The sequence below is a fragment of the Zoogloea sp. JDB1 genome (assembly GCF_056724025.1).
Map to the genome: position 1 here is coordinate 811,174 of NZ_CM161496.1, position 57,274 is coordinate 868,447.

53 protein-coding genes and 1 pseudogene (2 of these 54 running past the window's edge) are annotated in these 57,274 nt (G+C 63.3%); 36 read left to right on the plus strand and 18 right to left on the minus strand.

Annotation, left to right across the window (positions count from 1 at the left end; all coding sequences use genetic code 11):
* Positions 1-1,360, minus strand: partial view of a vWA domain-containing protein gene (locus AC1PPK_RS03530; protein ID WP_481116473.1) — the 5' portion only. Its footprint begins 215 nt before the window's first position; 1,360 of the gene's 1,575 nt are visible here — the first part of the coding sequence; it begins with the start codon at positions 1,358-1,360; the stop codon falls past the left edge of the window.
* A 201-nt stretch (positions 1,361-1,561) separates the two neighbouring features.
* On the opposite strand from AC1PPK_RS03530, the gene rtcR reads away from it, so the two are divergent.
* From rtcR to AC1PPK_RS03550, 4 genes are all read left to right on the plus strand, one after another.
* Entirely contained in the window at positions 1,562-3,169 is a 1,608-nt protein-coding gene (gene rtcR, locus AC1PPK_RS03535) for an RNA repair transcriptional activator RtcR (protein ID WP_481116474.1), read from the plus strand.
* Positions 3,170-3,321: 152 nt separating this feature from the next.
* Entirely contained in the window at positions 3,322-3,870 is a 549-nt protein-coding gene (locus AC1PPK_RS03540) for an RNA polymerase sigma factor (protein ID WP_481116475.1), read from the plus strand.
* A 16-nt stretch (positions 3,871-3,886) separates the two neighbouring features.
* Positions 3,887-4,264: a hypothetical protein gene (locus AC1PPK_RS03545; protein ID WP_481116476.1), complete on the plus strand. Its 378-nt coding sequence runs from the start codon at positions 3,887-3,889 to the stop codon at positions 4,262-4,264.
* Between the two features lie 26 nt (positions 4,265-4,290).
* Positions 4,291-5,466, plus strand: coding sequence for a metallophosphoesterase (locus tag AC1PPK_RS03550; protein WP_481116477.1), 1,176 nt, complete (start codon positions 4,291-4,293; stop codon positions 5,464-5,466).
* A gap of 34 nt (positions 5,467-5,500) precedes the next feature.
* Here AC1PPK_RS03550 and AC1PPK_RS03555 read toward each other — a convergent pair whose 3' ends face one another.
* The 3 genes from AC1PPK_RS03555 to AC1PPK_RS03565 form a co-directional block, all read right to left on the minus strand.
* On the minus strand, positions 5,501-6,475 hold the full coding sequence (locus AC1PPK_RS03555) for a glycosyltransferase family 2 protein (protein WP_481116478.1): 975 nt from the start codon (positions 6,473-6,475) through the stop codon (positions 5,501-5,503).
* 150 nt (positions 6,476-6,625) lie between these two features.
* Entirely contained in the window at positions 6,626-8,089 is a 1,464-nt protein-coding gene (locus AC1PPK_RS03560; protein WP_481116479.1) for a DUF3999 family protein, read from the minus strand.
* Positions 8,090-8,094: 5 nt separating this feature from the next.
* On the minus strand, positions 8,095-11,367 hold the full coding sequence (locus AC1PPK_RS03565) for a DUF2339 domain-containing protein (RefSeq protein ID WP_481116480.1): 3,273 nt from the start codon (positions 11,365-11,367) through the stop codon (positions 8,095-8,097).
* Here AC1PPK_RS03565 and AC1PPK_RS03570 point away from each other — a divergent pair.
* The gene (locus AC1PPK_RS03570; RefSeq protein ID WP_481116481.1) at positions 11,366-12,052 is read left to right on the plus strand and encodes a dihydrofolate reductase family protein; all 687 of its coding nucleotides are present in this window, start codon (positions 11,366-11,368) and stop codon (positions 12,050-12,052) included. The genes AC1PPK_RS03565 and AC1PPK_RS03570 overlap by 2 nt on opposite strands.
* Positions 12,053-12,172: 120 nt before the next feature.
* Here the strand turns inward: AC1PPK_RS03570 and AC1PPK_RS03575 are convergent, their stop codons facing one another.
* Positions 12,173-12,424 (minus strand): hypothetical protein, encoded by a 252-nt coding sequence (locus AC1PPK_RS03575; protein WP_481116482.1) that lies wholly within the window; start codon positions 12,422-12,424, stop codon positions 12,173-12,175.
* Between the two features lie 859 nt (positions 12,425-13,283).
* Positions 13,284-13,760 (minus strand): hypothetical protein, encoded by a 477-nt coding sequence (locus AC1PPK_RS03580; protein WP_481116483.1) that lies wholly within the window; start codon positions 13,758-13,760, stop codon positions 13,284-13,286.
* A 506-nt stretch (positions 13,761-14,266) separates the two neighbouring features.
* On the opposite strand from AC1PPK_RS03580, the gene AC1PPK_RS03585 reads away from it, so the two are divergent.
* Genes AC1PPK_RS03585 through AC1PPK_RS03595 form a run of 3 tightly spaced genes read left to right on the plus strand, consistent with a single transcriptional unit; the run spans position 14,267 to position 17,068 of the window.
* Positions 14,267-15,283, plus strand: a complete 1,017-nt coding sequence (locus tag AC1PPK_RS03585) for a PD-(D/E)XK nuclease domain-containing protein (RefSeq protein ID WP_481116484.1) — start codon at positions 14,267-14,269, stop codon at positions 15,281-15,283.
* Positions 15,280-16,386 (plus strand): hypothetical protein, encoded by a 1,107-nt coding sequence (locus AC1PPK_RS03590; protein WP_481116485.1) that lies wholly within the window; start codon positions 15,280-15,282, stop codon positions 16,384-16,386. Before AC1PPK_RS03585 ends, AC1PPK_RS03590 begins: the two co-directional genes overlap by 4 nt.
* A 1-nt stretch (position 16,387) precedes the next feature.
* Positions 16,388-17,068, plus strand: a complete 681-nt coding sequence (locus AC1PPK_RS03595; RefSeq protein WP_481116486.1) for a hypothetical protein — start codon at positions 16,388-16,390, stop codon at positions 17,066-17,068.
* Between the two features lie 188 nt (positions 17,069-17,256).
* Here AC1PPK_RS03595 and AC1PPK_RS03600 read toward each other — a convergent pair whose 3' ends face one another.
* The 5 genes from AC1PPK_RS03600 to dnaA form a co-directional block, all read right to left on the minus strand.
* Complete coding sequence (locus AC1PPK_RS03600) at positions 17,257-18,273, minus strand: virulence RhuM family protein (protein WP_481116487.1); 1,017 nt, start codon at positions 18,271-18,273, stop codon at positions 17,257-17,259.
* Positions 18,274-18,292: 19 nt separating this feature from the next.
* Positions 18,293-20,194, minus strand: a complete 1,902-nt coding sequence (locus AC1PPK_RS03605; protein ID WP_481116488.1) for an ATP-binding protein — start codon at positions 20,192-20,194, stop codon at positions 18,293-18,295.
* Positions 20,195-20,315: 121 nt separating this feature from the next.
* Positions 20,316-22,790: a DNA topoisomerase (ATP-hydrolyzing) subunit B gene (gyrB, locus tag AC1PPK_RS03610; RefSeq protein WP_481116489.1), complete on the minus strand. Its 2,475-nt coding sequence runs from the start codon at positions 22,788-22,790 to the stop codon at positions 20,316-20,318.
* Positions 22,791-22,863: 73 nt separating this feature from the next.
* A complete protein-coding gene (gene dnaN, locus AC1PPK_RS03615) occupies positions 22,864-23,970 on the minus strand; it encodes a DNA polymerase III subunit beta (RefSeq protein ID WP_481116490.1) in 1,107 nt (368 codons plus the stop codon).
* An 88-nt stretch (positions 23,971-24,058) separates the two neighbouring features.
* Positions 24,059-25,522, minus strand: a complete 1,464-nt coding sequence (dnaA, locus tag AC1PPK_RS03620; RefSeq protein WP_481116491.1) for a chromosomal replication initiator protein DnaA — start codon at positions 25,520-25,522, stop codon at positions 24,059-24,061.
* A 295-nt stretch (positions 25,523-25,817) separates the two neighbouring features.
* Between dnaA and rpmH the strand changes: the two genes are divergently transcribed.
* The 5 genes from rpmH (at position 25,818) to mnmE (ending at position 29,599) form a co-directional block, all read left to right on the plus strand.
* Positions 25,818-25,952: a 50S ribosomal protein L34 gene (gene rpmH, locus AC1PPK_RS03625; protein WP_079434516.1), complete on the plus strand. Its 135-nt coding sequence runs from the start codon at positions 25,818-25,820 to the stop codon at positions 25,950-25,952.
* 88 nt (positions 25,953-26,040) lie between these two features.
* Entirely contained in the window at positions 26,041-26,382 is a 342-nt protein-coding gene (gene rnpA / locus AC1PPK_RS03630; RefSeq protein WP_481116492.1) for a ribonuclease P protein component, read from the plus strand.
* Positions 26,382-26,591, plus strand: coding sequence for a membrane protein insertion efficiency factor YidD (gene yidD / locus AC1PPK_RS03635; RefSeq protein ID WP_374480490.1), 210 nt, complete (start codon positions 26,382-26,384; stop codon positions 26,589-26,591). Before rnpA ends, yidD begins: the two co-directional genes overlap by 1 nt.
* 46 nt (positions 26,592-26,637) lie before the next feature.
* Positions 26,638-28,272: a membrane protein insertase YidC gene (gene yidC, locus AC1PPK_RS03640; protein WP_481116493.1), complete on the plus strand. Its 1,635-nt coding sequence runs from the start codon at positions 26,638-26,640 to the stop codon at positions 28,270-28,272.
* Positions 28,253-29,599 (plus strand): tRNA uridine-5-carboxymethylaminomethyl(34) synthesis GTPase MnmE, encoded by a 1,347-nt coding sequence (mnmE, locus tag AC1PPK_RS03645; protein ID WP_481116494.1) that lies wholly within the window; start codon positions 28,253-28,255, stop codon positions 29,597-29,599. Before yidC ends, mnmE begins: the two co-directional genes overlap by 20 nt.
* Before the next feature lie 129 nt (positions 29,600-29,728).
* Here the strand turns inward: mnmE and AC1PPK_RS03650 are convergent.
* Positions 29,729-30,460: pseudogene (locus AC1PPK_RS03650) on the minus strand (transposase); the annotation flags it as partial.
* Between the two features lie 796 nt (positions 30,461-31,256).
* Here AC1PPK_RS03650 and AC1PPK_RS03655 point away from each other — a divergent pair.
* A complete protein-coding gene (locus AC1PPK_RS03655) occupies positions 31,257-31,460 on the plus strand; it encodes a hypothetical protein (RefSeq protein WP_481116495.1) in 204 nt (67 codons plus the stop codon).
* Between the two features lie 233 nt (positions 31,461-31,693).
* Here the strand turns inward: AC1PPK_RS03655 and AC1PPK_RS03660 are convergent, their stop codons facing one another.
* Positions 31,694-31,894 (minus strand): hypothetical protein, encoded by a 201-nt coding sequence (locus AC1PPK_RS03660; protein WP_481116496.1) that lies wholly within the window; start codon positions 31,892-31,894, stop codon positions 31,694-31,696.
* Between the two features lie 212 nt (positions 31,895-32,106).
* Between AC1PPK_RS03660 and AC1PPK_RS03665 the strand changes: the two genes are divergently transcribed.
* From AC1PPK_RS03665 to AC1PPK_RS03745, 17 genes are all read left to right on the plus strand, one after another.
* Positions 32,107-32,337 carry a hypothetical protein gene (locus tag AC1PPK_RS03665; RefSeq protein ID WP_481116497.1) on the plus strand — a complete coding sequence of 77 codons (231 nt, stop codon included), beginning with the start codon at positions 32,107-32,109 and terminating at the stop codon, positions 32,335-32,337.
* 76 nt (positions 32,338-32,413) lie between these two features.
* Complete coding sequence (locus tag AC1PPK_RS03670) at positions 32,414-33,175, plus strand: methyltransferase domain-containing protein (RefSeq protein ID WP_481116498.1); 762 nt, start codon at positions 32,414-32,416, stop codon at positions 33,173-33,175.
* Complete coding sequence (locus AC1PPK_RS03675; RefSeq protein ID WP_481116499.1) at positions 33,172-34,014, plus strand: SIR2 family NAD-dependent protein deacylase; 843 nt, start codon at positions 33,172-33,174, stop codon at positions 34,012-34,014. The genes AC1PPK_RS03670 and AC1PPK_RS03675 overlap by 4 nt, the downstream gene beginning before the upstream one ends.
* Before the next feature lie 30 nt (positions 34,015-34,044).
* Complete coding sequence (locus AC1PPK_RS03680) at positions 34,045-34,809, plus strand: sulfite exporter TauE/SafE family protein (protein WP_481116500.1); 765 nt, start codon at positions 34,045-34,047, stop codon at positions 34,807-34,809.
* 14 nt (positions 34,810-34,823) lie between these two features.
* On the plus strand, positions 34,824-35,684 hold the full coding sequence (locus AC1PPK_RS03685) for a spermine/spermidine synthase domain-containing protein (RefSeq protein WP_481116501.1): 861 nt from the start codon (positions 34,824-34,826) through the stop codon (positions 35,682-35,684).
* Positions 35,685-35,688: 4 nt separating this feature from the next.
* Positions 35,689-37,005: a 16S rRNA (cytosine(967)-C(5))-methyltransferase RsmB gene (rsmB, locus tag AC1PPK_RS03690; RefSeq protein ID WP_481116502.1), complete on the plus strand. Its 1,317-nt coding sequence runs from the start codon at positions 35,689-35,691 to the stop codon at positions 37,003-37,005.
* Positions 36,965-37,582: a DUF4390 domain-containing protein gene (locus tag AC1PPK_RS03695; RefSeq protein ID WP_481116503.1), complete on the plus strand. Its 618-nt coding sequence runs from the start codon at positions 36,965-36,967 to the stop codon at positions 37,580-37,582. The genes rsmB and AC1PPK_RS03695 overlap by 41 nt, the downstream gene beginning before the upstream one ends.
* On the plus strand, positions 37,579-39,705 hold the full coding sequence (locus tag AC1PPK_RS03700; protein ID WP_481116504.1) for a sensor histidine kinase: 2,127 nt from the start codon (positions 37,579-37,581) through the stop codon (positions 39,703-39,705). Before AC1PPK_RS03695 ends, AC1PPK_RS03700 begins: the two co-directional genes overlap by 4 nt.
* Positions 39,698-40,948 carry a sigma-54-dependent transcriptional regulator gene (locus tag AC1PPK_RS03705; RefSeq protein WP_481116505.1) on the plus strand — a complete coding sequence of 417 codons (1,251 nt, stop codon included), beginning with the start codon at positions 39,698-39,700 and terminating at the stop codon, positions 40,946-40,948. Before AC1PPK_RS03700 ends, AC1PPK_RS03705 begins: the two co-directional genes overlap by 8 nt.
* A gap of 141 nt (positions 40,949-41,089) precedes the next feature.
* Positions 41,090-42,163 carry a uroporphyrinogen decarboxylase gene (gene hemE, locus AC1PPK_RS03710; protein ID WP_481116506.1) on the plus strand — a complete coding sequence of 358 codons (1,074 nt, stop codon included), beginning with the start codon at positions 41,090-41,092 and terminating at the stop codon, positions 42,161-42,163.
* A 493-nt stretch (positions 42,164-42,656) separates the two neighbouring features.
* Positions 42,657-44,828, plus strand: coding sequence for a primosomal protein N' (locus AC1PPK_RS03715; protein ID WP_481116507.1), 2,172 nt, complete (start codon positions 42,657-42,659; stop codon positions 44,826-44,828).
* A gap of 231 nt (positions 44,829-45,059) precedes the next feature.
* Positions 45,060-45,362, plus strand: coding sequence for an amine oxidase (locus tag AC1PPK_RS03720; protein ID WP_481116508.1), 303 nt, complete (start codon positions 45,060-45,062; stop codon positions 45,360-45,362).
* 194 nt (positions 45,363-45,556) lie between these two features.
* Complete coding sequence (locus tag AC1PPK_RS03725) at positions 45,557-45,799, plus strand: hypothetical protein (RefSeq protein ID WP_481116509.1); 243 nt, start codon at positions 45,557-45,559, stop codon at positions 45,797-45,799.
* A complete protein-coding gene (locus AC1PPK_RS03730; RefSeq protein ID WP_481116510.1) occupies positions 45,783-47,069 on the plus strand; it encodes a DUF2325 domain-containing protein in 1,287 nt (428 codons plus the stop codon). Before AC1PPK_RS03725 ends, AC1PPK_RS03730 begins: the two co-directional genes overlap by 17 nt.
* A 118-nt stretch (positions 47,070-47,187) precedes the next feature.
* Positions 47,188-47,553 carry a response regulator transcription factor gene (locus tag AC1PPK_RS03735; RefSeq protein WP_481116511.1) on the plus strand — a complete coding sequence of 122 codons (366 nt, stop codon included), beginning with the start codon at positions 47,188-47,190 and terminating at the stop codon, positions 47,551-47,553.
* Between the two features lie 4 nt (positions 47,554-47,557).
* Positions 47,558-48,205 carry a hypothetical protein gene (locus tag AC1PPK_RS03740; RefSeq protein ID WP_481116512.1) on the plus strand — a complete coding sequence of 216 codons (648 nt, stop codon included), beginning with the start codon at positions 47,558-47,560 and terminating at the stop codon, positions 48,203-48,205.
* The gene (locus tag AC1PPK_RS03745; RefSeq protein ID WP_481116513.1) at positions 48,202-49,533 is read left to right on the plus strand and encodes a diguanylate cyclase domain-containing protein; all 1,332 of its coding nucleotides are present in this window, start codon (positions 48,202-48,204) and stop codon (positions 49,531-49,533) included. Before AC1PPK_RS03740 ends, AC1PPK_RS03745 begins: the two co-directional genes overlap by 4 nt.
* A gap of 150 nt (positions 49,534-49,683) precedes the next feature.
* On the opposite strand, the gene AC1PPK_RS03750 is transcribed toward AC1PPK_RS03745, so the two are convergent.
* Positions 49,684-52,002 carry a CHASE2 domain-containing protein gene (locus AC1PPK_RS03750; protein ID WP_481116514.1) on the minus strand — a complete coding sequence of 773 codons (2,319 nt, stop codon included), beginning with the start codon at positions 52,000-52,002 and terminating at the stop codon, positions 49,684-49,686.
* Positions 52,003-52,203: 201 nt separating this feature from the next.
* Between AC1PPK_RS03750 and mscL the strand changes: the two genes are divergently transcribed.
* Positions 52,204-52,632, plus strand: coding sequence for a large conductance mechanosensitive channel protein MscL (gene mscL / locus AC1PPK_RS03755; RefSeq protein ID WP_481116515.1), 429 nt, complete (start codon positions 52,204-52,206; stop codon positions 52,630-52,632).
* Positions 52,633-52,658: 26 nt separating this feature from the next.
* Here the strand turns inward: mscL and AC1PPK_RS03760 are convergent, their stop codons facing one another.
* Genes AC1PPK_RS03760 through pyrE form a run of 4 tightly spaced genes read right to left on the minus strand, consistent with a single transcriptional unit; the run spans position 52,659 to position 55,402 of the window.
* Complete coding sequence (locus AC1PPK_RS03760) at positions 52,659-53,375, minus strand: response regulator transcription factor (RefSeq protein ID WP_481116516.1); 717 nt, start codon at positions 53,373-53,375, stop codon at positions 52,659-52,661.
* Positions 53,376-53,435: 60 nt separating this feature from the next.
* The gene (locus AC1PPK_RS03765; protein ID WP_481116517.1) at positions 53,436-54,077 is read right to left on the minus strand and encodes an MBL fold metallo-hydrolase; all 642 of its coding nucleotides are present in this window, start codon (positions 54,075-54,077) and stop codon (positions 53,436-53,438) included.
* Positions 54,078-54,120: 43 nt separating this feature from the next.
* A complete protein-coding gene (locus AC1PPK_RS03770; protein WP_481116518.1) occupies positions 54,121-54,750 on the minus strand; it encodes a hypothetical protein in 630 nt (209 codons plus the stop codon).
* 4 nt (positions 54,751-54,754) lie between these two features.
* A complete protein-coding gene (gene pyrE / locus AC1PPK_RS03775) occupies positions 54,755-55,402 on the minus strand; it encodes an orotate phosphoribosyltransferase (protein ID WP_481116519.1) in 648 nt (215 codons plus the stop codon).
* A 34-nt stretch (positions 55,403-55,436) separates the two neighbouring features.
* Between pyrE and AC1PPK_RS03780 the strand changes: the two genes are divergently transcribed.
* The 4 genes from AC1PPK_RS03780 to AC1PPK_RS03795 form a co-directional block, all read left to right on the plus strand.
* Positions 55,437-56,225, plus strand: coding sequence for an exodeoxyribonuclease III (locus AC1PPK_RS03780; RefSeq protein ID WP_481116520.1), 789 nt, complete (start codon positions 55,437-55,439; stop codon positions 56,223-56,225).
* 152 nt (positions 56,226-56,377) lie between these two features.
* On the plus strand, positions 56,378-56,863 hold the full coding sequence (locus tag AC1PPK_RS03785; protein ID WP_481116521.1) for a rubrerythrin family protein: 486 nt from the start codon (positions 56,378-56,380) through the stop codon (positions 56,861-56,863).
* Between the two features lie 54 nt (positions 56,864-56,917).
* The gene (locus AC1PPK_RS03790; RefSeq protein WP_481116522.1) at positions 56,918-57,082 is read left to right on the plus strand and encodes a rubredoxin; all 165 of its coding nucleotides are present in this window, start codon (positions 56,918-56,920) and stop codon (positions 57,080-57,082) included.
* A 71-nt stretch (positions 57,083-57,153) separates the two neighbouring features.
* Positions 57,154-57,274 carry the 5' end (the start) of an NAD(P)/FAD-dependent oxidoreductase gene (locus AC1PPK_RS03795; protein WP_481116523.1) on the plus strand. Its footprint extends 1,040 nt past the window's final position, so only the first 121 of its 1,161 coding nucleotides appear in the window; its start codon is at positions 57,154-57,156; its stop codon lies off the right edge, out of view.

The window sequence follows — 57,274 nt, forward strand, 5'->3', positions numbered from 1 at the left end:
ACTCGCGCAGGGTCTGCGTCGCGCCGCGCCGGCGGGCATCGACCCAGGACTCGTTGTCCGAGACCAGGATCACCAGATCCACCGACGCACGCTCGCGGTTCAGCAGCGCCAGCGGCGCACTGCAGCTGGTCCCACCGCCCCCAATCCTGGCCAGGGCCTGCGCATTGGTCATGACCGAATCCCGTGCATTCAGCGACAGCTTCACCACATCCTGCTCGAACGGCAGCACCCGGGCCGACGGATTCCTGCGGAGCACTGCCGCCGCCACCAGCGCGGCCACATCGATGCAGCGGACGCAGGAGCTTGCCGAACCGCGCTGGCCGGTCACGGCCGAACTCATCGAACCCGACACGTCCGGGCACACCACCACCCGCCCCTGCAGGCTGGGCACGTTGGCCAGCGAAAGCTCCAACGCATCCTGCAGCGCATCGCGGACCACGGCGGGCAGGGCCTCGCCAGCGGCCTTGAAGGCCGCCAGCAACTGGTACGGCATCACCCGCGACCTTGCCACCGCCTGTGCGTCGCTCAACCTGGCGGCGACCGCCTCGGCCATGCCGGGAAGATCGAACACACCGTGCCGGGCAAAGGTGTTCAGGTTCTGACGCACCATCTGCCACGAGCCCGAGCGGGCGATCTGCGCCCATTGAGTCGGCCCCAAGGCCAGAGCCGTCAGCATCTGGAACGGCACATCCGGCACGTCGGCGAGGACACCCTGCGCGCTTTCGCGCTTAAAGCGCTCGAAGGCCTGGGTGATGGGCGGCAGCGCCGCTTCATCGACCGGCTTGCCGATCAACCATGCGAACCAGGCCGCCCGCCAGGCCTCGGCCGGCTTGGGGTGAACCATCCTGACCACGTCGGCCAGCGAAGGCGTATTACCCACGGCAGCGTTCAACAACTGCTTCTCGGTGGCCGTCAGCAGCCAGTGCTGCACCAGCTTCTTCGGGCGGGTTCCCAGCGACTTGCGCCCCACGGCCCCGCTGCGCAGGATCTGCACGAAGTTGCGCAGCATCTTGCCGTTGTCCACCACGCGGGAGAACACCTGGCTCAGCAGTGCGACGTCGCGCACGGCCAGGCTGGCCGCCAGCAGGGCCGGCATGTCCTTCATGTGGCCGGACTCGCGGGCGTAGATCGCAGTTCTCGCGACGAAGGACGCATCCACTTCCCGGACCAGCGCCATCACCCGGTCGAGCTGGTCTTCCCCGTTGGCATAGAAGGTCGGGCTCAGGCATCCGGTGGCAGCGAGCTGTGCCAGTTGATGCCGGGCACTGAAGGCGTAGGCCGGTGCCTGCTCGGCGTTGCACGCCGTCGCAGAGGGCGGCAAGGCTCCCTTGAATGTCTGGAAAAGCTGCGTGTTGACCATGGCGTTCCCCTCTATGCATTCAACCCGTTGTTCATGCTCTCTTCTTTGCAATGGGTGTGCCAGCACTTCTGAATTCTGGATAAATAAATCACAAGACACTGATCTAAAAGCGAATAAATCCAACAAAACAAAAGACCAGATGGCTTTCAAAATTCTAGATGGCTATACATGCGCTAGAATTTTGACTAGCTATTTATACGAATGAATATGGCCAAGAAGAACGTCGTGATCGGATTCATGGGCACCCAGCTGGACTCGGGCCTGGGGGCCGGTCGGTGGGAGAAGTGGCGCCCGACGATCTCCCTCGTTCAGCACGAGGACACGCTGATCGACCGGATGGAGTTGTTCTACGCGACGAAGTACGAGGCGCTGGCCCAGACCCTGGTGCGCGACATTGCCAACGCATCGCCCGACACCGTCGTGAACCTGGTGCGCATGGACCTTGCCGACCCCTGGGACTTCGGCGAGATGTATGCGGCCCTCTACGACTGGGCGCGGAGCTACCGCTTCGACCCGGCCCACGAGCAATATTGGGCGCACATCACCACCGGCACGCACGTGGCACAGATCTGCATGTTCCTGATGGTGGAGTCGCGCTTCATTCCGGGCGTACTGCTGCAGACCGCGCCGCCCAGGAAGCAGGGGCCCGGAAATCCGGGCAGCTACACGCTGATCGACCTGGATCTCTCCCGCTACGACGTGCTGGCCCAACGCTTCAGCCAGGCGCATACGGAAGCCCTGGCGTTTCTGAAGAGCGGCATCCCCACCCGCAACAAGCGCTTCAATGCGCTCATCGAAGAGATCGAGCGCGTCGCGGTGCGCTCCCGGGCGCCCATCCTGCTGACCGGTCCCACCGGAGCCGGCAAGTCGCACCTCGCGCGGCGCATGTTCGAGCTCAAGAAGTCACGGCACCAGGTACAGGGGGACTTCGTTGAAGTGAATTGCGCCACGCTGCGCGGCGACGGTGCGGCGTCGACACTGTTCGGCCACAAAAAGGGCGCGTTCACCGGCGCGACCGCCGACCGCGCCGGCCTGCTGCGCACGGCCCACCAGGGCGTGCTGTTTCTCGACGAGATCGGGGAGCTGGGGCTGGACGAACAAGCCATGCTGCTCAAAGCCGTAGAGGAAAAGCGCTTCCTGCCGGTGGGCAGCGACCGCGAGGTCAGCAGCGACTTCCAGCTGATCACGGGCACCAACCGGGACCTGCGCATCGACGTGGCCCAGGGCCGCTTCCGCGAAGACCTGTTCGCGCGCATCAACCTATGGACCTACACGCTGCCGGGCCTGGCCCAGCGCCCCGAGGACATCGAACCCAACATCGACCACCTGCTCACGCAAGCGGCCAGCGACGCCGGCCGCGCCGTTCGATTCAACACCGAAGCCAAGGCACGCTACCTCCGCTTCGCCCGATCAGCGGAAGCCCCCTGGCGCGGCAACTTCCGCGACCTCTCGGCCAGCGTGACGCGCATGGCGACACTGGCCGACGGGGGTCGGATTTCAACAGGATTGGTCGATGCCGAAATCCAGCGGCTCCAGTGGCAATGGCAATCGGCAGAAGCACGGCAGATGCGCGATGGGGACCTCGATGCACGGCTGCCGGCAGAGGTCGCCAGCAGACTGGACCTCTTCGACCGCCTGCAACTCGAAGCCGTCATCCGTATCTGCCAGGAATCGCAAACACTTTCCGACGCCGGCCGCCGGCTCTTCGACCAATCACGCAACCAGCGCGCCGTGGTCAACGACGCCGACCGCCTACGCAAGTACCTGCTCAAGTTCGGGCTGACGTGGGATGTGGTAAGCCGGCAATAGGGGTTTTGGCGCAGGGTCAGGCCTGAGCCCAGGCACACGCGCATGCCCCCAACTATTTTTTCCTCACCCCACAATATCCGCGCCTGCCGTTCGTCTACCCAGGCATGGACGCATCGTTTTCACTTCCTCTGCCCCACGAAGAGAGCCGCCCGATGGCCGAGCAGGACCGACGCCTGACCGAGACCATCGCCCGCGAAAGCGGGCGGCTGGGCAGCTTCATCCGTCAGCGGGTGCCGGACTCGGGCGAGGCGGAGGACATCCTGCAGGATGTCTTCTTCGAGCTGGTCCAGGCCTGGCGCCTGCCACAGCCGATCGAGCAGGTGGGCGCGTGGCTGTTCCGGGTGGCGCGCAACCGCATCGTGGACCGCTTCCGCAAACGGCACGAAGAACCCCTGCCGCTTGCCGCAGCCGAGGATGACGACGACGACGCCCATTGGCTGGACAACGCCCTGCCGGCCAGCGACGGCGGCCCGGAGGCGGCGCATCTGCGGCGGCTGTGGCTGGAGGCCATCGCGGCGGCCCTCGACGAGTTGCCCCCGGGGCCGCGCGACGCCTTCATCGGCCACGAGATCGACGGGCGCAGCTTCAAGGACATGGCAGCCGACAGCGGCGTCCCGCTGAACACCTTGCTCGGCTGGAAGCGCCAGGCGGTGCTGCACCTGCGCGAACGCCTCCAGCCCCTTTACGACGAACGAAACTGAACGGGAAACCACCAAGATGAATTGCTCTACCGAGAAATCCAGCTGCGTGTCACGCTGCATCAAGATCGGCCTGCTGGCAGTGGCTGGTATCGGCGCCCTCACCTGGGTCGTCATGGAACTGTGGAACTGCCTGCTACCCGACCTGTTTGCCGGCGTCTCGCGCATCGGCTACTGGCAGGCGCTGGGCGTGCTGGTGCTCAGCCGGATCCTCTTCGGCGGCCTGCGCGGCGGCTGCCACCGCCATTGGCGCGAGCGCCGGGCCCAGTGGGAAAGCCTGACGCCGGAAGAGCGCCAGCAGCTCAAGGGACGCTTCCACAGCCGCTGGGGCCGCTGCGGCGCACCCACCAAGGCCGAGGCGCCTGAGAACACCGGCGACAACACCGACAAAGCCTGAAACGAGACAAGAAAGAAACGCAAGCCATGCCCCAGACCCGAACCGAGATACGGCCGGCTAGCGGCCGGACACTGCTGCCAAGCCACCTGCGCCGCGCCCTGTGGCGCATGCTGCCCCTCATCGGCGCCCTGCACGCCTACATCGGCTGGCGCCTGCTGCCGCCCCTGGACCTCGGCCCGGCCGGCCTGGCGCTGGCCATCGGCGGGCTGGTGCTGTCCGCCGGCCTCGTGCCGCTCGGCCTGCTGGGGCGCTTCGTCGTAGCCAACCAAGCGTTGGCCGACCGGCTGTCCTGGCTCGGCAGTCTGGCGATGGGCCTGTTTTCCTCGCTGCTAGTGCTGACGGTGCTGCGCGATGCCGGCCTGCTGGTCGCCGATGCGCCGTCGCTGGCCGAGCCGACGGCGCTGGCCGTCGTCGGGCTGGCCAGCCTGTTCAGCGTGGTCGGCTTCGTCAATGCCCGGCGCGTGGCCGGCGTGGTCCGCATCGACATTCCGCTGGCCGATCTGCCGCCGGAGCTGGCCGGCTTCACCATCGTCCAGCTCAGCGACATCCACGTCGGACCGACGATCAAGCGCGACTACGTGCAGGCCATCGTGAACCGCGTCAATGCGCTCGATGCCGACCTCGTCGCGATTACCGGCGACGTGGTCGACGGCAGTGTCGACCAACTGCGCGCCGACACCGCGCCGCTGGGAGGCCTGCTGAGCCGGCATGGCAGCTATTTCGTGACCGGCAACCACGAATACTATTCCGGCGCCACGGCCTGGATGCGCGAGTTCGAACGCATCGGCCTGCACGGCCTGCACAACCGCCACGTCGTCATCAACCACCGCGGCGGCCGCTTCGTGCTGGCCGGGGTGACCGACTATTCCGCCGGCGCCTTCGACGCCGCCCACGCCAGCGACCCGCAGGCGGCGCTGGCCGGCAGCCCGCCGGATCTGCTGCGCGTCCTCCTGGCCCACCAGCCCCGTTCGGCTGCCGCCGCCGACGCCGCCGGCTTCGACCTGCAGCTCTCCGGCCACACCCACGGCGGCCAGTTCTGGCCGTGGAATTTCTTCGTGCCCCTGCAACAGCCCTTCACCGCCGGCCTGCACCGGCACGGCGGACTACAGGTCTACACCAGCCGCGGCACCGGCTACTGGGGGCCACCGAAACGCTTTGGCGCCCCGTCGGAAATCACCGTGCTGCGCCTCATCGCGGCTTGACCCGGCGAAATGAAGGCGCGCGCGGTGGTCGACGCTATTTTCCGTTCTTGATCCGCGCGTACTCTGCCACGCTGATGTTCACCAGCAGGCGCGCATTGGCGTAATAAATCCCGTCGCTTTCACTGCCTCTCAACAGGCACTTCAGCTTGCACAGCCAACTGCTCCACGAATAAAACAGCCAATGCGTGGCGAACGTGAAAAAGCGGTATTGCGGATAATGCTGGAACAGGAACTTCAGGCGTGAGCGGGTGAAATGATCGTCGCTGCGCACCACCTCCGCCCGCCCCCGCGAGCTTTCCCCACATAAATGCAGGGCGCGCGCGGACGGCAGATAGACGCTCCGGAACCCGGCACGACGCATCCGGAAAAACAGGTCATCTTCCTCGGAATACAGGAAGCGGTCCTCGGGCAACAGGCCAACCCGGGCAAAAACCTCGCGCCGGACCAGCAGGCAGGCGGCAGACATGAGCGGCACATCCCGCGGCGCCTCACCTGCGATCAAGACATCCCGGTTGCCGTAAAAGACCTTTCTGAAGAAGCGGTCAAACGGCGGAAAATGGAACGCCAGCAAGCAACCCAGTTGTGACCAGGGCGACGTGATCTGCGTTACCGAATGCTGGAACTCTCCGGAGGCCAGCACCAAACGGGGCCCCACCGCGCCCACCCCCGGATCGCCCTGCATGACGGCGAGCAGCCCAGTCAGACAGCCCGCCTCCAGAAACGCATCGGAGTTCAGCAAGAGTACAAACGGAGCCGAAGAACGCCGGATCGCCATGTTATTGGCCACCGAAAAACCGGCATTGCGATCATTTTCGATCACCGTAATGCCAGGGAAACGCGATTGCAGGGCCTCCACCGTGCCATCCTGCGAATCGTTATCCACAACGTAGACGTGCGCTGCGATCCCTTCGGCATCAATCTTTCCCAGGACATCGCCGACACATCGACACGTCAGCTCGGGGGTCTTCCACGTCACGATGACGATATCAACCACGGCGTTGCCACTCATCTCCCACCTCCAGCACCCGGAATACATTTACATATCAGGCGACGATACCCGGTACGCCGCCGGGCTTCAACCAGCCATCCTGGCCCGCCGCGCCGGAATACCCCCGGGGAACGCGCCTGGTTGCGGCTTGACCGGACAGCCCCGTCCGCCTCAGCTTTCCTTGCCCGCGTTCATCTGCCGGACCAGCCGCCAGGCCATTCCGCCTAGGATGGCGACGCCGAGCAGCAGCACGCCCCACAGGATGTAAGTGCGCTGCCGTGCCGCTGCGGCGGCCTGGCTGGCGGCGCTGGCCTCGGCGGCATCGCTGCGGCCGACCTTCAGCTCGCCGACCTGCGCCTGCTCCAGCCGCTGGAGTTCGGCCGGAGTGAATCCCGGTGCCACCTGGTCCAGTGCCTGGTTGGCCGGGATCGCATCGCTGCGGCCGAAGCCAAGGGTATAGGGCGGCGTGCCACCGGCCAGGAAGATCAGCGTCGCCGCCTGCCACGACAGTCCGAGCTCGGGTTGCGCGGTGGCGGCGGCATTCAAGGGCCGGAGCACCCACTCCCGCTGATGGCCGAGGCCGATGCCCACGGCGCCCGAGCGGCGGGTCTGGCCGTCCTGGGTGATCTGGTAGAAGGTGGCCTGGGTCCTCGGCTGAAAGACCCAATCGGTAGTCTTGCCGGCCTGGCGGCTGGGGCGCTCGACGTAGGCGCCCAAGGCCACCGGATAGACAATGTTCGCCTCCCGCAGCCCGAGGCTGAACTGCTCCACCGGCAAAGCGATTCCCGCCGGGTAAACCAGATCGCCGGCCTGCTTGCCGGCGACGGGCTTGATCCACAGGGTTTCGCGCAGCGGCTCGCTGCTTTGCGGCTTGAGCGTTTCCGCTTCGATGGCCGGAAACACGATCGGCTCGCCCCGCTGCCAGCTCAGGCGCGCGTAGCGGAAGGACTGCGGACTCAATTCGAGGCGGTCGCTGGCCAGGGTCTGGGCACTGTCATTGCGCAACCAGCTCAGCTCGGCGACGCCGGCGGTGTGCCATTGCTTGAGATCGTTGCTGGTTTCCAGCCAGACCTCGGCGCTGTAGCTGCTTTGCTCCTTCGGCGCGCTGAAACGCAGGGCTTCGATACGCAGCGGATCGTTCCCGTCGCCCTTGGCCGCCGGACCGAAATCCAGGATCAGGTGGCTGAGCGCGGCCCGGTCACGGTCCGGCACACGGCCGGTCCGCGCCTGTACCGACTGCACGCTGCCGTCGGGGCGGGTCTGGATGTCGATATCGATCAGCGCGCGACCGGCTGCCGTAGGCACGCCACCGCGCACCGGAAAGATGCTCGCCGCCAGCATGCCGCGCCGGGCCTGCTGTTCCGCCGGCGGGCGATACAAGGCATGCGGCTGGGCCACGCCCCGCGCATCGAAGACCCGCAGATCATCGAGTTCGGCCGTTCGCGCCTTGAGATAAACCGTCTGCGGCAGGCGCAGGCCGACCACGCCCTGCTTGCTGTTGACCTGCAAAGGCAGCGCGTAGGCGTAGTCCGCGGGGGTGTCCGATTTCACCGCCGTGGACGCCGTCACGGCCGGGGCAGCGAGGCTGGCCGCCAGCAGAAAAGCGGGGAAGACAAGGACTCGCGGAGGGAGCATGGCTGTCATGGCGCGACGGACGGCTTTTGTTCGGTGGGTTCGGTGGCTTGGGTGGGAAATGGGGCCAGATAGCCGATGACCAGCATCAGGATGCCCACGCCGAGGAAGGACACGATACGCTCGATGCCGCCGACGTTGGAGAGGTCCACAAAGAACAGCTTGCCGATGACCAGCACCAGCAACCCGGCCCCCGCCATCCAGGGCGTGCGCAGCAGGCGCCGGGCGGCGAAACGCATCAGCACCAGCGCCGTGGCGCTCCATACCAGCGACAGCATGGCCTGCACGAATTGCGAGCGGAACAGCGGCTCCATCTGGTACGGGATGTCCAGGAAGTACGCGGCGCTGCGCAACAGCATCAGGTTGAACCACAGGTAGGCGGCGCAGGCCGCGCCTTGCGGCAGCCAAGCCGGCAGCCTGCGTTCGCCGCCCGCGGTGAGCCGCCAGGTGGCCACGGCAAGCAGCGCGGCGTAGCCGGTGGTGAGATCGAGGGGGTTGAGCAGCGGCAGATAGGGCAAGGGCGCCATCAGGCCGTTCTGGGTGAAGTTCCAGATCACGGCCACCCCGACGGACCACAGCGTGCCCAAGGGGATCAGCACGTCCCGGTACCAGCCGGCAATCGGCGCAGTCGGCCAGCGTTCGCTGCGGGCGCGGGGGATCAACAGCGCCACGTAGGCCATCATTGCCCAGGCCGGCAGGTAGCGCGCCCAGCTGCCGGCGGTGAACCAGCCGCCCGCAGCCAGCAGTTCGGCCTGTTCCGGCGAATCGGCCTGCAGGCCCAGGATGACCAGGTGGTGCCCGAGCGGCCACAGGATGAGCCAGGGCCCGACCGTGCGCAGGGTGTGCAGCACCCGCAACAAACGGGGCTGCCGTTCCGGCAGCAGCCAGCCGGTGAGATCCGCGTCCCGCAGCAGCCATTCGCTGGTAACCCACAGCGCGCCAAAGGCCAGCCACACCGGCCAGGCTGGGATGACGAGGTAAGCGTCGAGCTGCTGGAGAATCCGCAACGTGGCGTGGAGCAGGCCCGGCCACACGGCCGCCGCGAACCAGCGCAATTCGCCCCATTGCCAGTGCCCGGCCAGACGGACGAAGAGCGGTGCGGTAAGCGCCAGGAAGAGGCAATAGAGGGGATGGACGGGCGGCCAGACGGCTTCGCTGAACAGGTTACGGCTATCGAGAATATGCGCCCCCCAGCCGTTGAGGCTGCCCAGCACATAGGCAAACCACCAGAAGCCGGCCCAGCCGAGCAGGATGCGGGAATGCTGGCGGTAGCGGCCTTCCGGCTGGCGTTGAAAGCTCAGGCTGCTGAAACCCGCGCCCAGTGCAAGAAGAAGGCCACCGAGGAAGCCGGTGTCGAGAAGGTTGTCGCTGACAACGTCCCCTGACGCGCTGATACCGAAGTCCAGCACCTGGAGGAAGACCAGGCCAGCCAGCACCTGCAGCAACAGGGCGAAATGGCGTGCAACGCTCCATTCCAGCCGGCCGGCGATCAAGCCCAGGATGGCGGCAACCACCATCGCGCTCAGCACATACAAGGTGTGGGCCTGCGTGCTGCCGTGCAGGTAGATTTCCAGCCAGGCGCCGGCCAGCAGCCAGAGTGCTGCAAAAAAGAGGAAGACGGTGGCCAGCGTGGCGGCAAACGGAACGGACGCCCCTTCGGCGGCGTCGGCGCGGCTTCCCTTGCGGAAATTCATCGCCATGACGAAGCCGGTACCGGCCAGCAGCAGGAAGCCGAGCCACAGATTGGAGTGGACGGCGACTTCCGGCTGCAAGCCGCTGATCGATACCACGTAGGACACCCACGCCCCGACCTGCACCAGCACGCCGAACACCCAGGCCAGCGTCTGCTTCTGGCGCAGGCCGACCCAGACGATGCCGGCCCCTTCCAGCGCCCAGGCGGCCGAGGTCCAGCGGCCATCGAGGGCAAACGGAATGGCCAGGGTGCCGAACACGATGCCGAGGGCGAGGAAGGACTCGACCAGCAGCTTCAGCGTGTCGCCGCGGCGCCGCCACAGGGCCGCCGTCAGGCCGGTGTAGAACAGCCCCAGCGCCAGCGCCGAGAAGGCCAGGCCGAAGGGCGTGTCGCGGACGATGCCGTATTGCAGGCCGAAGGCCAGCAAGGGCGTGCCGAAGACCAGCGTGCCATCCACATAGTGCTTGAGGCGCGGCGCCTGGCGGCGGGCGTAGAGGATGGCGATGGCGACGTAGAAGACGAAGAACAGGATCAGGAAGCCCTGCACCGACAGATAGTTTTCCGGCGTGTAGCGCAGCACGCCCCAGGCCGTTCCGATCACGAAGGTGAAGGCGAAGCCGAGCAGGTTGAGCAGCCGCCACGAACGCTCTAGCGCGATGGCCAGAATTCCGGCGTTGAGCAGCGCGTAGTACGAGAACAGGCCGATATGGCTGCCCTGCCCGGTGGACGTCAGGATCGGCGCCGCAAAGCCGCCGACGATGCCGAATACCGCCAGCCAGACGGCATCCTGCAGGACGGCCAGCAGGCAGGTGAACAAGGTCAGCACGAACAGCAGCGCGAAGGCCAGGCCGCCCGGAATCAGGTCGTACAGGCGGAAGGCGCCGAAGGTCACCAGCATCAGGATGCCGAGGGCCGTGCCCTGCACCGGCAGGCTGATCGACGCGCGGGTTTCCCGGATGCGCCAGCCCCACAGCAACAGCGCAATGTCGGCGACCACGATGCCGGCCAGACGCAGCTCGATCGGCACCGAAACCCGCGCCGCGGCGTACTTGAGCAGGAAGCTGATGCCGAAGAAGAGAATCAGCAGGCCGACCTTGGCGACCAGGTTGCCACCGAACAGCCAGGCCTTGGCAGCCAGCAGCCAGGCCGGTGGCGGGGCCGGCTCGTAGGGTTCCGGCGGCGTTGCGGGGCGGACGGGCTCGGGCTCGGCGGGCGGCTCCGCTGGGCCAGGAATCATTGCCGGCTCCGGATCGTGCGCGGTCGCGGCCTCCACCAGCGGAGCCTGCTCCGGGCCCGGCAGCGCCGGCACGAACACCGGGCCGTAGTCGATCTCGGCAGGGACGGCGGCCGCGGCGTCGCCGGGCGGCGCGGCAACGGACGCTTCGGCAGGCCAGGCGACGGGCGCCTCGGAGGGCTCAGCCGTACGGGCTGCACTGGCTTGACGATAAAGCTGCTGGATCCGCTCCTCCTGCATCAGGACCTTTTGCTCCAGGTCCCCCAGCCGGCGGCGGGCGCCGATCACCAGGAACAGCAGCACGATGGGCGCAATGACAAAGGCAAACGCCAGCAGGACGAGCAGGGATTCCATGTGGATCTTCCGTGCAAGAAAGTGGGCGAAATTATCACATGAGAGTAATTTCCGCCGTGTGCCGCGCGTCCTTCTCGCCGGCAGCCTTGAATCAGGTGCAGCACAATGCCTTTGGCAAGAGGTGACCAGAATCATGAAGACCCAGTACTACACCGCCTCAAGCCTCGACGGCTTCATTGCCACCGAGGATGACTCACTGGAATGGCTGTTTCCCCTCGGCGATCTGAACGCGTCCAGCTATCCCGCCTTCATCGCGGAAGTCGGCGCGCTGGCCATGGGCTCCTCCACCTATGAATGGATGCTCCGCAACGCCGACCAGGTGGCCGCCGAAACCGGCTCCCCCTGGCCCTACACCCAGCCCGTCTGGGTATTCACCACCCGCCAGCTCCCCGCCATTGAAGGAGCGGACGTCCGTTTCGTCAAAGGCGACGTGCGCGAGGTGCACGAGCAAATGCGCACCGCCGCCGGGCCAAAGAACATCTGGATCGTCGGCGGTGGCGACCTGGCCGGCCAGTTCCATGACGCCGGCCTGCTCGATGAAATCATCATCCAGATCGGCTCCGTGACCCTCGGCAAGGGGAAACAGGTCTTCCCACGCCGTGTGCTGAGCCCAAGGCTGCAACTGGCTTCAGTTCGTCAGATGGGGACGGGCATGGTTGAACTGCGGTATGAGGTCGGAAAGTAGCCGAACGCTCATCTTGGTAGAGCGTCCCAGCCCTTTATGGAGCAAGTGCGCCCTTACGACGCCAACCAGCACGACGTACGCAACGGCAGGGAACACCTGCCCCCTGGCCCGGCCGATCCCCTAAGCGCGCCCCCGCGCCCGCAAGGCTTTGAACAACTCCTGGACCTCCTCCGCAATCATCGCGCAGGCCCACAGGTAATTGTCCTGATAGGTGGGACTGAGACGCCGGAAGGCGTCCCCCGAACTGCCGAAAGTCACGGCTAGCAAGGCCTGGAGCTGGGCCTGACGGGCGGAAAGCTGGTCGGTGAGGGCCAAAGTACCAACCTCGTCGTTGAGCAGGTAGAGCGGATCGGCCGTTGCGGGAAATTCCATCGGAGTACTCATGCGACGCCCCTTCCGATGACGGCCGGATGACATGTCGGCATGGCGACGATGTTGCGCGGGCAGCATTGATAAGACGGGGCTCGGGCGACCGGGCCCGTTGCGCGGTGGTGCATGGTGATAGCTCCTATGTCTGCGATATGGATTTCCGCGCTCTCGTTCCAATGAGGGCGGCGGAACCGTACGGGGTTGGAACTACCGGGACATAGGAACCGGCCAGCCTCACGGCTGCCCCGCACGGCCCGCCATAGGATGGACGCAGCCATGCACCAATAGAAAAAACCGCGCATGGCGCGGCCTAATCGTATCGGCCTATGTCGATCCGGGGTTCCAATCCCGGTCACCATTGTTTAGGTGACGAGCGGAGTATCGGCCTGAGGTACGGCGGGGGTCAAGATTTGCGGCGATCCCAGCCAACTGGCGATTCGCCCCAATTATCCGGTTTTATCCTGAACAAGATAAAACCGGATAAAACGCGCCTGACATGAACGCTCGCCCCTCCGACTGGAACCTTTGATGCCCGGAGCCGAACGCTTGATGCCGGGACTTGAACTCGCTTCCTTCGGAGCTGAACTTTTGATCCCGTGATTGAAGCCCGTTTCCCTCGGAGCTGAACTTTTGACCCCGTGATTCCAGCCCGCCTCCCTCAGCGCTGAACTTTTGATCCTGCGATTGAAGCCCACTTCCCTCCGAGCGGAGCGCTCGAGGCTGCGACATGGACTGGCTTCCCCCTGATGGAAACACGTTCAGGTCCGGAGGAAGCGGGCTCCCCAAAAATTGAAACCCGTGCCGCTCAGAGCAACACGGGTTTCAATCCGGGCTTCGCGCACTTCCCCCCGAGCGAGGACCGTCAGGCTGGAACCGCACCCTCTTCATCGCGACGCCGCCCCTGCCCCTTGAAACGCGTCGACGCCTGAGCGCGGAGTTCATCCAGCGCCGTGCCCTTGCCCGCGAGCTTCGCAAAACGGTAAGCCTCCAAGGCCGCAGCGTAGATGTCGCTGCCCAGCGCCATCTCGGTGTCCTCCCCGCGCTGGGTCAGCGCGGTCAGACGGGCCAGCACCGGACGCAGGCGATCCAGCGCCTGGATGTCCGCGCCAAATTCCTTCAGATCGAAAGTCCCCGGCAGGATCTCCGGAGACTGGGCAATCACGTCATACGCCTTGCGCGCAAACATCTCCGACTTCGGCCCCATCTTGCTCAGCTCACGGCGCTGATCCACTGACAGGGAAATCAAACCCGCCAACTGCTGCTCCAGCACCTCCAGGGCCTTCTGGACCAGGTCGATCTGCTCCGCAGACAGCGGCAGTGAAATCACATTCTGGGTCATCCTCTCGCTCCTTCTCGGCTTGTTGATTCATGACATTGGCACAAAATTGTGCGAAGGGGATTCTGGGAGAGGGGCGTAGAACATGTCAATTAGATTATTTCAATCTCGCTTGATGCCATGCGGGAAGTGAAGAACGCCACAGCGTTCGGGCTGCGATCGTGGAAATATCCTTAACAGATACCTCTACAGGTTCATATCCTCCCATTGAGACACCATGCGACAGTTCGTTTCACTGCTTGCCGCTCTAGCGCAAATGCACAACATCGCTCACAGAATGAATCAGAGGCAGAGGAGAAGCACTCTATGACTGCGTTTCGGCACGGTCACCCAGTTTCTGCGACATGCAGGCGACTCAATGGAACTAAAGCAGTCAAAAATTTCAAATTAATTGGATTATGTTCTGGCATAAATTTTCTTTAAGGAAATGTAATTGCATCCACAATCCATTTCGCTTTCACAACAAATAGTGATCAGCCACGGAAACGTAGCGACATCAGGAGGACATAGTGGCTGAAACAATAAATATTGGCGAAATCGCCCAGAGCCTATCAAAAGACATCTTCAAGTATTTCCTCTGGGACACACATCCAAAACATGACGACAATTTCAAGTGCACCAACCCCGAACACAAGAGCGAACCAAAGAGGGGGGAGGGAAGAATTGGAAAACCTAAAGAGACACACCCTGGCGATGTAGTTTTCTCATATATCGACCCTTACATTGGAAAAACAATCTATTTACATACAGACCTAAAGAGTTACTCGAAGACAAGTATCACGAGCACAAAACTACGTGGCGCATTCAAGTCGCTAAGTATGACTATAGATTGCGCTCAAGAGTCCGATTACTGGCGAGATAAATATTCAGTGCTTGAGGATGAGGCTCACGAAGTTCGAGGATTGCTCTTTGTTCACAATCACGACAACAAATATACTCAGTCGTTTCAAGAAGCCATCAGTAAGATGGACCTACAGAACCTACCTCTGCCGGCTGGGGCAATCATTCACTACTTAGGCCCAGCCGATATACAGAGGCTCTATAGTATTGGGAATGACATTATTCGCCTACAGAGCAATGATGAGCTTCCGAAGGAGTACACCTACCACTATCCGGATCAAGTGATGGTTCGGCGGCATGGAGATGGCTCCAAACAAGCAGCAACCATTGAGTCGATGACTGGCCCATATCTCATTATTCGACACGGTGGCACCGACTCCAATTGCTCCGCTGGATACTTGATTTACTACAACCGACCAGGCGGATCATCCGAAGAGTTTGAATATTTTCTAGACTGCCTGTCTCGCTACCAAATGCTGGAAGTCGGTCAGTCGATACGTATTAGGGTTGTCGATAGTACGGCTATTGATGACCTCAAAACAGTGTTTGAAAAGGCAAAGAAGAAGTACGCACGTGCGTGGGGCTTTGATCCAGCACGAGAGGCCATCCTTAGAAACATTAAGATTGACCGTATAACTGCGGTAACCAATACCTACAATCCAGGCGACATGGGATGGCGCGAATGAAAAACAGCAATTACGGCCCCTCTCTTTACTATGCCTCAGACAAAAACGTCTTTGATGCCCTCAATCAACACAAGGTCGACATTCCAACCATCATAAAGCTGTTTGAGCGACGGAATATCATTGTCAGTAAGAAGACCCCGCGAGAAAGTCTTGCGGTTTACTTCTCCAGGCAGATACATGACTACCAGGACCACAGAGATATTGCTGGGCGACTTGGCATTGCACCTAGGCGCGAGCGGATTACCTCGATGGATGTAAATGGCGAAGTAACCAAAGACCACTTAGATGTCGCCGTTAAACAACTCAAGGAAGAACTAGAAAAGAATGGTGAAGTCGTCCAAATCCACAAGGAGAATGGAAAGGTCAGCCTCACCGTTCAATATTCAACAGTCGACTACCGGGTCAGTGAATTTGCCCAGCGGCAGGAACGGGACGGAACCATCGAGCTCCTCGAAACCGAGGAAGGATTCACGGTTCGTAACACTCACAACGAATTCGTGAATAATGTTACTCAGGTTTTGATTAAAAAGCTCGAGACAGCTGCTGATACGACGCTCCAAAAAGTGACTATTTCCTTATTTGGAGTCCCTTCTGCTCGACTTCGCTCAAAATTCTTCCATGAACTTGCATCTGGTCTGCAGGGCTATACCCGTACAGACGTTACCGCTGTCTATGTTTTTAAAGCCAAACCTGACCCGCTAGTGTCAGATGAGAATAATGGAAATGACGAAGAAGCCGTGGAAACTGAAACACATGTTGAGCGCGTAGCCCTTCGAGGAAATGGGGTAACCCGGTCTGACATCCTCAATGACCTGCTTAATGAGGATGACTACTACATTACCAAGATATCTTGGGAAGCACGCGAAAAGGGGGGAGCTGAACACGCGTACGCCATCGAAGCAATGTTCACCAATCCTAGGGATTGCACTGGATTTTCGTTCATCCTGAGCGGCGTGTACCCATGTGAAGAGGGGCTGTTATCTAGCAGACGGCGAGCACCGTATAAGCATGAAATTGAATTAATCTCAGGTGTTATCGAAGAAAAAGCTAGGGCCTTGGTAAAACAGCTCAGTGACGAAATTGGCGGGCCATCGGGAGATTGATATGCAACTTAGATGCAGATGGTTTCGCATTCAGCTTCCAAATGGAACTCCTGACCTTTCGGTGGTATTTGAGAAAAACCCACTTGGGCTAGAAACCAATCAAGGTTTCACGACAGTTACAGGCGTTTTGGGGCAAACACTCTATCGATTTCTCTGGAGGTCGAAGGTTGTCGTCACGCAGCTGGATGATGAAGGCGTACCTCACTATCAAGAGGTTGCCACAGTTAACTTTACAGACTTCGCCATTCTAAATATAAACGATGAAACATTCCTTCGCATCGAGAGCCCTGGGCGTAGTATTCGGGACCTTCTAAATGCACTCGAATCCTTGCTCGGGCTGGGCTTTACCTGCAAACCAATCACCTTCGCAAAGAACAAGCCAACTTCAGTGTTTGAGAGCAGCGAAGTTACCAAGCTCATCGGTCTCAAAGTTACCGATGTCGTATTAGGTAAAGATCTTCTAGCTCGGATGGAGTTCAGCTCAAAGGAGGGTATCACTCCGGAAAAGCTTACTGTCCTAGATGGAGTCCTCCACAAGACGGACTCTGCAAGCTACGAATTGATTTATGGTGGAGTAAAGGGATTGCTTTCCTTTAGCGCGTCAGGAATGGTGAAGGTCAGCGGGCTGCTGGCGCCGCGACTGATTCATTTTATTGAACAGGACTTGGCAATGCTTGTATGAGACTCGAGCCTCAGGTGAGGTTCGCATGACATCATGCTTATAGCTTGTTCACTAGAACGCTCACATGAGCGTCTCACGCTTTACCGATATTTCTATTCGAGGGCAAATCCGTGGCGATCCATTGTTCAGCTACTGTGTGGAGACTCGTATGGCTGACCTGGCCTGAATACCCTACCCCTCGGCCGAACCTAGCCTTCCTTCCGGCCCTTCATCTCCTTCTCCACCTTCTCCAGCATCCTCAGATCCTCCAGATCCTCCAGATCCGCCGCAACTGCATCCCCATGCCTCCGTTGGGCATCAAACAAATCGTAGCGCTCAAAGGCGACGGTCTTGGCCTGTTCGGCTGAGCGACTGCCGGTGCCTTGCAGTACCGGGTAATCGTTGAATTCCAGCAGGCGATCCACGTTCTTGCGCCAGTAGTCCAGGGTGAGTTGCTGCTTCTGCTTGGCGCGTAGTTCGGCTTGTTCGAGGAAGATGACGACGAGGCGGTTGAGGGTGTCGATTTCATCGGTGGAGAGGTAGTTCTTGGCCACGATGACGTCCTGCTTGCGCACCCGGTTGCCGCTCCAGGTCATCAGGCCCATGTTGGGGACGTCGACCTTTGCCCGGTCGATGATGATCTCCGCGGCGGTCTTCTGGGTCACGGCGTAGAGCAGCTTGTTCTGCACTTCGGCGAAGAACAGTTGGGCCTGGCTGTCGCTGGCCTGGTAATCGGCGCTGAGGGCGAAGAGGTCGCGGACTTTCTGATAGAAGCGCTTTTCGGAGGCCCGGATTTCGCGGATGCGGGCCAGCAGTTCGTCAAAGTAATCCCATCCGCCGGGGTTCTTGAGGCGCTCGTCGTCCATGACGAAGCCTTTGACGAGGTATTCGGCGAGGTAGGTCGTGGCCCATTGGCGAAACTGGGTGCCACGCACGCCTTTGACCCGGTAGCCCACGGCCAGGATCATTTCGAGGCGATAGAGCTGGGTCTTGCGCTGAACCTGGCGCACGCCCTCGGTTTGAACTGTCAAGGATTCCTTGACGGTTGCTTCGGGGGCCAGTTCCCCCTCGGCGAGGATGTTCTTGATATGCAGGCTGACGTTCTGCTTGGTGGTGGCGAACAACTCGGCAATTTCGAGCTGGGTGAGCCAGACGCTGCCATCTTGGGCCCGCAGCTTGAGTTGGGCCTGTCCGTCGTCGGTCTGGTAGAGGATCAGTTCGCTCATCGCATGCATGGCGTTGCGCTCACGTAACGGATATCTGGGCGAGCCAGGCCCGACCTGCATCGGTAACGACGTAGGCTTGCTGAGGATGGTTCACCACCTCCGGGTGGGTGTATTGAAGCCACCCCTGCTGCTCACGCAGTGCATTCAGATGCGGGGACTTGAGCGCCTTGACCTGCCGCCCCAATCGGGATGCCAGCTGCTCGGCACTATGGGGTCTGATCGCGCACAGCCAGACGATCAGCGGCCAGAGCTTGTCCTTGCGTGCTTTAGGGCCGAGCGCAGCGATGGCGTCGTGAAGTTCCTGGGGGAGGTCACCCGTATTTGATGGGAGGTCACCTGTATTTGGCGGAAGGTCACCTGTATTTGATGGAAGCTCACCTGTGTTTGGACCTTCAAACAGAGGCAAGTCGGGCAGATCCCGTAGCTGGTAGTACGTTGCGGACCCGGCGCCGCCCTGTGCCAGCAGCTGACGCTGATGGTGCAGTCTGCGCAAGACCTGGCTTGCGGCCAGCGTATCCAGATCAGTAATGGCTCGCAAACCGGCATTGTCTACAGCACCGGTCTCCCGGGCCAATATCAGCGCCTTGGCTTCATCATCACTCAGATCCAGGTGAGTGAGTTGCTGCAGCCAGCGCAATTGATCGGCATCCAGCAACTGGTGAAGCAGATAGGTTGCCGTGAACTGATTGCTCTGGCTGCTGCTGGCAAACACGGGTGCTGTCAGCCCGGCCTTCTGGAGAAGGCGCCGCATGGTGCGGATACCTGATCCTTTGGTTTCTGCAAAGTCCAGATCGTAGAGAACCGAGGCAATGTATGGATTGCGCTGGATGGAGCCCATTTCACCCAATGTTGCAGTCGGCTTGAGCGAGTAGCCTGCATTGCGGACTTCCAGGCGGTTGCTGTAGCGCACAACCAAGATGGGCTGATTGACCTGGTAGTCGCGGTGCATCACCGCGTTGACGATGGCCTCCCGAATGACTTTTTGGGGCAGGAGAGGCTCGTCGCTGCGCTGCGTATCCCCCTCCCGCAAACGAAAATGCCTGGGCATGTCGTCGAGAATGCTGGCTTCCAGCTTGGGAATCAGCCGGATCAAGGGTTCGCGGATATCGAGTGTGGTGGCAAAACGTTGGTCCGGATCTTCCACCCACTGGGTACCATTGATCCGCACATAATCCACCCGCATGGCTGGCAATAAACGGCGCAGGGCCAGAGGCTTGCCGAGCAGCAGCAACCCGGCGACATTGGGCACCCATGTGCCGTCCTTTCGCCTTACCAAGTGGAGCGCATGCAGCATATCCGGGTCATCGGCAAGCAGTTCTTCGGCATGTGGCCGCACCTTTTGCCGGAGGGTTCGATACAGGCTGATGGCAGAAGGATCAAGGTCGTCCCATTCCGCATCTCCGGGCACGAGCTGTTCAAATCCAAGACCGCTTTTTGCCAGCAGAATGGGCCCCAGCTCTAGCTGGCCGCACTCGTAATCGCCATTCAGACCGCGTCGCCAGATACCCGTTTTCTTCTTGTTCTTGCTGTCGAATTTGCCCTTGAAAGTACACGGCTTGGCCCCGGGCTCCAGTTCCGGGACAAAGATCACCAGCACACGCTTACCCTCAAGCAAAGCCGCCTTGGCTTTGACCGGAATCGGCTGTTCAAACTGATCCCGGCAATTGGCCTGGAGATCATTGAGCAGCTTGTCGCTAGCCGTAACGCCGACCACCCAGAATTCCGGATGAACCTCGTCCGGTTCTGCAATACCGAGCACCAAATATCCGCCCCCCAGCCCGGGCTCATTTGCATAGGCGCAAACGGTCTGCATGGCAGATCCACCAATCTCACTTCCCCGCTTTGCCTCTATGCGCGGGTGTTCGTCCAGTTCGCGCAGCTGCTGCAAGAGCTCTTCCGGGGTAAATTCAAAATCGTTCATGTCGGAAGCCTGGAAGCTAATCGCGGTGAATAGACGCTGGGTTTAATTATGAAAAAAGCTCCCTGAGGAGCTCTTTTCATACTGACTTACGCTGCGATGCTGGTATCACTCGGTGGTGATATCACACATCGATATTCCGCGCATACAGCGCATTCTCTTCAATGAAGGCCCGGCGGGGTTCGACGTTGTCGCCCATCAGCGTGGTGAAGATCTCGTCGGCGGCGATGGCGTCGTCGATCTGGACGCGGAGCAGGCGGCGGACGGCGGGGTCCATGGTGGTTTCCCACAGCTGCTCGGGGTTCATTTCGCCGAGGCCTTTGTAGCGCTGCTTGGAGATGCCGCGTTCGACTTCATTGAGCATCCAGCGGATGGCGTCGGCGAAGCTGGTGACGGCCTGGGCTTTTTCGCCGCGGCGCATGACGGCGCCGGGGCCGATGAGGCCGGAGATGGACTCGGTGGCCTGGCGGATGGTGCGGTAGTCGCCGGCGTTGAGGAAGTCGCCATCGATGCGGCTGAGCTTGCGGTTGCCGTGGTGCATGCGGGCGATTTCGAGGGTCCAGGCTTCGCTGGCCTCGTCGTGGCGGGCCTCGATGGTGACGGCGGTGCCGACGGCGGCCTGCAGGCGGGCGGCGGAGTCGCGGGCGGCGGCTTCGTCGTCCAGCGACAGGGGCAGGTCGTTGGCGAGCAGGGCGTGCAGGACGGAGGAGTCGATCCAGTCGGCGAGGCGGCGGATGACGGCTTCGGCCAGCAGGTAGGTGCGGGCGAGGCCGCCGAGGGCGTCGGTGTGGATGGGATCGGCGCCGTCGCGCGGGGTGAGGGCGGCACCTTCGAGGCCGAGCTTGAGCAGGTGGGCGTTGAGCTCGTTGTCGTCCTTGATGTACATCTCGTTCTTGCCGTGCTTGATCTTGTAGAGCGGCGGCTGGGCGATGTAGATGTGGCCGCGCTCGACGAGCTCGCGCATCTGGCGGTAGAAGAAGGTGAGCAGCAGGGTGCGGATGTGCGCGCCGTCCACGTCCGCATCGGTCATCAGGATGATGCGGTGGTAGCGCAGCTTTTCGGGCTTGAAGTCTTCGGGGCCGATGCTGGTGCCGAGGGCGGTGATGAGGGTGGTGATCTGCTCGGAGCTGATGAGCTTGTCGAAGCGGGCGCGCTCGACGTTGAGCACCTTGCCGCGCAGCGGCAGGATGGCCTGGAACTTACGGTCGCGGCCCTGCTTGGCGGAGCCGCCGGCGGAGTCACCCTCGACGATGTAGATTTCGCACAGGGCGGGGTCTTTTTCCTGGCAGTCGGCGAGCTTGCCGGGCAGGCCGACGCCGTCGAGCACGCCCTTGCGGCGGGTCATTTCGCGGGCGCGGCGGGCGGCTTCGCGGGCGCGGGAGGCTTCGACGATCTTGCCGCAGATGGTCTTGGCGTCGGCGGGGCGTTCGAGCAGGAAGTCGGCGAGTTTTTGTGCGACGACTTCTTCGACGGCCGGGCGGGCTTCGCCGGAGACCAGCTTCATCTTGGTCTGGGAGGCGAACTTGGGGTCGGGCATCTTGACGGACAGCACGCAGGCGAGGCCTTCGCGCATGTCGTCGCCGGAGATGTCCACCTTGGCCTTCTTGGCGATCTCGTGTTCTTCGATGTACTTGTTGATGACGCGGGTCATCGCGGCGCGCAGGCCGGTGAGGTGGGTGCCGCCATCCGCCTGCGGGATGTTGTTGGTGAAGCACAGCACCTGTTCGGCGTAGCTGTCGTTCCACTGCATGGCGACTTCGACGGTGATGGGCACGCCGTTCTGGATGGATTCGCCGCTGGAGTGGAAGACGCTGGGGTGCAGCACCGACTTGGCGCGGTTGATGTATTCGACGAAGCCGGACACGCCGCCGGCGAAGGCGAAGTCTTCTTCCTTGCCGCTGCGCTGGTCCACCAGGCGGATCTTGACGCCGTTGTTAAGGAAGGACAGTTCGCGCAGGCGCTTGGCGAGGATTTCGTAGTGGTATTCGACGGTGCCGAAGATCTCTTCGTCGGCGAGGTAGTGCACCTTGGTGCCACGCTTGGTGGTGTCGCCGATGATCTTCAGGGGGCTGGTCTCGACGCCGTCGACGACTTCGATGACGCGGTCTACGGCGTGGCCGCGGTTGAATTCCATGAAGTGCTTGTGGCCGTCGCGGGCGACGGTGAGGCGCAGCCACTTGGAGAGGGCATTGACGCAGGACACGCCGACGCCGTGCAGGCCGCCGGACACCTTGTAGCTGTTCTGGTTGAACTTGCCGCCGGCGTGCAGCACGCACATGACGATTTCGGCAGCCGAGCGCTTGGGCTCGTGCTTGTCGTCCATCTTGACGCCGGTGGGGATGCCGCGGCCGTTGTCGGTGACGGAGATGGAGTTGTCGGCGTGGATGGTGATGACGATGTCGTCACAGTGGCCGGCGAGGGCTTCGTCGATGGCGTTATCGACGACTTCGAAGACCATGTGGTGCAGACCGGTGCCGTCGGAGGTGTCGCCAATGTACATGCCCGGCCGCTTGCGCACGGCCTCCAGCCCTTCGAGCTGCTGGATGCTGGATTCGTCGTAGTTGTCGGCGGGTGCGGGTTGTTGCGGCGTATCGGACATGGCGTTCTCGGTTCAGCGGGTACAGCAGGGCGCCCCCTTGCGGGGGCTCGCAGTCGGACGGTGTTTTGACGGATCAGATCCGCATCGGCATGACTACGTACTTGAAGTCGGTGTTGTCGGCGAGGCCGAAGAGGGCGCTGGCGTTGCCGTCGTTGAAGCGGATCTCGATCTCATTGGCGGCGACGTTGGTCAGCACGTCGAGCAGGTAGGTGACGTTGAAGCCGATGTCGAGGCTGTCGCCGGAGTAGTCGACTTCGAGTTCTTCGAGGGCTTCTTCCTGCTCGGCGTTGGTGGACACCAGCTTGAGGCTGCCTTCGGAGAGCATCAGGCGCACGCCGCGGAACTTCTCGTTGGTGAGAATGGCGGCACGTTGCAGGGACTGCAGCAGGGCCAGGCGGCTGGCCTTGACCAGCTTGGGGTGGCCTTGCGGGATGACGCGCTCGTAGTCGGGGAACTTGCCGTCGATGAGCTTGGAGATGAGTTCGATGTGGCCGAAGCGGAAGACGATCTGGTTGCCGACGATGGTGACCTCAAGGGCTTCGTCGGAATCGGCCAGCTGGCGGGCGAGCTCGACGACGGTCTTGCGCGGCAGGATCACGTCGGTGCGGGCGAAGTCGCCGACCAGCGGGGAGGCGGCGTAGGCGAGGCGGTGGCCGTCGGTGGCGACCATGCGCAAGGTGTCGCCGGCGACGACGAGCAGCAGGCCGTTGAGGTAGTAGCGGATGTCCTGCTGGGCCATGGCGTACTGCACCAGCGCCAGCTGCTTCTTGAAAGCCTTCTGGGTGGTGGTGAAGTGGATGCCTTCGCCTTCCGGCGGGGCCAGGCGCGGGTAGTCGGCGGCGGGCAGGGTCTGAAGCTGGAAGCGGCTCTTGCCGGCCTTGAGGGTAATGCGCTTGTCGTCCAGCGTGAGGCTGACGTCGGCGGTGTCGGGCAGGGCGCGCAGGATGTCCTGCAGCTTGCGGGCACCGACGGTGATCGCCACGTCGTCGGCGCCGTCGGCCGCGGTGGTGCTGTTGCGGATCTGGATTTCGATGTCGGTGGCGAGGAGGGTGAGGGACTCACCCTTCTTCTCGATCAGCACGTTCGAGAGGATCGGCAGGGTGTGACGCTTCTCGACGATGCCGGATACCGATTGCAGCGGGGCGAGAAGGGCGTCGCGGGGCGCAGTGAAGAGCAGCATGGACTGAGGTCTCCGAATCGTTTTTACAGGGGCAGGTGCCCGGCGGCGGGCACCCGGCCTTCAATCTTGATGGCAAAAGGTTTCATCATCATCCGCGCAGAACCTGGGTCAGGACGTGCAGATCATGGTTGAGCTGGGTGTCGCCGAGACGGAGTTCGGCGATGGTGCGGCAGGCGTGCAGCACGGTGGTGTGGTCGCGGCCGCCGAAGGCTTCGCCAATGGCCGGCAGGCTCATCGGAGTGAGATCCTTGGCGAGGAACATGGCCACCTGGCGCGGCCGCGCGATGACGCGGGTGCGCTTCTTGGAGTGCATGTCGGCGACCTTGATCTTGTAGTAGTCGGCGACGGTCTTCTGGATGAACTCCGCGGTGAGCTGGCGGTTGTGCGCGTTGAGCAGGTCCTTGAGGGCTTCCTTGGCCACTTCGAGGCTGACGTCGCGGCCATGGAAGCGGGCGAAGGCGAGCACCTTTTTGAGGGCACCTTCGAGCTCGCGCACGTTGGAGCGCAGGTTCTTAGCGATCAGGAAGGCGACGTCCTCGTTGAGGTCGATGCGCTCGGCTTCGGCTTTCTTCTTGAGAATGGCGACGCGCATCTCGAGCTCGGGCGGCTCGATCTGTACCGTCAGGCCCCAGTCGAAGCGCGAGATCAGGCGGTCTTCCAGACCCTGGACGTCCTTCGGGTAGGTGTCGCTGGTGATGATGATCTGCTTCTTGGCCTCGGTGAGGGCGTTGAAGGCGTGGAAGAACTCTTCCTGGGTCCGGTTCTTGTTGTTGAAGAACTGGATGTCGTCGATGATCAGCACGTCCAGCGAGCGGTAGTAGCGCTTGAAGACGTCGAAGGATTTTTGCTGGTAGGCGCGCACCACGTCGGCGTAGTAGTCCTCGGCGTGCACGTAGCGGATGACCTTTTTCGGGTCATGCTTGAAGACGTAGTTGCCCAGCGCGTGGATCAAGTGGGTCTTGCCAAGGCCGACGCCGCCGTAGATGAACAGCGGGTTGTAGGACACGCCGGGGTTCTGGGCCACCTGCAGGGCGGCGGCGCGGGCCAGGTCGTTGGCGCGGCCGGTGACCAGCGTGTCGAAGGTGAAATCGGGGTTGAGACGCGACTTGTCGTAGTTGACGACTTCGGCGGAAGTGCCGGCCTCCGGGGCGGCCGGACGCAGGCCTGCCGGCGTGGCGATGGCAGGCGCCGCCGTGGCCGCAGGGGAGGGCACAGCAGCCGCAGCCGGTGCGGCGGCTGCTGGCGCACCAGCCGGCACGGGAGGACGGCGCAGGCCGCCCGCGGGCGCCAGGCTGATCTCGATGGTCGGCAGGCCACCAAAATACTCCTCGCCCAATTCCTCGATGCGCCGCAGGTAGCGGTCACGCAGCCACTGGCGATGGAAGTTGGACGGAGCGACCAGACGCAGCCCCACCCCGTCGTCGCTCAGCTCTTCGACGCGCAGGGGAAGGATCCAGGTCTTGAACTGCTGGGCGGGCAATTCCTGCTCCAGGCAGCTCAGGCAATGCGTCCAGAACGCGGCGCATTGGGACGACGATGAGGCTTCGGGCACGATCTACGGGTGGGTTTGGTAAACAGCGGAATGCGCGCGGATTCTCGTTATACGGGGGCGCTCCGACCTGGGATCGGGGCAGCCGGACATGCGCGCAAGGGGGTCCGGCCAAACGCGTATTGTACCCTCCCGGCGTAGACTTATCCACAGCTTGTACAGACCGACAGCCGGGCGGCGCACGCCATCCTCACCCCAGGCCCGCAGGGGGCTTGCGCGGGGATATCGAAACGTGCTTGACAAACAGTGGGTTAACGTATCAAATTGCGCGTTTGACTCAACTTTTCGGGCACGAAAAATGAAACGTACTTACCAACCTTCCGTCGTCCGTCGCAAGCGCACCCACGGCTTCCTGGTTCGCATGGCCACCCGTGGCGGCCGTAAGGTCATCGCCGCTCGCCGCGCCAAGGGCCGTCATCGCCTCGCCGTCTAAGGCCGCAGAGGCCACTTCCCCTGTCGGCAGCGACAACCGCGCGGCAGAGGAAGCGACACCCCCGGCAGGATTCGGCTTCGGCTCGTCCTTGCGACTGCACAAAACGGATGAGTTCTCATCCGTTTTTGCTTTTCGGCGCGTGCTTCGCGGAAAGTACTTCGCATTGCACTACTGTCCGAACGAAGTCGGGAGCGCCCGCCTCGGTCTCGTTGTCGCCAAGAAGCTCGCCAAGCGCGCCGTGTTGCGCAACCTGGTGAAGCGGATCGGCCGCGACGTGTTTCGTCATGCCCGCGCAAGCTTGCCGGACTACGATCTGGTGTTACGATTGTCGGCTAAGGTTGGCGACGTAACGAGACGCACCATGCGCGAAGACATGCTCGCTCTGTTCGAGCGATTGCCCAAGACAGGCCGCGAGAGCAAAGCAAAGTGATGAAACGCGCCGTGCTTGCCCTGCTGCAAGTCTATCGCTACGCCATCAGCCCCATGCTGGGACGCAACTGCCGCTTCGTTCCGTCCTGTTCGGAGTACGCCGTGGAGGCCGTGGAACGTCATGGAGCCCTGAAGGGCTCGTGGCTCGCCGCACGCCGGGTGTGCCGTTGCCATCCCTTTAGTGGCGGCGGTTTCGACCCCGTGCCCTGATCCACCTCCTCCAGTCCGCCTCAACCCCTTCCTGACACTGACACCGATGGACAACCGTCGCCTGATCCTCCTTCTCGTCTTCTCGTTCTCGCTGGTCATGCTGTGGGACGGCTGGCAGAAGCATAACCAGCCCAAGGTTCCGCCCGTGGCCGCTGGCGCAGCCTCCGGCGTACCGACGCCTACCGCCACTGCCGCTCCCAGCGCCGCCGTCGTGCCCGGCCAGACCGCAGCCGCTGCCGCCGCGCCCGCCGAGATCGCCACCGTGCGCACAGACCTGCTGGTGGCCGAAATCTCTGCCCAAGGTGGCGACATCATTCGCCTCGAGCTGACCCAGCACAAGGCAACCGACGACCCCAGCCGCAACTACGTGCTCTTCGACAACGGCGAGAAACACAATTACGCCGCCCAGACGGGCCTGATCGGCAACGGACTGCCGAACCACAAGACCCTGTTCACACTGAGCAGCAAGAATGTCGCGCTGAAGGACGGTGAAGATGCCGTCACCCTGCGCCTCGACGCAGCGCCTACCGCCGATGGCGTGAAGGTCAGCAAGCTGATCACCTTCCATCGCGGCAGCTACGCCGCCGAAGTAAGCTACGAGATCGCCAACGGCAGCGCCGCACCGCTGGCACCGCACGCCTACTTCCAGTTCACCCGTGACGGCAAGCCGGCCGAGCAGCCCGGCGGCTTCGGCGTGCAGACCTTCACCGGCCCGGCGTTCTACACCGAAGCCGAGAAGTACCAGAAGGTGAAGTTCGAAGACATCGCCGAAAAGAAGACCAAGTTCGTCACCAAGGCCGCCGACGGCTGGGCTGCAATGGTCCAGCACTACTTCGTCGCCGGCTGGGCACCGAAGGAAGGCGAGCGCGAGTTCTTCGCCAACCAGATCAGCTCCGACCTGTACTCCGCCGGCGTCATCGTGCCGGTGGCCAGCATCGCCCCGGGCCAGACCGGCAAGCTGTCGGTGCCGCTGTATGCAGGCCCGCAGGAACAGAGCCGCCTCGACCAGTTCGCCAAGGGCTTCGACCTGGTGGTGGACTACGGCTGGCTGACCATCATCGCCGCGCCGCTGTTCTGGGTACTGCAATCGCTGCACAAGCTCACCGGCAACTGGGGCTGGGCCATCATCCTGGTGACCATCGGACTGAAGGCGATCTTCTTCCCGCTGTCCGCCGCCAGCTACAAGTCGATGGCCAAGATGAAAACCCTCGGCCCGCGCCTGCAGCGCCTCAAGGAGCAGTACGGCGACGACAAGATGAAGCTGCAGCAGGCCATGATGGACCTCTACAAGCGCGAGAAGGTCAATCCCCTCGGCGGCTGCCTGCCCATCCTGATCCAGATCCCGGTGTTCATCGCCCTGTACTGGGTGCTGCTCGGTGTCGTCGAGATGCGCGGAGCGCCGTGGCTGGGCTGGATCCACGATCTGTCCGTGAAGGATCCGTTCTACATCCTGCCGCTCATCATGGGCGCCACCAGCCTGATCCAGACCCGCCTGAACCCGGCTCCGCCCGATCCGATCCAGGCCAAGGTGATGATGCTGATGCCGATCCTGTTCACCTTCATGTTCCTGTGGTTCCCGGCCGGCCTCGTGCTGTACTGGGTGGTGAACAACTCCCTGTCGATCGCCCAGCAATGGCAGATCAACCGGATGATCGCGGCCGGTGGCAAGACCGCCGAGTGACACCATCGCGGCGATTGCCACCGCGCCCGGGCGCGGTGGCATCGGCGTGGTCCGGATCTCCGGACCGAAGCTCTCTGCGCTCGTGGCCACCTTCTCCGGCCGCGAGCCGCAAGCCCGGGTTGCCCAGTTCGCCCGCTTCCATGACGGCAGTGGGCAGCTGATCGACGAAGGCCTCCTCCTCTACTTCCCGGCTCCCTACTCCTTCACCGGCGAAGACGTCATCGAATTGCAGGGCCACGGCGGCCCGGTGGTCATGCAGATGCTGCTGGCCCGTTGCCTGGAGCTCGGCGCCCGTCTGGCCGAGCCCGGCGAGTTCACCCGCCGTGCCTTCCTCAACGGCAAGCTCGATCTCGCCCAGGCGGAAAGCGTCGCCGACCTCATCGAAGCCTCCACCGCCGCTGCCGCCCGTTCGGCCGTCCGCTCGCTGACCGGCAGCTTCTCGCAGGAAGTCCACGGTCTGTGCGATCGCCTCATCGACCTGCGCATGCTGGTGGAAGCCACGCTGGACTTCCCCGACGAGGACGTGGACTTCCTCGTCGAGGCGCGGGCCTTCGAGCGCGTCGCGGCCATCGTCGACGAGCTATCGGCCATCCTCGACCGTGCCGCCCAAGGCAGCCTGCTGCGCAACGGCCTGCACGTGGTGCTGGTCGGCCAGCCCAATGTAGGCAAGTCCAGCCTGTTGAACCGCCTCGCCGGCGAGGAGCGCGCGATCGTCACCGACATCGCCGGCACCACCCGCGACGCGCTGCGCGAGACGATCCAGATCGAAGGCATTCCACTCCACATCACCGACACCGCGGGTCTACGCGACACCACCGACGAGGTCGAGAAGATCGGCATCGCCCGCACCTGGCAGGAGATCGACCGGGCCGACGTCGTCGTGCGGCTGGTAGATGTGCGCGCCGGCGTAACCGATGCCGACGCGGCCATCGACGCACGCCTGCCTGCCGGCGTCGAACGGATCACCGTCTTCAACAAGGTCGACCTGGTAGAGCGTCAGCCCGAACGGCTCGAAGGCCCGGAAGGCGTCCAGCTCTTCCTGTCCGCCAAGGCCGGCCAGGGCGTCGACCTGCTGCGCAGCGAGTTGCTGCGCGTGGCAGGCTGGCATCGTCACGGAGAGGACGTCATCCTGGCCCGCGAGCGCCATCTGGTGGCGCTACGCACCGCCCTCGCCCACACCCAGGCCGCACTGGAAAATCGCCTGGCCCTCGAACTGATGGCCGAGGAGCTTCGCCTTGCCCAGGAGGCCATCAACGAGATTACCGGTGAGTTCACGCCCGACGACCTGCTCGGGGTCATCTTCTCGCGCTTCTGCATTGGAAAATAACAAGGCTTCCGCAGCGTTCCGATGCGATCCACAGGACACCCTCAAGCCCGCGTAAATGCGGGCTTTTTTATTCCGCAGCGTGCTTGTGTACGCTGAGTGAATCCGCTAAATCGTGTGCCCGTCGCCTAATTAGTTGGCCCTGAAATATTCACTCCACCGCGGCCAGCCATCCCCTGGTGAGCTGCGAGTCGTGTGACTGAGCCTGTGCCCAAGCATCCCAACCAGAAGCCAAAGCACATAAAGGGCTTTCAGCCCCAGGCGGACAATGGCTCGCATCAACCAGCGCAGGTTGTAGCCGGCCGCACACAGCACCAGGTGCATTACATCCCCTTCGGAGCCTTTCAGCCAGTTCCGCCGTAGGCCGCAGTCGTCTTTCAGGTGTCCGATCACCGGTTCGACGGCCTGGCGTCGTTTGAGCAGGCGACGGGCCTTGGTAGTCAGGCTTTTGATCCGGCCGCGGTGGATGATCTCGACCCCAGGCACTTCGACACCCCGATAGCCCAGATCAACGATGGTGGTGTGGGGCTTCTGGGCGCCTTTGACGTCCTGCATCAGGATCGTTGCCTGCTCGATCTGCTCGGTAAGGGTATGGCCGTCGTAGGGCTGCCGGGCTTTCCCCTTGCCGATGCACTTCACTTCCGGTGCGTGCAGGGCATACAGCTTGTGCGTGTCCTTGGGGCGCTGGGTGTGAATGCGCCTGGCCCGTTCCAGCCACAAAGCGGCGATGGGCTTCATGCCCTCGGCCATTTCCGGCAGACGACGTTCCAGGTCCCGCATCACCCGGCCCAGGATCGTGCGCTGACGCTTGAGCACCTTTTTCATCCGTCGGTACTGTTTGGCATGGGCGTAGCCGCCGGCCCTGCTCACCCCCGCACCCGCCACCTGCAGCGTCGGGCCGAACAGGTCCAGCCCTTTGCGATCCTGGCGAATAAGATTTCTGACACGTCCGAGCCCGGAACGAAGCACTCGGCCCTCCGATTTGAACTGTCCAAGCCTGGACTTGAACTTGTTCAGCTCAGACGTGGACTCGAGATCCCCGGACTTGAACTTTTGATGCGGCGAGCGGAGTGCGAGATCCTCGGAGATGAGCTATCGATGCTCAGAAGGAGGCTTTTGATGCTCGGAGGGAAGCTGGCTCAAGTCGGAGGGAGGCCGGCTCAACGTTGATTTGAACTCGTTCAGCTCGGAGCTGAACAAGTTCAAATCGGAGCATCAACGGTGGGGCTCAGAGGGAAGTGAACGCGGCCGGGAGGGAAGCGGGTTCAGCGTGGAGTGAGCTGCACTGCATGAAGAGCTCCGATTTTTGGGCGCGGAGCTCAGTGGGAGCAATGTTCTGGTCGGTAAGTGCTGCTTGGCCCAACGACGTCGGGTCCGGCGGTTGAAGTGCGTGGAGAAGGAGCGCTTCGCGATCCGCGGGATCTTGCGTTCCGCTTGCCCTCGTGGCCGACCCTCCAGCCTTCAGGTACGACCGCTGAGCTTCGCCAATGCAACTTCCCCCTCTCTGCCACTGACGAAAGGATCGGAAGCCAGTTGTTCCGCCAATTTGACCGCCCGGTGCCGGGCGGACTTACAAATTGAGACGAAAGATAAATGAGCAAGCGCTAATGTCTGCCCCATAGGCACCGTGAACACAGCCGTTCCCTAAAAGGAGAAGTCCATGAGTGTTGGTTCAGTTGGTGGCGCATCGAGCGCCGCCTACACCCAGGCATTGCAGCGCCAGCCGGAAGCGACGGAATCGAAGAAGGCGGGTTCAGATCAGGATGGCGATTCGGACGATAGCAGCAAGGTGCAGTCTGCCCCGGCGCCTGTCTCCAACTCCAGCGGTCAGATCATCGGACAGAACATCAACGTCACAGCCTGACGATTCCTTGCACCCAGTTCTGCACCCGCCTCACGGCGGGTTTTTCATACCTCGAGGGGACACCTTCATCTGGTACTCCCAGATGTGCCCATCTTCGATTTCGGATTTTCAGAACCCCAGTAACGGCAAGGCATCCAAGCCATTCTCTGGATTCTGCATTGGCTCCGACTACATCCGGGTGCGTCGGATAGCGGTCGGACGAATCAATTCAGCCGCAATACGGGGCTGCATCATTAGTGCAGCCACGCCTTCTGCAGAATTTCCCATTCCGGTTCGGAGGGGTACAACTCGGTGACCTCGATTTCCCGTTGCTCCACCTGGTAACGACGTTCGTAGCCGGTGGGAGATCGCCCCTCCCTTTGTCGCCGGTCTTGGCCGGAGCGTCGCTCGAATCCGCTCCAGTTCCTTCCGCGGGAGATAAGCAGCTTTTCCATTTTCCTCACCTGTTTGCGTACTCACCACAAGCATCGGCTCGCCCAGCTAAAACCTGTGATAACTACTTCTCAACCGGGGCATCGGTCGGGGCGTCCAAATGCGACATAATTCTCAGCATCCGCTATCCGGTTGATGCGCTCTCCCCAAGATCGAACGAACATCGATTGGCCGCATCTGATGCACACTGCTCTTCACTTTCAGGACTTTCGCCATGCGCACTCCAGTTCTCTGTATCTCCCTGTTCGCCACGGTTTTGGCGGCCTGCTCAGGTGAGGCACCCCTCTCACTCGCCGACAAGGTGAAGGCCACCAGCGAGCTGATTGCAGAGCGTCCGGAATGCACCGAATATGCCCGCAAGATCGGCGGCGCATCCGACAGTAAGCAGGTGGACCAGACCTACCAGGCCGCCAAGGGTGCCCACTGCATCAAGCCCGACGTATGAGCATCGCCGTGCGGGTGGGCGCTATTCCTACCCGCATCGAACCGTATTCCATCGCAAGCACAAAGGAGACACGACGATGACCTGGGAGCCGGACCGTTATCTACAGTTTTCCGACGAGCGCCTGCGCCCTGCGCTCGATTTGCTTGGACACATTCCGCCGATCCGCCCCGCCCGCGTCGTCGACCTCGGCTGCGGAGCCGGCAATGTCACCCGTCTGCTCGCGGAACGTTGGCCAAACACGGAATTGGTCGGCCTCGACAGTTCCCCCGAGATGCTGGAGCGGGCACGCAACGCGCTGCCGAGTGCGCGCTTCGAACTGACGGGCGTCGAGCAGTGGGATTCCGAGGATGCGCCGGACCTGCTGTTCTCCAATGCCGCCCTGCATTGGGTTGGTCAGCATGAAGCCCTCTTCCCTCGTTTGCTCGACAGGTTGTCACCCGGCGGCGTACTGGCCGTACAGATGCCCGGCAACTTCGACGCGCCATCCCATCGCCTGGTCCGCGAGCTAGCCGCATCCTCCGTCTGGTCTGGCAAGGTCGGCGCCGGGCACATGGGAAGCATCCTCGGCATGGCGGATTACCACCGCCTGCTCGCCCCACGCAGCACCCGCCTGTCCCTGTGGGAAACAACCTACTGGCAGGCCCTGCACGGGGTCAGCCCGGTTCTCGACTGGCTGCGCGGCACCACCCTGCTGCCCTACATCGCGCCGATGGACGAGGCTACCCGCGAAGCCTTCTTTGGTGAGTTGGGCTCCTTGCTCGCCGACGCCTATCCAGCCGACGAAAACGGCACCACCCTCTTCCCGTTCCGCCGGATCTTCATCGTCGCCCAGCGATGAGTGGCATCGACCACAGCGCCATACATGCCGAGGCAGCACGCCTGATTGCGGCCGCAGATGGGCTGATCGTCGCGGCCGGGGCCGGTATGGGTGTGGATTCGGGATTGCCCGACTTCCGTGGCAACAGCGGATTCTGGCGTGCCTACCCGGCCCTCGCCGAGGCACGCATCGCATTCGAGGACATCGCCAACCCCGTGGCCTTCCGACGCGATCCCGTGCTTGCCTGGGGCTTCTACGGCCACCGGCTGAATCTTTATCGCAGCACCCGCCCCCATCGCGGCTTCACGATCCTCCGCGAGATCGCCTATCGATTGCCCCAAGGCGCCTTCGTGTTCACGTCGAACGTGGACGGCCAATTCCAGCAAGCCGGCTACGACGAGGAAAGAATCTGCGAGGTGCACGGCTCCATCCATCACCTCCAATGTGTGGATGGGTGCGGAGGCTGGATCGGTCCGGCAGACAACTTCGTCCCCGAGGTGGACGACCGCACCTGCCGGCTCCTCTCACCGCTTCCGCGCTGTTCGCACTGCAATAGCCTCCTGCGTCCCAACATCCTGATGTTCGGGGATGGTGACTGGCTGGGCCGACGCAGCGACGCCCAGCACCGCCGCCTGGAAGCCTGGCTGCGAGACGTGCGCAAGCCAGTCATCGTCGAGATCGGAGCCGGTAATCACGTTCCTACGGTCCGCTGGTTCAGCGAGACGCTTGGCGAGCCCCTGGTACGCATCAACCCGACGGAACCGGAAATTCCTGGGCGTGGCGTCAGTCTTCCGCAGGGCGGCCTGGCCGCCCTCGCCGACATTCACGCGGTACTGAGTGCCCAGCATTTCTTCGCCTGAGCATCCCTTGTTCCACGTGAAACACGCCCTATGGATTTAGCGCTTCCACTCCTGGCTGTCGGTGCCTTCTTTGCTGGTACCGTCGATGCCGTCGTCGGAGGCGGCGGTCTGATCCAGATCCCGCTTCTCTTCTCGACCTTTCCACAGGCAAGCCCCGGCACGTTGTTTGGCACCAACAAGCTGGCCAGCGTGCTGGGCACCACGAGCGCCGCCGTTCAGTACAGCCGACGGCTGACGATCCCCTGGCGGGCCGCAGGGCCGGCTGCGATCGCTGCTGCCACCGGATCCTGGCTCGGGGCACGGACCGTCGTGCTCTTTCCGCCCGCCGCACTTCGTCCATTGATCCTCATCCTGCTGACCGCAGTTGCGGTCTATACCTTCATCCGCAAGGACTTCGGCACCCAGCATCAACGTCTTACCAATGCATCCCGCGAGCAACGGCGAGCACTTGCCATCGGCGCGGCAGTCGGCTTTTACGACGGTTTCTTCGGCCCAGGTACCGGCAGCTTCCTGATCTTCCTGTTCATCAGATTCCTGGGGATGGATTTCCTGCATGCCTCGGTGTCTGCCAAGATCATCAATGTGGCGACCAATCTCGCGGCCATCGCTGTATTCGTTTCCCACGGCGAAGTGTTCTGGCAGGTGGCAGCCATCATGGGCGCCTGCAATCTGCTCGGTTCCCGTGTCGGTACCGCGCTTGCGCTGCGCCATGGGGCGGTCTTCGTCCGCAAGGCCTTCTTGTTCGTCGTCATCGTGCTGATCCTGCGCTTCAGCTACGACACCTTCCTGACCTGAAGGAGTTGTTCCACGTGAAACATCCGCCCTTCCATGTCTCGCTGGCGCCTGACACTGGGCTCTCCATCGAACCCACACGCAACCTGGTGGAGGCATGCAGTCCATTCCAGCACATCGCCATCGAGCAGTCCGCCACCTTCGGACGTCTGTACCGTCTGGACGGCGACCTGATGGCCAGCGAGGCCGACGAGTTCATCATCCACGAAAGCCTGGCCCACATCCCGGCCCTGGCGCACCCGGCCCCGCGTAGCGCCCTGATCCTCGGCGGCGGGGACGGCGCCACAGCCCGGGAGCTGCTCAAACACCCAAGCCTTGAACGGATCGTCGTGGCCGAGCTCGACGCAGAGGTCGTGCGTCTTGTCGGACAATTCATTCCCGCCCTCCCCGCCCTGGCCTTCGCCTCACCCCGCGTGCACCTGCAGATTGGCGACGCCGCCGCAAGCCTTCGCCAACACCATGCCAGAGGCGAGCGCTTCGATCTCATCCTCTTCGATCTCACGGCCAGCGACAATCCGGCCTGCGCGCATCTTCATCACGAAGAATTCATTCGCCTTTGTGCTGCCAGCCTGAACGCAGGCGGTATCATCCACGTCCAGTTGGGATCACCCTTTTATCAACCGGTGCAGACTGCGGCTCTGTGGCAACACATGCGCAGCGTATTTACCGGCCTGTGCCCCACGCTCATCAGCGTTCCGTCCTACGGTGGTCCCTGGCTGCTGGCCCGCGCCACCGCCGACACAGGAACAGACCCGGCCCCTACCATACTGAACGCACGCCTCAGCGAGCGCGGCATCACAGGTCTGCGCCACTACAATCCGGATCTGCACCACGCCTGCCAGGCCCTGCCCAACCACATTAGCCAATTGCTCGCCTGAACCCATGCCCCACGCTTTTACCTCCACGCCCCCCAAATCTCTACCGGAAGACAGCCTGGGCTACGCCATCCTGACCGCAGCCCAGCTGATTGCCGACGTTGTCGCCGGAACCACCCTCACCGACAGTCTGGCCGCCCTGTGGGCCGCACGTGCGCAGACGCCGGCCGGCGTGCGGGGTGCGGTGCTCGACCTCACCTACGGGACCCTGCGGGACTATGGTCGCCAGGACTTCATCCTTGGCCGCCTGCTGCAGAAGCCCTTGCCAGAGCCGATCCAGTCCATCCTGCGCGTGGCGCTGCACCGCTTGGACAGCCATGCCGACACCGCCCATACCGTCGTCAACCAGGCGGTCGGCGCTGCGGCCACGTGCATCGAGGGCAAGTTCAAGGGCGTCGTAAACGGCGTGCTGCGCAATGCCCTGCGGCAGATGGATGCGTTGAACAAGGCCGCCGATTCAGACATGGTTGCAGAGCACCGCCACCCGCCCTGGTGGATCCGCCGCCTAAAGGCTCAGTACCCCGCCGAGTGGCGTGACATCCTTCGAGCCGGCAACACCCATCCCCCGATGGCGCTACGCATCAACGTACTGCGCAGCAACCTCGAGGACACCCTGGCCAGCTTCGCCGAAGCGGACTTGCCGGTTCGCCAACTCACCAACGGTGCCCTGCTGCTGGCGCGCCCAGTCCCCGTTTCCCGTGTGCCCGGCTTTGCCGAAGGCTGCATCAGCGTGCAGGATGCAGGCGCCCAGTTTGCCGCCCAGTACCTGGATGTGGACGATGGACAGCGCGTCCTCGACGCCTGTGCTGCCCCAGGCGGTAAAGCCGCCCATGTCCTCGAGATCGCCGATGTAGAACTCACCGCCATCGACGCCGATCCACTGCGGGCCCGACGCATTACAGAGAACCTGCAGCGCCTCGGCCTCGACGCCACCGTCAAGCATGCCGACTGCCGCGACCTCGCCGGTTGGTGGGACGGCCGCCCTTTCGATCGCATTCTGGCCGACGTGCCCTGCTCCGCCTCCGGCGTAGTACGCCGCAACCCGGACATCAAATGGCTGCGCCGCGCCAGCGATATTGCCCACTTCGCGGCCCAGCAGGCCGAGATCGTCGATGCCCTGTGGCAGGTCCTCGCCCCGGGTGGCAAAATGCTCTATGCCACCTGCTCGGTCTTCGCCGAGGAAAACCGTGAGCAGATGGCCGGCTTCGCTGCCCGTCATCCCGATTGCCGCCGGCTGCCCCTGAACGGCCAGCTCGACTGCCAATACCTGCCCAGCTCCGAACATGACGGATTCTTCTACGCCCTGCTCGAGAAAATCGCCTGAGCGCCGCCGCTTCCTGCTCCACACCCTCGGAATCACCGCCGGTGTGCTAATTGCACTCAAAGCCGCACCGGCGCATGCCAACGATGCGGACATCCGCAGTGCCGCCCTGCTGCCCAGCGACGATCTCTACGTCCTCAACGCCGACATCAACGCCGAACTCACCCCGCTTCTCGCCGATGTGGTGGCCCGCGGGGTATCGCTGTACTTCAATGCAGAGTTCGAATTGAGTGCCCCGCGTTGGTACTGGATGGACGAGGAGATCGCCAGCAAGACCCTGACCTATCGCCTCTCCTACCAGTCCCTGACCCGCCAGTACCGCCTCACCACCGGGGCTTTGCACCAGAACTTTGGCAGCCTTGAGGAGGCCATGCGGACCATGCTGCGCATCCGCAACTGGGGCATCGCCGATCGCAATGCCCTGAAGGTCGGCAAGAGCTACAACGCCGCGCTGCGCTTTCGCCTGGATGTCGGTGAGTTGCCCAAGCCGCTGCAGGTCAGCGCCTTCGGGCGCAAGGACTGGAACATGGCAACCGACTGGTACCGGTGGACCTTCGTCGTCCCCCGGGAGTCGAAATGAGATCCACCGGCCTCGTCATCGCGGCGGCTGTCGGCGGCATCCTTCTCTTCCTGCTTGCCACCGCCAGCGCCAATACGCCGCTGTTCGCCCGCAACTACACCCTGCTCCTTGGGCTCAACGGCGCCATCACCCTCGGGTTGGCCAGCTTGGTGGTCGTCCAGTTGCGCAGCTTGTGGCAGGAACACCGGGCTCGTCGTTTCGGCTCCCGTCTCAAGCTGCGCCTGATGGCCATCTTCGCGGCGATGGCGGTCGTACCTGGCGCCCTCGTCTACGCGGTGTCTTTGCAGTTCGCGGTGAAGAGCATCGAATCCTGGTTCAACGTGCGGGTAGACGCGGCCCTGGAAAGTGGCCTCCAGCTCGGTCGTACGACCCTCGAAATCCTCCTCGACCAACTCGCCAACAAGGCCGATCAGGTAGCCCTCGAGCTCGAATCCGCCGCGCCGATCCGCCCGCCGCTGCTCAACCAACTACGCGAAAGGGCCGGCATCGAATCCGCAACGGTGTTCTCTCCGAGTGGCAAGATCATCGCCACCGCCGACATCCAGCTCGACACGCTGATGCCCGAGCAGCCCAGTGCGTCCCAGTTGCGCCAGGCCCGCCAGACCCGTGGCTACCGGGCGGCAGAAGGCAATGCCACCGAAGGGCTGGTGCTGCGCGTGATCGTGCCGATTCCGTCGCGGCGCTTCACCGAACCCCAGCTGCTGCAGGTCACCCAGGAAGTCCCGCGCTCCTTCGCGATGCACGCCGAGAGCGTTGAAACGGTGCACCGGGACTACCAGGAGCTGTCCCTCGCCCGCAACGGCCTGAAGCGCATCTACACGCTGACCCTCACGCTCACCCTGCTGCTGGCCCTGTTCGCTGCCGTTGCCGTCGCCTTCGTGCTGACCCGCCGCCTCGCTGCGCCGCTGTTCATCCTCGCCGAGGGCACCCAGGCGGTGGCCGCCGGTGACTTCAGCCCACGTCAGGCCCTGCCGGCCCGCGATGAACTCGGCGTGCTGACCCAGTCCTTCAACCAGATGACCCGCCAGTTGGAAGACGCCCGGGAACAGGCCGACAAGCACCGGGCCGCCGTCGAACGCAACCGGGCCTACCTGGAAGGGGTGCTCGCCAATCTCTCCGCCGGCGTGCTGGCTTTCTCGCCGGACGGCCACCTGCGGGCAGCCAACCATGGCGCGATGACCATCCTCAACGACCCGCTCGACGGCTACGAGCGCCTGCGCCTCGACGAATGGGACGGCCACGGTGCCTTCCGGGATGCGCTGCTGGACGGCTTCCACGGCCCCGAGGCCGACTGGAACCGGCAGATCGAATTCTCCAACCCGGATGGCAGCACTCAGACTCTCCTCCTTCATGGCACCCGCCTGCCTGACGATACTGGCGGTGGCTGGGTAGTCGTGTTCGACGACATCACTCACCTCATCGCCGCCCAGCGCACCGCTGCTTGGGCCGAGGTGGCCCGGCGCCTGGCCCATGAGATCAAGAACCCGCTAACCCCGATCCAGCTGTCGGCCGAACGCCTGCAGTTCAAGCTGGCCGACCGCCTCGATGACGAGGGCCGGCAGATGCTGGAGCGCTCCACCACCACCATCGTGAACCAGGTGGAGGCGATGAAGAACCTGGTCAATGCCTTCCGCGACTACGCCCGCCTGCCCAGCCCGGTGATGACCCCGGTGGATCTGAACGCGCTGGTGCGTGAAGTCCTGGTCCTCTACGAAGGCTCGCCGGTGATGATCCACGCCGAGTTGGCCGCCGAGCTACCCCGCGTGCTCGGCGACGTCACGCAGATCCGCCAGGTCATCCACAACCTGCTGCAAAATGCCGAGGACGCGCTCGCCGAGCACGCCCATCCGGAAATCGAGCTGTTGACCCGATCCGATGCGCGCCGGGTAGACTTGATCCTGCGCGACAACGGACTGGGCTTCCCGCCCGAGATCCTGTCCCGGGCCTTTGAGCCCTATGTAACAACCAAAACCCGCGGTACCGGCCTCGGCCTCGCCATCGTCAAGAAGATCATCGACGAGCACGAGGGAGAGATCCGTCTCGCCAATCGAGAAGCCGGTGGAGCGGAAATCCGCATCCGCCTGCGCTGCGCCCCCCATTCTGAGTCCAGTGTCCATGGCTAAAATCCTCATCGTTGACGACGAAGTCGGTATCCGCGAGCTCCTGTCCGAGATCCTGCGCGACGAAGGTCACGACATCATCCTCGCCGAAAACGCCGCCACCGCCCGAGCCGCCCGTAATGCCGCCCGACCGGATCTGGTCTTGCTCGACATCTGGATGCCCGACACCGATGGCGTCAGCCTGCTCAAGGAGTGGTCGGCCAATGGTCAGCTGACGATGCCGGTGGTGATGATGTCCGGACACGGCACCATCGACACCGCGGTCGAAGCCACGCGCATCGGCGCGATGGAGTTCCTCGAAAAGCCCATCGCGCTGCAGAAGCTGCTCGCCGCAGTCAAACGCGGGCTGGCCCGCATCAAGCCAGCCCATGCGCCGAGTCCGCTGGGCCTCGCGGCTTTCGCCCGCTCCGCCCCGCTACGTGACCTGCGCAAGCGCCTGGAGCAGATGGCCGACAAGTCGCGGATCATCCTGCTGCGTGTCGGCCCCGGCAGCCTCGCCGAGCTGTGTGCACGAACCCTGCAACGGGTCGGCGCCCCGTGGCTGGACCTGTCGCTGAACAGCGCTCCCCTCGAACTGAACATCCTCGAAGGAGCCCGCAATGGCCTGCTTTACGTCCCGGAACTGATCTACCTGTCACGCCCCCAGCAGAAGAACCTAGTCTTCGCGATGGACCGTCTGGAACGCCACGGTCAGACCCTGGTCGTCGCTACCGAGCATCGCCCGGACGAACTGATCGAGCACGGCTGGGAAGAGCGCGTGCTGACCCGCTTGTTCGAAGTGTCCCTCGCACCACCAGCCCTCGGCGAGATCCGCGACGAGATCCCGGAGATCGCCAGCCAGGTCCTGCTGCACCTGGTCGAAGCTGGCGAGGTGCCACCGCGCCGGCTCTCTTCCGCCGCCCTCAACGCGCTGCGTAACCAGGCCTGGCCAGGCGGCTACGGCGAACTGAAGGCGGCCATCAAGTCCCTGTCCCTCGGCACACTGGAAGAAGAGATCGGCATGGAGGACGTCGCCCACCTGCTGGTCAAAACGCCGACCGCCGCCCTCGGCCTACCCCTCGACCTGCCGCTACGCGAAGCCCGCGAAATCTTCGAGCGCCTCTACTTCGAACACCACCTACAGCTGGACGGCGGCAACATGACCCGCCTGGCGGAAAAGACCGGCCTCGAACGGACCCACCTTTACCGCAAGCTCAAGCAGCTCGGCATCAGCGTCGGACGCAAGCATGAGGAAGGCAGCGCCTGATCCTCCTCTGCGGCAAGACCGCGAGCCCGCCACGATCCGGGGACTCACCCCTTCTTGATCTGCCCCATCCACGCGGGGGCGACAAATGGCGGATAATCCCGCCTTTGCCGCCCCTGCGCGGTCCCCCGTCGAGGATTTACCGTGAGCCGTCCGAAGAACGACACCTTCCTGCGCGCCCTGCTGCGCCAGCCCACCGACTACACTCCCCTCTGGCTGATGCGCCAAGCTGGCCGCTACCTGCCCGAATACCGCGAAACCCGCAAACGCGCCGGCAGCTTCCTCGACCTCTGCAAGAGCCCCAGCCTGGCCTGCGAAGTCACGTTGCAACCCCTCACCCGCTATAACCTCGACGCGGCAATCCTGTTCTCCGACATCCTCACCGTGCCCGACGCGATGGGCCTCGGCCTATACTTTGCCGAAGGTGAGGGACCGAAGTTCGAGCGGCCGCTGAAGGAAGAATGGGAGATCCGCAACCTGGCCGTGCCCGATCCCAACATCGAGCTCGGCTACGTGATGGACGCCGTCGCCGAAATCCGCCGCGCGCTGGGTGATTCCGTACCGCTGATCGGCTTCTCCGGCAGCCCTTGGACCCTCGCCTGCTACATGGTCGAGGGCGGCGGCTCGGACGACTACCGCAAGGTCAAGGCCCTGCTCTACAGCCGCCCCGACCTGATGCACCACATCCTGGACGTCACCGCCCAGGCCGTCATCGCCTACCTCAATGCGCAGATCGAAGCTGGCGCCCAGGCCGTGATGATCTTCGACTCCTGGGGTGGCGTGCTCGCCCACGGTGCCTACAAGGAATTCTCCCTCGCCTATATTCGCAAGATCGTCGCCGGCCTCACCCGCGAGAAGGATGGCGAAAAGGTGCCGTGCATCGTGTTCACCAAGGGTGGTGGCCTGTGGCTGGCCGACATTGCCGACAGTGGCGCCGACGCGGTCGGCCTGGACTGGACGGTGGATATCGGCGCAGCCCGCCGCCTGGTCGGCGACAAAGTCGCACTGCAGGGCAACCTCGACCCAGCCGTGCTGTTCGGCACCCCCGAAGCCGTCGCTGCCGAAGCGAAGAAGGTGCTCGACGCCTTCGGCCCGCACCACGGCCACGTGTTTAACCTGGGCCACGGAATTTCCCAGTTCACCCCGCCGGAAAACGTCGAGGTGCTGGTCAACACCGTGCACAGCTACAGCCGCGAACTCAAGGCGAAGACCGCCTGAGGCACTGCGGCTCAGTCGTGCAAAGGCCGGCAGCTTGCCGGCCTTTTTGCTGCCAGCCCCTGATTCCGCCCGTTTTCCAGCGCCTCCGGGAGCATCCCGGCCCCTTCTCAAGCCCGGACGGGAAAACGGCCCCGTCAAGCATTAAATTTTCAACTTACCCCTTGACTTGTGCACAGCTTCACGCCCCCTGTAATTTTTTCGACATAAATTTCTAACTGACTTTTTGGTCGTTCCAAGGGACTGTTTTTAAATGGAATATTATCCATGCCAGATTCACGATCGAAAAATGGAAAGCATATGGCGAGTGGCTACAAGGGTGATTTTCCGGTTTTCCCCACAAAGTTATCCACAGATTTTGTGGACAAGAAGAAATACGCATTCGACGCCAAAGAGTTCAGCCCCTTTGCCCATCCGCCATCTCAAAAAAACGTTGCAATACGCTGATTTACGGGTACTTTCCAAAAACAGCCACCATTCCCCGCCTTAGCCCGCCGTGATCGTCCGCGTCGCCCTCCCGATCCCCCTCCCCCGCAGCTTCGACTACATCGCCGAAGATCTATCCCCTGCCGACCTGGGACGCTGCGTGCGTGTCCCCTTCGGGCGCGGCGAGAAGACCGGGCTGATCATCGCGCTGCCGGAAACAAGCGAGTTGTCACCGGATCAGCTGAAGCCCGTCATCGCCATCCAGCGCGAAGCACCGGCCCTGCCCGCGGACTGGCTGGAAATGGTCGAGTTCGCCGCCCGCTACTATCAGCACCCGCTCGGCGAAGTCGTCGCGATGGCCCTGCCCCCGCGCCTGCGCCGGGCGGATGCCGTCAGCGGCAATGAATCCGACCCCCTGCTCGATCTGACCGATGCGGGCCGGGACGCCATCATCGCCACCAAACGGCAAAGCCGCGCGCTAGCCCTGTTGCACGACCTCGCCAGCCACGGCCCGCGCCGCAAGTCCCAGCTGCGCGAAGGGAACAGCGCCAACCCAGCAGTGGCCGACACCCTCAAGCGGGGCTGGATTGCTCCTTCCGCCGCCGCCGACCCCGCGGCGATGGCCGGCGCACCGCCCCTCACAGCGGAACAGCAGGCTGCCGTCGATGCGATGTCGGCGGACTTCGGCCGCTTCCAGACCTTCCTGCTGGCTGGTGTCACCGGCAGCGGCAAGACCGAGGTCTATCTGCGGCTCGTCCAGCACATCATCGCGCGCGGCGGCCAGGCCCTGATTCTGGTGCCCGAAATCGCCCTCACCCCGCAGCTGGAAGGACGCGTGGCCGGCCGCTTCCCGGCCGCGCGCGTGGTCAGCCTGCATTCCGCGCTAGCCGAAGGCGCCCGCTCCCAGGGCTTCGTGCAGGCCATGGAAGGACGCGCGGAAATCGTCCTCGGCACCCGTCTGTCGGTGTTCACGCCGCTGCCCCGCCTCGGGCTGATCGTGGTAGACGAGGAACACGACGCCAGCTACAAGCAACACGAGGGCGTGCGCTACAACGCCCGCGATCTGGCAATCTGGCGTGCCCGCCAGCGCAGCATCCCGATCGTCCTCGGCTCCGCCACGCCGTCCCTGGAGAGCTGGCACGCCGCCGATGTGGGGCGTTACCGGCGCATCGAACTGGCCAATCGCGCCGTCGCCGCCACGTTGCCACGGGTGCGCCCGGTAGATATCCGGCGCGAGAAACTCCAGCACGGGGTCTCCGAACACCTGCTACGGGCCATCGAAGCGCGCCTGCAGCGCGGCGAACAGAGTCTGATCTTCCTCAACCGTCGCGGCTACGCGCCGGTGCTGTCGTGCCCATCCTGTGGCTGGGTCAGCCGTTGTCCGCACTGCACGGCCAACATGGTCCTGCACCTGGCCGACCGGCGCCTGCGCTGCCACCACTGCAGCTTCGAGGCCGCCATCCCGCTGGCCTGTCCGGACTGCGGCGACCAGGACATCCAACCCTTCGGGCGGGGCACCCAGCGCCTAGAGGAAACCCTCGGCGAACGCTTCCCCGATGCCCGGATCCTGCGCGTCGACCGGGACGCCGCGCGTACCCGCAGCCAATGGGACGCTCTGCTCGACCAAATTGGCCGTGGCGATGCCGACATTCTGGTCGGTACCCAAATGATGGCCAAGGGGCACGACTTTCCCAAGCTGACCTTCGTCGGCGTGCTGAATGCCGACTCGTCGTTGTTCGCCGCCGACTTCCGGGCCCCCGAACGCCTGTTCCAGCAGCTCATGCAGGTCGGTGGCCGGGCCGGCCGCGGCGAGCTACCCGGCGAAGTGATGGTTCAGACCCAATACCCCGACCATCCGCTCTACCACTGCCTCGCCGCTCACGACTTTGCCCGCTATGCCGCACTGCAGCTCGAAGAGCGCAAGCAGGCGCGCTTTCCACCCTTTGCGGCAAACGCGCTGCTGTGCGCCAACGCCACCGAACTGGCCACCGCCATCGACTGGCTGAAAGCTGCCCGTGCCGCCGCAGAACCCCTATCACAAGCATTTGGCGTACATGTCTTCGATCCCGTACCGATGCGCATGGTCCGCCTCGCCCGCCGGGAACGCGCCCAGTTGCTGGTCGAAGCGCAAACCCGCCCGGCGCTACAGGCCTTCCTCACCGAATGGAGCCGCCAGCTGTGGACGCTACGCCCACCCAGGGAACTGCGCTGGCACCTGGACGTAGACCCTGCCGAAGTCTGAACGGCTCCTGCTCGCTCCAGCACCAACCTTCCCAGCAAAACCGCCAGCCCATGCCGGGGCAGGAGCTGCGGCGCTATAGCGCGGACCACAGGTGGCTCACATCGCTGTTACAAATGAACAAGGGCTTACATTTCCCCTGACAACCACGGGCGATGGCAGGCGTTATTCGCTACAAGGGCAGGCAATTACGCCACCCCGGAACAAACGACCCAGTCATCCAGGAGAACGCAAATGCTGAACAAGATCATCGCCATCGCCATCGCCGCCGGTTTCGCTTCCGCCTCCTTTGCACAGGCGCCCGCCGCAACTCCGGCCAAGCCCGCTACTGCAGCCACCGCCGCTGCCGAGAAGAAGGCCGAAGCACCGAAGGCTGAAGCTCCCAAGGCTGGCGAAACGGTGAAGACCGAGACGACCAAGAGCGAGGGTGCCAAGGCCGAGAAGCATGAAAAGCACATGAAGCACGCCAAGCACACGGCGAAGGCTGAAGCCAAGGCAGAAACCAAGGCCGCTGACACGCCCGCCGCTGCTAAGTAAGCTGCTTCAGTCGTACTGATACCAGCCCCGCGGGGCGTGGTCCGGGCATCCGGATCACGCCCCGCAGTCTTTTGATCTGAGGCATCTGCAAGCTGGAACATCGCCTGCAATTATTTGATAATAATTCTCGTTTACTTTTCAATCCAACAGCACTAAATTGAGATCAATTCTCATTAGCTCAAATGGATGAATCGATGAACACACCAACCCTGTCGGCAACCACGGCCGAGTCGCCCAGCCTCTGGGCCGGAACCCTCGCCCAGCTCCTCCGTTTCGATGAAACCGGCTGCCACCACGCCGCCAGACGCGCAGCCGACCTGCTCAGCCGCCTGGCCGACCAACCGAACCTGGATCCGGGCTTCCGCGATCTGTGCGAACGCGCAGCCCATCGACTGGAAGACGCAGATACGGGAGCGCGCCATGTGTCTCGCCCCTGAAAACCAGCCCCCGAGCCTGCAAAGCCTGCTGCGCGCCGAATACGCCAACGCCATGGTGGCCATCGAAGCGCCGAGCGGCGCTACCGCGGGCCGCAAGCGGCCCAAGCTGTGGGATCTGGACGACAAGCATCATTGCCCGCTGATCGGCACCTGCCTGTCCATCGACGAGCTGCAGCGCTTCGCCAAGCGCTTCCACTTCCCAGCCCGCCCCAGCGACGACTTCGCGCTGCACGTGGAAGCCGTCGCCCAGTGCCGCAGTCGCAACCCCGCTTCCGAAGCCATGCAGCGCCATTTGGACCGCAAGTACACGCTGTGGATGGAGCGCTTCGGCAAGCTCAAGGACGACAAGGAGCTGCTGGCCCTGTGGCACGAATGCCAGCAGCGCGGCGACGTCGCCGGCCCCCTGTGGGCCCTGTGCACCCACCGGAACGCCTCCCAGACCACGTTGCAACAGGCCTACGCCGACGTCCACATGCTGTCCCACCAGGTTGGTGCCGGCCTCGCCGCCGACACACGTCGCCTGGCCCATCTGGAAAAGGAGAATGCCGAACTGAAAGGCGGCCTCAAGCGGGAAGTGGCCGCCCTGCGCCGCCAGCTCGCCGCCGCCGAAGCCGAGCGCGCCGAACGGGACACGCTGCGCAACGAGATCGACACACTGCAGAAGCGCCTGCAACGCTTCGAATCCGGCCAGGTCGTCGTCGAGATGGGCCAGCGCCTGATGGCCATGCAGGCATCCCACGAAAAGCTGCTGACCGCCTCGGGACGGGTCTGGGAGCTGGAGCGCAACCTGAAGGACATCCGCGAGGACGCCCAGCGCATCGCCGCCGAACGGGACACCGCGCTGGCCGAGCGGGACGCGCTGGAACATCTGCTGCGGGCCATGGAGCCGGCTACTTGCGATGCCGGCAGCGACGCTTGCACCGCCTGTGAACACGCGCTGGGCGCACGCTGCGTGCTGTATGTGGGCGGCCGCGCTGCGCTGCTGGCTCAATACCGCCAACTCGCAGGGCGCCTCGGCATCACACTGATCCACCACGATGGCGGCCAGGAAGAATCCCTGTCCCGCTTGCCCGAACTGATCCGCAGCGCCGACGCAGTGATGTGCCCGACCGATCACGTCAGCCACAACGCCTACTACCACGTGAAGGCCCACTGCAAACGAGTCGGCAAGCCCTGCCTGTTCTACCGGGGCGGCGGCATCTCCGGCTTCGCCGTGGCGATGGCCCGTATCGGGCGCGGTGAATACACCCTGGCCGGTGAGCCCGGCTGAGCATCAGCTGCAGGAGAGGCTGGCATGGTTCCAGCACACTCATTCCTTGTGAATAAGTTCACTCAAGTTCATATGCCGTCCTCCGTTAGCAATCGAAGAAATTCACCGGAGCGACAGCATGCCATCCCCTGCAACGATCCTGCTCGTCGACGACAGCCGCGCATCCCGGATGCTCTGCGCATCCGTCATGCGCAGCCAGCGGCCCGACCTGAACCTGCTCGAGGCTGGCAACGGCGAAGCAGCCCTCGAGATCCTGGCCACAGCCCATCCCGATCTGGCCGTGCTCGACATGAACATGCCGGGCATCTCCGGGCTTGAGCTGGCCGAGAAGATCCGCATATCCCATCCCGACATCACCCTCGCGCTTCTCACCGCCAACGTCCAGGAAGCCATCCAGCGGCGGGCAGCTGGGCTGGGCGTGCGCTTCTTCCGCAAACCCATCGGCGAAGCCGTTATCAGCGACATCCTGCAACTGCTGGACTGAAGCGATGCACACCTTCTCCGATCTCGAACTCGACGCACTAACCGAAGCGTTCAACCTGTCCCTCGGCGAGGCGGCAGCCACCTTTTCGGCAATCGTGCACGAAGAGATCGAGCTGTCGGTGCCGGCCATCGAGATTCTGTCCCGCGACGCCCTCACCGAACGTCTGACCCGGGGCCGGCCCGATAGCGGCAACGACCGCCTGTGCCGCATCAACCAGCGTTTCAACGCAGCCGATGGCTTCCAGACCGACGCGCTGCTGCTGTTCCCCGAACACGGCAGCCTCGAGATCGTGCGCCGCATGCTCGGCGACGATACACCCGTCCAACACATCACCGAACTCGAGCAGGATGCCCTCGCTGAGATCGGCAACATCATCATCAACAGCTGCATGGCCAGTCTGGCCAACCTCTTCGGCACCGAGATCATCGGCTCGCTGCCGAGCGTGCAGTCCCGCAGCGCCGCCACGCTGCTCGACGACCGAGACGCCGACAGCGTGATCCTGGTTGCCCGCATCTCGATGAACATGGCGGCCCACAATCTGTCCGGCTTCGTGCTGTTCATCATGGACGTGCCGTCGATCACCAGCTTCATGGCGCAGATCCGCCGCCTGTTCCGCCTCCCCGGTCACGACGATCCACTACCCGCGCCATGACCGGCTTCCACTCCCTCCTCGCCGACTGCGTCGACATCGGTCTGATCCTGTTGAACAGGGAGGGACGCATTTGCCTGTGGAACCGCTGGATCGAACAGCGCAGCGGCCTCGACGCCGTCCGGGTGGCCCAGCTCCCGCTGGCCGAGGCCTTCGGCGCTCCAATCGATCCACGGCTGGCCCTGGTCATCCGTGAAACCCTGGATTTCGGCTGGTCGGCCCGCCTGTCCCATGCGCTGCATCCGATGCCGCTGCCGCTCTTTCCGCCCGGCAGCAAGCAGGACGAACGGGTCAAGCAGGCCATCGACGTGATCCCGGTGGACGTGGACGGTGTCCGTCACTGCCTGCTGCAGATCCGCGACGTTACCGAAACCGTCCGCCGCGAAGCGCTCCTCAAGCAGCAGGCGCGCCAGCTGCGCAGCGACCTCCAGCGCCTGTCCCGCGCCCAGGTCGAACTCCAGCACAGCGAGATGCGCTTCCGCGAACTGGCACGCCAGGCACCGGCTGGCCTGTTCGAGGCAGACAGCCATGCCCGCTGCACCTTCCTCAACGAGCGCTGCGAACAGATCCTCGGCCGTAGCCTGCCCGAGGTCACCGACACCCCGTGGCTCGACCTGCTGCCGCCCGGCGAACAACTGCGGGTACGGGACAGTTGGCGCCTGGCCGTCGCCTCGGCAACCCGCTTTGCCGAAGAATTCATCTTCATCCACCCCAACGACGGCAGCCGACGCCGCATGCGTGCCGAGGCAGGCCCACTTCGCGACGAACTCGGACGCATCAGCGGATTCATCGGCACCATGGTGGACGTCACCGAATTCCACGAACGGGCCACGCTCAACGAATTCCGCGCCAACCACGACAGCCTGACCGCACTGCTCAACCGGGACCGTTTCGATCGCCACCTGTGTGCCGCCATCACTGGCGCCGCCGAAAGCGGCGAGCGGGTCGCAGTACTGTTCATCGACCTCGACGACTTCAAGCAGATCAATGACACCCACGGGCACCAGGCCGGCGACGCTGTGCTGAAAACCATCGCCAGCCGCCTGCGCCGTACCCTCCGCAGTGAAGACCGCGTTGCACGCTACGGTGGTGACGAATTCGCCGTGCTGCTCAACGGCGCCCACGACCGCCGGGCACTCGACGGCGTCATCACCAAGATCACGCGGGTCGTGGCTCTGCCGATCAACCTCGGGCACTGCCACGTACGTATCTGCTGCTCCATAGGCCTAGCCATCTATCCCGATCACGGCCGCGACCCCGCCACACTGCTGACCCACTCCGACAAGAGCATGTACAGCGCCAAGCGGCGCCACAGCGATCCCCAGCGCTGAGAGGGAGCCGTAGTCACGCAAGGCATACTGTGCTGGCAGATCAGGACCAGATCGGGCTCCCGCTAGGAATCCGCAATGTGCAGGACCGAATTCACACCATTGGGTGCCACGCCACAGCCGTCCCCCAGCACAACCACCTGCTCAGACGGGCTACGACGTTGACAACAGGACCCGCAGCGGCAGACGCATTTCAAAGGTACTGCCCTGCCCCGGCGTGCTGTCCACCGTCACCGTGCCACCATGGCGCTCGGCCACTGTTTTGACGATCAGCAGGCCCAGACCAACCCCGGATGGTTGGGCCGGCCCATCGCCACCAATGCGGCCAAAACGCCTGAACAGACGCGGTAGCGCTTCACGGGGAATCCCGGCCCCCTGGTCGCGAACGCGGATCAACCAGTCACCGCCGTCGGCCTGCAGGCTCACACCTACGGTACTGTTCGGCGCGCCGTACTTGATCGCATTGGTCAGCAAGTTGATCACCGCCCGCCGCAACAGGGAGAAATCCCCGCGCACGATAGCCTCCTCACTGTCCGCAGCATGGGTATCCACTTCGACGCGGATACCGCGGGCGTGGGCTTGGGGCCACACTTCGTCGGCGGCCGAATCCACCAGGCCGGCCAGGTCAAGTTCGACGAAATCCTTTGGATCCGACCCTTCCGCACGTACCAGGCGGAACAGGCCGTCGGCCAAATCGAGCGCCGACCGGGCATAACGGGCAATGCGCGGGATCTGAGCCACCCGCTGTTCCGGCGAGGGATCACCCCCCTCGATGAGCGTCAGGATGGAAGCCAGAGGCGCCCGCAGATCGTGGGACAGGAAATGCATGGTGTCCTCGCGACTGCGGCGCGCCTCATGCATCACCGTCACATCGGCCAGACCGATGACCCGTCCGGGTGGCGCCCCCGACTCGAGGGTCAGGTCAGCCACCGATACCAGCAGACAATGCCGCTCACCGTTACTCAGTTCAAACTGGCGGGTGCCCTTGAAACCTCCCAGGTCGGGCAGACCATCGCGCATCGGTAGATAGGCCGGCCATGGCAGCGCCCGTAGCGCCTCGAGTACGGCCTCGCCGTGACTGGCATGGAGCAGCAGGCGCGCCTGGCCGTTGTGCAGGATCACCCGATCGTACGGGTCGATGACGACCACGCCGATGGGAAGATGTTCCAGCGTCGCCGCCATGAAACGGCGCACGTCCCGCTGATGTTGGGCAACCTGCCGGACGATGCCGATGCGTCGCTCCAGCGGATCCGCGCTGTGTGCCCCCACCGCTTTCAGTGGCTCACCGAAGGGCGTGCCCTCGCGCTCCAGCGCCACCAGTTCCGCATCCAGGTAGCGCTGTGCAGACTCCAGCCGGCGCCAACTCCACAAGGGATAGGCCAGGGCGCAGCCGAGCACCGCCGGTGCCGGGCCGAACCACCATCCCCCTACGTGAAGCCCGACAAAGGCCAGCACAACCGCGCAACCGCCGAGCAGGAAAGTGGCTATCAGGCCAGCGCTGGGGCCGGCATGCAGCAGGAACAGCATCAACAGCACCACGAGTACCGCCGCAACGGCCGCCGCCGCCCACGGGGACAGGGTCGTCACGGTAGCGCCACGGCGCAGGGCATCGAAGACGTTGGCCTGCACCTCGATGCCCTGCATCTGCTGGAGCAAGCCGGAAGTCGGCGTCGGTACCGCCTCACCGAGGCCGGTGGCGGTCAGGCCGACGAACAGGATCTTGCCGCGAAGCGCCGCTTCAGGCACATCGCCGTTGAGCACGGCGCGAAAGGGATGATGGGTGTAACTACCCGGCGGCCCGGCAAAACGGATGTGCAGCCAGTCGGCCCGCTGCCACAACACGTTGTCAAGCCCGTCGGCAAGCGGCGGTTCCCGGTAGTTCCGCGCCGCTTCTGGCTCGACCAGCCGCAGCAGAGCCAGCGCGAGGTGGGGATTGCGTGCCGCCCCGAAGCCACCCCACAGGTACAGGCTGCGCACGATGCCGTCCGGGTCGAACTCCAGCTGGTCATGCCCGATGGATGCAGCCGCATTGGCAAACAGCGGCAAGGGCAACTCCTCGCCCATTCCGGAGCCCGCCTGGTGCAGCGGCAACACGACCCGCCGGAAATCCCGCATCGCCTGCGCCAGCAGGCGGTCCCCCTCCGGATCGTCGCGACTCGCCGTTTCCAGCGGCAGATCCAGGACGACCGCTGCAGCCCCCGCCAAACGCGCCTGGTCGATCAACCTGGCGTACAGACGGCGCGACCAGGGCCAGCGTCCGACGCTTGCCAGGCTGGCATCGTCGATGGCGATGATCACCAGGTCGGAACTCGGTGGTCGCAGCCAACTGGAAAGCGCATCGTCATAAAGGGTATGGTCGATGCGCCACAACCAGCCCTCGCACGCCGACAATACCGCCAGCGCGGCGCAGAGGAACGTCACCGCCAGCCACTCGAGAGTGGGCCGGTGCAGGGAAGCGGTAACGCTTTTCAAGTCGCGTCTCTTGATTGAAATGCGGCCACTATATTAGGTTATTGTTCTACTCGAAGTGCAATACTTCCCAAACTCGATTTTCATGAACAAATTCGGGCCGAGTGGCAAGCATTATTGCCAGATTTGCGCATTTCTTGCACTTATCGGATCGTGCTACCGGAAACCCCGCGCTTTCATCGACTCATCTACAAAGGAGCAACCGTGCGCTTCATCGAGGAATTCAAGGAGTTCGCCGTCAAGGGCAACGTCGTCGACCTGGCCGTCGGTGTGATCATCGGCGGCGCCTTCCAGAAAATCGTCGACTCCCTCGTGAAGGATATGCTGATGCCCGTCCTTGGCAAATTGCTGGGCGGCGTGGACTTCAAGCACTTCTATCTGAATCTTGGCGACAAGACCTACGAAACCATGGAAGCAGCCGAGAAGGCCGGCGCACCGCTGTTCAAATACGGCGTATTCATCAACTCGGTGATCGACTTCCTGATCGTCGCCTTCGCGATCTTCGTGGCGATCAAGGCCATCAACAAGCTGAAGCGCGAAGAACCAGCCGCCGAAACGGCCGCTGTCGAGCCGCAGCCGGAACCGGAAGATGTGAAACTGCTGCGGGAAATCCGCGATGCGCTGAAGAAGTAAGCGCGTCGCGGCCCCTCGTCCCGCCCTCAGTCGGGCGAGACGAGGGCGGACGGTTCGGACGGATCGATCCGCTCGAGGCGGTAGCCGAAATTGTAAGTAGGGGTCAGGCGAAAGCCGTTTTCCGGGCGCAGGTTGAGTTTGCTGCGCACGCGGCTGATGTGGGTATCCACGGTGCGCGTCGCGAGGGACGGGTTGCGCCCCCACACGGCCTCCAGCAGGTGACCACGGGACAGCAGGCGGCCAAGGTTGCGGAACAAGAAGGCGGCCAGTTCGAACTCCTTGTCCGTGAGGTCCACACCGGCTCCGTCGATACCGAGGGTCTTCTTGGCCAGGTCGAAGTGGTAGAGGCCCACCGTCAACGTCTGATTGGGGCTCTTCGGCTGGGCGCGCCGCAACACCGCCTCGATGCGCGATAACAGCTCGATGCGCCGCGGTGGCTTGACCACGTAGTCGTCTGCACCGGCACTGAAGGCATTGGCAATATCCTCCTCCGCGTCCCGCGAGGTGATGAAGATCGCCGGTGTATCGTTGCTGCGCTCGACGCGCAGCCAGCGCAACACCTGTTCGCCGGTCAGGTCCGGCAGCATCCAGTCCACCAGTAACAGATCGAAACTCTCGCGACTTGCCACGCGCATGAACTCACGCGCCAGCGTGAAACCGTGCACATCGTGCCCGGCCTCCTTCAGCCAGGCCGTCAGTACCTCCATCTGGGCTGGATCGTCCTCGATAATCGCAAATCGCACGCAGACCTACCTTTTTCTGAAATTGAAGCTCGTCGCCTGAAACCGGGATGCGCCTGATGCTCAGGCGTAGTCACCCACGTAAGGATTGCTGTCACGCTCCTCGCCGAAGGTGGACATCGGTCCGTGGCCGGGAATGAAGGACACATCGTTGCCCAGCGGCCACAGCTTGTCGCGGATGGACTTCACCAGATCGGCATGGCTGCCACGCGGAAAATCGGTACGTCCGATCGACCCAGCGAACAGCACGTCCCCCACCACCGCCAGGCGCGCCGTCGGACTGAAGAACACCACATGTCCCGGCGTATGGCCGGGGCAATGCAGTACATCCAGGACTTCCTGCCCCACCGTCACCACATCCCCATCGGCCAACCAGCGATCCGGTGTGAAGGTCTCAACCTGCGGAAAGCCGAACATCTTGCTCTGCTGCTGCAACGCATCGATCCAGAAACTCTCGTCCCGTTGCGGCCCTTCCACCGGCACTTCCAGACGTCGGGCCAGTTCGGCGGTACCGCCGGCATGGTCGATGTGGCCATGGGTCAGCAGGATCTTCTCCACCGTCACACCCAACTGCTCGGCGGCGGCGGTAATCCGATCCACATCTCCACCCGGATCAACAACCGCCGCCTTGCGGCTCACGTCGCACCACAGCAGGGAGCAGTTCTGTTCGAAAGGTGTGACAGGAACGATCTTGTATCGAAGCATGGTCGGGAAAACGGTCAGGTGATCTGAAAGGCTCCAGCAGCACTCAACGCTGGGACGGCGGCGCCAAATGAGATTCGGTCAGTGCGATGTAGCGGCTGCGATCCTGCTCATAACGGGTACGAATGGCCTCGATGTCCCGCTTTTTCGCATCGATCACCAAGCCCTGCGCAGCCAGTTCGCTGTCGGACTCCCGCAGCGCGGCCGCCAGACTGGGGGGCAACCCGCGCTTCTGGTAAAACTCCGCCTCGCGGGTCAGCCCGGTCCGCTTTTGCAGCAACTGGGCACGCACAGCCTCGGCCTGCTTGAGTTCCAGTTGCACGCCCTGAATCGCGCGATCCCGCCGCGCATCGATGTCGGCGACACTGGAATAGGTTTCGAGCAGGGACTGGTTGCGGCGCTGCTCGGCCCGCAAACGGAGTTGTTCAGCCCGTCGGGCCCGGTCTTCGGCTTCCTTGCGTGCCAGTTGCTCGGGCGTCAGCGGCGCCTCTACCAGCCGACGCACAGTGCCCTGCGGGCTCATCTCCCGGTAGCTCTTGCCATAGCACTGGGCTGGCAATACATCGCCACATACTTGATGACCATTGTCCGAGCAGCAATATACGGTCCGGGAGGGCGTCTGCGCCTCCACCGGCAACGTCGCCAACAACGCACACAGCAGAGCCGGCCGTCGCATGGGGTCAGCGCTCTCTGCTCACGCCATAAGTGTCGCGGTAATGCTGCACGGCCTCCAGGTTGGCATTCAGCGCCGGACTGTCGGCCAGGTAGGCGATCAGATCGGCCAAGCTGGCCACCGCCAGCACCGGAATCCCGTAGGCATCGCGCACTTCCTGCACTGCCGACAACGTACCGGTGCCGCGCTCCATGCGGTCGAGGGCGATGACCACCGCCGACGGCGTGGCGCCATGGGCACGGATGATCTCCACCGACTCGCGCACAGAGGTGCCGGCCGAAATCACGTCGTCGAGGATCGCCACGCGGCCAGCCAGCGGCGCGCCAACCAGCGTGCCGCCCTCGCCGTGGTCCTTGGCTTCCTTGCGGTTGAAGCAGAACGGCAGGTTGTGGCCGCGCTCGGCAAGCCGCATCGCAGTGCCCGCTACCAGGGGAATCCCCTTGTAAGCCGGTCCGAACAACATATCGCAGGGCAGCTCGGCCGCCAGCAAGGTCTGCGCGTAGAAGTCGCATAGCTTGCCGAAGGACGCACCGTCGTTGAACAGCCCGGCATTGAAGAAATAGGGGGAGAGACGCCCCGCCTTGGTGACGAACTCTCCAAACCTCAGCACGCCCTTGTCGCAGGAGAGGGCGATGAAATCACGGCTAAAATCCACGTCGTTTCCAAAAAAATGGACCAAATCAAACAAAATGTTACGCGTCGTCACCGCCAACCTCAATGGCATCCGTTCCGCCAGCGTGAAAGGCTTCCTCACGTGGCTCGGCCAACAGGATGCCGACGTCGTATGTGTACAGGAGTTGAAGGCTCAACTGCAGGATCTTACGCCTGAAATGAGCACTCCAGCCGACATGACGGGATACTTCCACTGCGCCGCCAAGAAAGGCTATAGCGGCGTCGGCATCTACACCCGCAAGGTACCCGACCGCATCGTCGAAGGCCTCGGCCACGAGGAGTTCGACCTGGAAGGCCGCTATCTGCAGGCCGACTTCGACAACTTGTCGGTAGTTTCCCTGTACCTGCCGTCCGGTTCCAGCTCCGAAGAACGCCAGGCCGCCAAGTTCCGCTTCATGGACCTCTTCCTGCCGCACATGGCCGAACTGCGAACCAGCGGGCGTGACGTGGTGATCTGCGGCGACTGGAACATCGCCCACCAGGCCATCGACCTCAAGAACTGGCGCTCCAACCAGAAGAACTCCGGCTTCCTGCCCGAAGAACGTGCCTGGCTGAGCCGCCTGTTCGACGAACAGGGCTGGGTGGACACCTACCGCCGCCTCCATCCCGAGGCCACCGATGCCTGCTACACCTGGTGGTCCAACCGCGGCCAGGCCTGGGCCAAGAACGTGGGCTGGCGGCTGGACTACCAGATCGCCACGCCGGATCTCGGCGCCCGCGCGGTGCGCAGCGCCGTCTACAAGGATGAGCGCTTCAGCGACCACGCGCCGCTGACCGTCGACTACGACCTGCCCTTCGCCGGCTGATCCACGCCGCCCCCAATCTGGGGCGGCACAGCGATTTAATAGTTATTTATTATCAGAATTCTTTAAACAATCAATTTCAAGTATTTTCCCCACAGCCATACCATGGTCTCCATCGAATCCCGATCAACACGACAACCACCAGGAGAACCATCATGGCAAACCCCTTCCACAATCCCGCCTCGGCCACCATCCAGAACCTCGAAGCCGCCTTCGCCGGTGAATCGATGGCCCACATCAAGTACCGCTATTTCGCCAAGTTGTGCCGCGAAATGGGCGACGAGGAAACCGCCAAGGCCTTCGAAGCCACCGCCGACCAGGAAGTGATGCACGCCTTCGGCCACCTCGACCTGCTCTACCCGAAGGCCAAGATGAGCCCGGCCCGCGCCTTGCAGTTCGCCATCGAAGGCGAGACCTACGAGTACACCGAGATGTACCCGGCGTTCCGCCACACCGCCGTCGCCGAAGGTAACGACGCCGCAGTGCAGGAGATCGATGATCAGATCGCCGAGTCGAAGGAACATGCGGAACAGTTCCGCGCCGTGCTCGAAAAGGCCGCCAAGCGCTTCGCCGCCCTTGCCAAGGTCGAGGAACGCCACGCCGCCCACTACCAGGCCGCCCTCGACAAGCTCGGCGCCTGAACGCAACCCGACCCCATTCAATCCCGACACTCAGACAAAAAAGGAAAGCGCGCCATGAAAACCTATCAGTGCATCGTTTGCGGCTTCATCTACGACGAAACGGCCGGCCTCCCCGACGAGGGCATCGCCCCCGGCACCCGCTGGACCGACATCCCCGACGACTGGGCCTGCCCCGACTGCGGCGTCGCCAAGTCGGACTTCGAGATGGTCGAGATCTGACCCTGCCCATCCGGGCGGCGCGCCTTCCCCTCCGCGCCGCCCCCGTCTGACCGAATCAAGAGGACCTACCGATGTCCCATCCCGACTTGCCCATCCTCATCCTCGGCACCGGCCTCGCCGGCTACAACCTGGCCCGCGAGATCCGCAAGCTCGACAAGACCGTTCCGCTGGTGCTGGTCAGCCGCGACGCGG

Bases quoted from the DNA above. Each gene is read 5' to 3' on its own strand.
- rtcR (WP_481116474.1), top strand. From the start codon at position 1,562: ATGAATATGGCCAAGAAGAACGTCGTGATCGGATTCATGGGCACCCAG.
- AC1PPK_RS03540 (WP_481116475.1), top strand. From the start codon at position 3,322: ATGGCCGAGCAGGACCGACGCCTGACCGAGACCATCGCCCGCGAAAGC.
- AC1PPK_RS03545 (WP_481116476.1), top strand. From the start codon at position 3,887: ATGAATTGCTCTACCGAGAAATCCAGCTGCGTGTCACGCTGCATCAAG.
- AC1PPK_RS03550 (WP_481116477.1), top strand. From the start codon at position 4,291: ATGCCCCAGACCCGAACCGAGATACGGCCGGCTAGCGGCCGGACACTG.
- AC1PPK_RS03555 (WP_481116478.1), bottom strand. From the start codon at position 6,475: ATGAGTGGCAACGCCGTGGTTGATATCGTCATCGTGACGTGGAAGACC.
- AC1PPK_RS03560 (WP_481116479.1), bottom strand. From the start codon at position 8,089: ATGCTCCCTCCGCGAGTCCTTGTCTTCCCCGCTTTTCTGCTGGCGGCC.
- AC1PPK_RS03570 (WP_481116481.1), top strand. From the start codon at position 11,366: ATGTGGATCTTCCGTGCAAGAAAGTGGGCGAAATTATCACATGAGAGT.
- AC1PPK_RS03565 (WP_481116480.1), bottom strand. From the start codon at position 11,367: ATGGAATCCCTGCTCGTCCTGCTGGCGTTTGCCTTTGTCATTGCGCCC.
- AC1PPK_RS03575 (WP_481116482.1), bottom strand. From the start codon at position 12,424: ATGGAATTTCCCGCAACGGCCGATCCGCTCTACCTGCTCAACGACGAG.
- AC1PPK_RS03580 (WP_481116483.1), bottom strand. From the start codon at position 13,760: ATGACCCAGAATGTGATTTCACTGCCGCTGTCTGCGGAGCAGATCGAC.
- AC1PPK_RS03590 (WP_481116485.1), top strand. From the start codon at position 15,280: ATGAAAAACAGCAATTACGGCCCCTCTCTTTACTATGCCTCAGACAAA.
- AC1PPK_RS03595 (WP_481116486.1), top strand. From the start codon at position 16,388: ATGCAACTTAGATGCAGATGGTTTCGCATTCAGCTTCCAAATGGAACT.
- AC1PPK_RS03600 (WP_481116487.1), bottom strand. From the start codon at position 18,273: ATGAGCGAACTGATCCTCTACCAGACCGACGACGGACAGGCCCAACTC.
- AC1PPK_RS03605 (WP_481116488.1), bottom strand. From the start codon at position 20,194: ATGAACGATTTTGAATTTACCCCGGAAGAGCTCTTGCAGCAGCTGCGC.
- gyrB (WP_481116489.1), bottom strand. From the start codon at position 22,790: ATGTCCGATACGCCGCAACAACCCGCACCCGCCGACAACTACGACGAA.
- dnaN (WP_481116490.1), bottom strand. From the start codon at position 23,970: ATGCTGCTCTTCACTGCGCCCCGCGACGCCCTTCTCGCCCCGCTGCAA.
- rpmH (WP_079434516.1), top strand. From the start codon at position 25,818: ATGAAACGTACTTACCAACCTTCCGTCGTCCGTCGCAAGCGCACCCAC.
- yidD (WP_374480490.1), top strand. From the start codon at position 26,382: ATGAAACGCGCCGTGCTTGCCCTGCTGCAAGTCTATCGCTACGCCATC.
- yidC (WP_481116493.1), top strand. From the start codon at position 26,638: ATGGACAACCGTCGCCTGATCCTCCTTCTCGTCTTCTCGTTCTCGCTG.
- AC1PPK_RS03655 (WP_481116495.1), top strand. From the start codon at position 31,257: ATGAGTGTTGGTTCAGTTGGTGGCGCATCGAGCGCCGCCTACACCCAG.
- AC1PPK_RS03660 (WP_481116496.1), bottom strand. From the start codon at position 31,894: ATGGAAAAGCTGCTTATCTCCCGCGGAAGGAACTGGAGCGGATTCGAG.
- AC1PPK_RS03665 (WP_481116497.1), top strand. From the start codon at position 32,107: ATGCGCACTCCAGTTCTCTGTATCTCCCTGTTCGCCACGGTTTTGGCG.
- AC1PPK_RS03670 (WP_481116498.1), top strand. From the start codon at position 32,414: ATGACCTGGGAGCCGGACCGTTATCTACAGTTTTCCGACGAGCGCCTG.
- AC1PPK_RS03675 (WP_481116499.1), top strand. From the start codon at position 33,172: ATGAGTGGCATCGACCACAGCGCCATACATGCCGAGGCAGCACGCCTG.
- AC1PPK_RS03680 (WP_481116500.1), top strand. From the start codon at position 34,045: ATGGATTTAGCGCTTCCACTCCTGGCTGTCGGTGCCTTCTTTGCTGGT.
- rsmB (WP_481116502.1), top strand. From the start codon at position 35,689: ATGCCCCACGCTTTTACCTCCACGCCCCCCAAATCTCTACCGGAAGAC.
- AC1PPK_RS03695 (WP_481116503.1), top strand. From the start codon at position 36,965: ATGACGGATTCTTCTACGCCCTGCTCGAGAAAATCGCCTGAGCGCCGC.
- AC1PPK_RS03700 (WP_481116504.1), top strand. From the start codon at position 37,579: ATGAGATCCACCGGCCTCGTCATCGCGGCGGCTGTCGGCGGCATCCTT.
- AC1PPK_RS03705 (WP_481116505.1), top strand. From the start codon at position 39,698: ATGGCTAAAATCCTCATCGTTGACGACGAAGTCGGTATCCGCGAGCTC.
- AC1PPK_RS03720 (WP_481116508.1), top strand. From the start codon at position 45,060: ATGCTGAACAAGATCATCGCCATCGCCATCGCCGCCGGTTTCGCTTCC.
- AC1PPK_RS03725 (WP_481116509.1), top strand. From the start codon at position 45,557: ATGAACACACCAACCCTGTCGGCAACCACGGCCGAGTCGCCCAGCCTC.
- AC1PPK_RS03730 (WP_481116510.1), top strand. From the start codon at position 45,783: ATGTGTCTCGCCCCTGAAAACCAGCCCCCGAGCCTGCAAAGCCTGCTG.
- AC1PPK_RS03735 (WP_481116511.1), top strand. From the start codon at position 47,188: ATGCCATCCCCTGCAACGATCCTGCTCGTCGACGACAGCCGCGCATCC.
- AC1PPK_RS03740 (WP_481116512.1), top strand. From the start codon at position 47,558: ATGCACACCTTCTCCGATCTCGAACTCGACGCACTAACCGAAGCGTTC.
- AC1PPK_RS03745 (WP_481116513.1), top strand. From the start codon at position 48,202: ATGACCGGCTTCCACTCCCTCCTCGCCGACTGCGTCGACATCGGTCTG.
- AC1PPK_RS03765 (WP_481116517.1), bottom strand. From the start codon at position 54,077: ATGCTTCGATACAAGATCGTTCCTGTCACACCTTTCGAACAGAACTGC.
- AC1PPK_RS03770 (WP_481116518.1), bottom strand. From the start codon at position 54,750: ATGCGACGGCCGGCTCTGCTGTGTGCGTTGTTGGCGACGTTGCCGGTG.
- AC1PPK_RS03780 (WP_481116520.1), top strand. From the start codon at position 55,437: ATGTTACGCGTCGTCACCGCCAACCTCAATGGCATCCGTTCCGCCAGC.
- AC1PPK_RS03785 (WP_481116521.1), top strand. From the start codon at position 56,378: ATGGCAAACCCCTTCCACAATCCCGCCTCGGCCACCATCCAGAACCTC.
- AC1PPK_RS03790 (WP_481116522.1), top strand. From the start codon at position 56,918: ATGAAAACCTATCAGTGCATCGTTTGCGGCTTCATCTACGACGAAACG.